The sequence below is a fragment of the Pseudomonas sp. MHK4 genome (genome assembly GCF_054600775.1).
This window is the reverse complement of record NZ_BAAIAK010000005.1, coordinates 396,085-453,755: the sequence shown is the minus strand read 5'-3', so window position 1 is coordinate 453,755 and position 57,671 is coordinate 396,085. Positions and strand designations below refer to the sequence as shown.

Here is a 57,671-nt window from a genome sequence, read left to right as displayed (position 1 = left end):
GTTGCATAGAGAAACAAATAACTCTAAATATCATTTTTATAGGAAGAAACAAAGCGATAACGTATCAGCACCACCACTATGCATTCCAACCATCAAACCAGACGCATCACCCCTGCAGACACTAATCGAAGAACGAAAGAGCCTTCACTCAGCTGAAAGGAATCAGCCCATGTCAAATTTCAACAACTTTGTCGCTACAGATTGGCGCTCCGGCAAAGACCGCATTTACTTTTTCTTTAAAGACACCAACAAATACACTCGATTTGATCTGGGCGATCATCGAGTCCCGGATAGCTTCCCTAGAGAAACCACGCAATACGCCTGGCCCGGCTTTCATGAAAATGCCAAGCACCTGCGGTTTGGCTTCACCACCACGGGCCTGGATACAAACGGCGGCTCTGACGACTTTTCCTGGTTTTTTTATTACGACGGCAAAACGCCGATGGTCTGCAAATACGACCAGGATAAAGATAAGGCATTGAATAACTATCGTGTTGAACGTTCGATATGGGCGCCGATACTTCCTTATTTCGAACGCATCGTAGCTGGCACATGGTGGCAACTTACAGGCAAAAAATTCCTGTTTCGCTTCCTCCTCAATGACGGACACTATCTTTCTTTTGACTATCTAAAAAACCGACTGAGCCACGAAGAAATCACTGCCACTTCCATGCCGGGCTTAGAACGCTTTAAACACCGAATCATAACGGCCGCACAAAACGATAGAACGCTTGCCGACAGTTACTACTATATTTTTCTGAACAAAGGTCAATTTCTCATCTACAACATCCAGCAAAACCGTCTGCATTCCGGTCCGCACGGGATGAATGATGAGGCGTGGCCCGGCCTGTTCCGAGACTGAGTAGCCTTGGAGGCGCGGTTAATCATCGGTTAATCGCCGCCCGCCATTGTGCACCTCACTTGCACAGGGATAAGGCTTACCCATGCGTCGACTGCTTTTGTTTTGTATTTTCTTGATCTCTGGTGTGGCCCAGGCAGGAACCAATCCGTTCGAATCCAAACCTGAATTCTTGCCGGTGGACAAGGCGTTCGTCTTCACCTCCGAGCGCCTTGAATCAGGTGAAACACAGCTCTATTGGCAAATCACCGACGGCTATTACCTCTATCAGAAACGCCTTAAATTTGATGGGTTGCCTGCGGAGCAACAGCCTTTTTTACCGCAAGGTGAATCCCACAGCGATGAGTTTTTCGGTGAGCAACAGGTCTATCGCCAAGGCCTGGAACTTAAAATTCCCGCTGGCGCCAGCGGTCAGATCAAGGTGGGTTTCCAGGGCTGTGCCGATGCCGGTTTGTGTTATCCGCCACAAACCCGGGTCGTGGATCTGGGTGGTAAATCCCTGACTGCCGCGGTAGACGAAGCGCCGGACCAGGCCCTGGCCAGCAATCTGCAGCAACGCGCGCTGGGTTGGAGCCTGCTGGTGTTCTTCGGTCTGGGCCTGCTGCTGGCGTTCACCCCCTGTTCGCTGCCGATGCTCCCCATTCTGGCCGGGTTGATCGTCGGCAGTGGCGCGACGCCCCGGCGCGGCGTAACCCTGGCCTGCAGTTATGTCGTGAGCATGGCGCTGGTGTACGCGGCGATGGGTGTGTTGGCGGCATCCCTGGGGGCGAACCTGCAAGCCTGGTTGCAAAACCCTTGGCTGCTGGGCAGTTTCGCGGCGATTTTCGTGCTGCTGGCCTTGCCGATGTTCGGCTTCTTCGAGCTGCAACTGCCGGTGGCGGTGCGTGATCGCCTTGAAAACGTCTCACGCAGTCAGCGCGGGGGCAGCCTGGTCGGCGCTGGTGCCTTGGGCGCATTGTCCGGCCTGCTGGTCGGCCCGTGCATGACTGCACCGCTGGCCGGTGCCTTGCTCTACATCGCCCAGAGCGGCAACGCGCTGCACGGTGGGTTGATCCTGTTTGCCATGGGCATCGGCATCGGTGTGCCGTTGTTGCTGCTGGTGACGGTGGGCAATCGTTTCCTGCCCAAGCCTGGCGCCTGGATGAACCTGCTCAAGGGCATCTTCGGCTTCCTGTTCCTCGCCACGGCATTGTTGATGCTGCGCCCGGTGCTGGATGAGTCGCTGTGGGTCGGCTTGTGTGGAGCATTGTTGCTGGTCGCGGCCTACAGCGCCTGGAAACAGTCGGACGGTTTTGGCCGCGTGGCGCATCTGTTCGGCGCCACCTCGCTCCTGCTGGGTTTCTGGGGCAGCCTGTTGATGATCGGCGCGGCGGGAGGCAGTGATGACCTGTTCAAGCCGTTGCAGGTGTTCCGCGCGTCCAGCGCGTCCAGCGCGGCCGTCGCCGCCGTGCCCAGCGGCCACGACGCCTTCACCACGATCAAGGACCCTGCGGCCCTGCAGCGCGAACTCGACGCGGCGCAAGCGCAGGGCCAATGGGTGCTGCTGGACTACTACGCCGACTGGTGCGTGTCGTGCAAGGTCATGGAAAAACAGGTCTTCGGCAACGCGCAGGTACTGCAAGCCCTGAGCGACGTGCGCTTGCTCCGACTCGACGTCACCGCCGACAATGCCGCCAGCCGTGAACTGCTCGGTCGCTACAAGGTGCCGGGGCCACCGAGCTTGCTGTGGATAGGTGCCGACGGTATCGAGCGACGCAGCCAGCGCATCACCGGCGAAGTCGATGCCGACACTTTCCTGCAACGCTGGACCACCACCCGAGACGCCCGTTAATGCTGACTTTTACCCTCGGCACCTTTGCCATCGCGCTTAACCACCTGCTGCTGATCAGTGCATTGGCGCTGGCGACGTTCGTCGGTTGGCGGGTGGCCAAGCGCGGTGGCGAGAACCCCGAGTCGGTGTTGTTCGGCCTGTTCCTGATTGGCATGCTCGCGGCGCGAATCGGTTTCGTCGCCGTTTACTGGACCCACTATCGCAGCGATCCCTGGCAGGTCATCGACCTGCGCGACGGCGGTTTCCTCGCCTGGCCGGGTGTGATCGCGCTGGTGCTCGCCACGCTTTACCGTGGCTGGCGTCGCCCGGGGCTGCGCCGTCCGCTGGGCTTCGGCGTGGCCAGCGGCCTGGCGTTCTGGTTGCTGGCGACCTTTTCCCTGACCATTTACGAACAGGGCACGCGCCTGCCGGAGATCAGCCTGCGTAATTCCGCCGGTGAAACCGTGCAACTGGCGGATTACAAGGGCGGCCCGCTGGTGATCAATCTCTGGGCCACCTGGTGCCCGCCCTGCCGCCGGGAAATGCCGGTGCTGGAACACGCCCAGATGCAACGCCCGGACCTGACCTTCCTGTTCGTCAACCAGGCCGAAAGCATGCAAAGCGTCAGCACCTTCCTGGAAACCCAGGGCCTGAGCCTGTCCAACGTGCTGTTCGACGCCAGCGGTCGCCTGGGTCAGGCCGTCGGTTCCATGGCCTTGCCGACTACGCTGTTCTATAGCCCCGACGGTCGCCTGTTGGGCAGTCACTTGGGCGAGCTGTCGCAAGCCAGCCTGGCCCGCGCCCTGGAAAACTTCGATTCCGTACCTGCCACTTCTGTAAGGAAACTGCCATGCCCCGCCTCCGCCACCTGTTGACCCTGAGCCTGGGTGCCGCCCTGCTGCACCTGCCAATGGTGCAGGCCGAAGAGCTGCCCGAGGCGATCAAGAAGATCGAAGCCAAGGGTGCGAAAATCGTCGGTCAATTCGACGCCCCCGACGGCCTGCGCGGTTATGCGGCGCAATACCAGAACCGCGGTATGGCGCTGTACCTGACGCCCGATGGCAAGCATGTTTTGCTGGGCAACCTGTATGACGAGAAAGGCAATGACCTGAGCAGCGCGCCGTTGCAGAAACTGGTGTACGCGCCAATGTCCAAGGAAGTCTGGGCCAAGATGGAAACGAGCAACTGGATCGCCGACGGCAAGAAGGATGCGCCACGAATCGTCTACATGTTCAGCGACCCGAACTGCCCTTACTGCAACATGTTCTGGGAACAGTCGCGGCCGTGGGTCAAGGCGGGCAAGGTGCAGTTGCGGCACATCATGGTCGGGATCATTCGCGAGGACAGCCCGGGCAAATCCGCGGCGCTGCTGGCTGCGAAGGACCCGCAAAAAGCCCTGGCGGACCACGAAGCGGCTGGCAAGGGCAGCTCGCTCAAGGCCTTGAAAGAAGTACCGCCGGCGATTCAGGCCAAGCTCGCAGCCAACATGCAATTGATGGAAGACCTGGAGCTGCAGGCCACTCCGGCGATTTTCTATAGGGATGACAAGGGTGAGTTGCAGCAACAGCAAGGGGCGCCTTCGCCGGATAAGTTGGCGCAGATTCTTGGGCCGAAGTAGTTTTCCGAAGATTCGGTGGTGAACTCACCGACGCTATCGCGAGCAAGCCCACTCCCACATTTTGACCGAGATCTACTGTGGGAGCGGGCTTGCTCGCGAAGAACGATTACGCGGTCGCTCGGGTTCTCTCGTTTAGAAACTGCAGCAACGCTTGAGTGACAAACCCCGGATTCTCCAGATTGGAAATATGCCCTGCCTCCGGCACCAGCACATACGGGCATCCAATCAACCCGGCCATTTCCTGCGTTTCACTCGGCGGACGTGGCTTGTCCTGATCCCCACACATCAGCAACGTCGTCGCGGCATTCAATTCCCCCAGGCGTGGCAACAGGTCATCGCGGCCAAAAGTAATCCGCCCCATCGGCACGATGCTTTCACGCAGACGCTCCGGCGGTAGTGCCGCGAGTTTGGCGCGAAACTCCTGATACAGCGCCGACTGCGGATCGATGCCCGGACGGAAAAAGATCGGCGCCACGATATCCAGCAATTGCGGCGAGATGACGCCAGTCTCTTCGATCATCTTGAACAGCGAAAAGTAGTACTGCCGAGTCGGTTCCGGTTCGACTCCGACGTAGGTGTCCATCAACACCAGCCCGTTGAGCCGTTGCGGTGCGGCCAACGCCAGGCGCACACCCCACATGCCACCCACCGACAGGCCGACCAGGGTTACGCGATCGATGTCAAGGTGATCGAGCAGCGCCAGGGCCTGGCGTGCGATGTCATCCAGCGACGTTGTGCCGGCCGGCAGCGGCCCGGATTGACCGTGGCCCCAGAGGTCCAGGGCGATCACCCGATACTGTTGCGACAACGCGGCAATCTGCGGGGCCCACATGGCCTGGTCCCACAGGTAGCTGCCGGCCAGCAGGACTGCCGGGCCGGTGCCTTGATCGAGGTAGTGGAGGGGTTGGCCGTCTATCGTTACGAAGGGCATCGAGTGGCTCCGCCAGTGGAAAGGGAGGAGGAAGACTGAGCGGCTGATGGTCTGTAGTCAATCACACGAATGTATGCATACGTACAACCTCATCGCCAGCCGGCTGGCTCCCACAGTTGAACGCGATCAACTGTGGGAGCCAGCCTGCTGGCGATGAGGGATTCACAGGCGCTAGAGAATCAAAGGCCCTCCAGCTCCGCCATCAGATCATTCAACCGATCCACCTTCTCCTCGGTGATGTCACTGGCCGCCAACCCGTCGATGTACCCGGCCAGTTCCTCCACCGTGCTGCATTCGAACATCGCCCGCAGCGGCACATCGCGCTGCAGGGTTTTCTGCACCCGCGAGGCGATCTGCGTGGCCAGCAGCGAATGCCCGCCCAGTTCGAAGAAGTTGTCGCAAATGCCCACCTTCTCCACCTTCAGCACCTCGGCCCAGATAGCCGCCAATGTCTGCTCCAGCTCGTTGCGCGGCGCCTGGTAGTCCTGGCTTTGCAGCTGGCCGATCTCCAGCGCCGGCAGGGCCTTGCGGTCCAGTTTGCCGTTGGCGTTGAGCGGCAGCTTGTCGAGCCACAGCCAGTGCAGCGGCACCATGTATTCCGGCAGCTCGGCGCGCAGGCGTTGCTTGATGCGTTCCAGGCGTTCAGGCGGATTGAGCGTTGAATCCGCTGCAACCAGATAACCCACCAGATGCTTGCCATTGACCCCTTCCTGCACACCGACCGACGCGTCGCGAACTTCCGGTTGTTCATGCAGGCGCGCTTCGATTTCACCCAGCTCGATGCGGTAGCCGCGAATCTTCACCTGATGGTCGATACGCCCGACGTACTCCAGCACGCCGTCAGTGCGACGACGGGCCAGGTCGCCGGTGCGATACAAACGCTCGCCCGGTGCGCCGAACGGGTTCGGCACGAACACCTGGGCGGTGCGCAGCGGATCGCTGACGTAGCCGCGCCCAACCCCGGTGCCTGCGACGCACAACTCGCCCACCGCACCCAGCGGCACCAGCTCCAGCGCACCGTCGAGCAGGTACAGGCGGTTGTTGTCGGTCGGTGTACCGATCGGCAAATAGCTGCCGCGCGTGGAGGCCATGTCGACGCGGAAGAACGCCACGTCATCCGAGCATTCCGCCGGGCCATAGGCATTCACCAGGCCGATCTGCGGATAGCGCTGCAGCCATTGATGGGCCAGTTCCGGTGGCATCGCCTCCCCCGTCGGCAGCATCCAGCGCAGGCCATCGAGGCTCATGCGCTCCTGGGCGAGCATGCCTTGGATCAGCGAGGGCACGCTTTCCAGCACGCTGATGCCCTGGCTCTGAACGTGGGCGAGCAAACCTTGCGGGTCGTGGGCGATGCTGTTCGGCACGATGTCCACCCGCGCGCCGAACAACGGCGCGGCGAGGAACTGCCACACGGAAATATCGAAACTTTGCGAAGCGGTCTGGGCAATCACGTCAGCTTCGCTCAGGTCCAGGTACGGCACCTTGCTCAACTGGTTATTGAGCATGCCGCGCTGCTCGACCATCACGCCCTTGGGCAAACCGGTGGAACCGGAGGTGTAGATCACGTAGGCCAGGTTATCCGGTCCGCTGAAGATGCCCGGATTGGCCATCGATGCATCGCTCGCCTGCACCTCCTCCCAAACCAGCAACCGAGGCCGACTGGCACAGCCAAACTCTTCCAGCAGTGCAACGGCTTGCTCACGGCAGGCCCGAGTGCACACCAGCAACGGCGTGCGGCTGAGGTCAATGATGCGGCTCAGACGCTGGCTCGGCAGCCCCGGATCCAGCGGCAGATAACCCGCACCCGCCTTGAAGCTGCCGATGATCATGCCAAGCAGATCGAGGCTGCGTTCGGCCAGCAGCGCCACCGGCTGATCCAGCCCGACTCCCGCCACCATCAGCGCATGGCCGAGGCGGTTGCTGCGCTGGTTCAGCTCCAGGTAGCTGTACTGCTGATCCAGGCAACTGGCGGCAATCCGCTGCGGATGCGCAGCCACTTGCGCTTCGAACAAGGCAACGTAGCTCTGTTCCAGCGGGTAGGCGTGTTCGCTCTGGTTGCAGCCGTGAATCAGCAAGTCCTGCTCCTCGGCACCCAGCAGCGGCAGGTCCGCCATGTCGCCATGGAATCCTTCAACCAATGCCAACAGCAGGCGCTTGAACTCGCCAAGCATGCGCTCGACCGTGGACTCATCGAAATAACGCTGGTCGTAGGACAGGTGCAGGCCCAGGTCATCACCCGGATAACATACCGCCGTCAGCGGGAAGTTGGTGTGGGTGCGGCCCGAGTCCGAGGTCGCGTTCAGGCTTTGTGCACGGTCCAGCACCGAGACTTCCACCGGGGCGTTTTCGAACACGAACAGGCTGTCGAACAGCGGCTGGCCCTTGGGCAGTTCGCTTCTTTCCTGAATGCTCACCAGCGGCAGGTACTCGTACTCACGCAGTTGCATGTTGCTGTCGAGCAGACCGCTCAACCATTGACGCACGCTGCAACGCTGATCGTCGTCAGGCATTTTCACTCGCAGCGCGATGCTGTTGATGAACAGGCCGACGGTGCGTTGCATCTCCGGCATCTGCACCGGACGCCCCGCCACGGTGACACCGAACAGTACGTCGCGATCGCCGCTCAAGCGGCGCAATACCAGGGCCCAAGCCGCCTGGGCGAAGGTGTTGATGGTCAGCTGATGGGCCTGAGCCAGCTCACGCAGGCGTGCACCGTCACGGGCATCGAGGCGGGTGTAGCGGTCGCCGACGATCATGCCGCCGCTGTCGCCGGCATGTTCGCGCAGGAACGGCCGGTCACTCGGGATCGGCGTGGTCCGCTCGAAGCCTTGCAGGTTGGTTTTCCACCAATTGCGCGCTTCAGCAAGGCTCTGGTGTTGCAACCAGGCGATGTAGTCGCGGTAACGCGGCGGCACGGTCAACTGCGCTTCCCGGCCTTCGCCGAGGGCGGTGTAGATTTCGAAGAAGTCGTTCATCAGCAACGAACGGCACCAGGCATCGATCAGGATGTGGTGGTTGCTCATCATGAACCAGTAACGCGCCGCGCCCACCCGGATCAGGCGCAGGTGGAACGGTGCCTGATTGAGCAGATCGAACCCGGCCTCGCGCTCGGACTTGAGCAAGGCTTGCAGCTTGGGCTCCTGCGCGGCGTCGGCGATTTCGCTCCAGTCCAGGTACTCGATCGGCGTGCTGCCCGGCTTGTGGATAACCTGCAGCATGTCTTCGCCGACGTTCCAGCAGAACGATGCGCGCAGGGCTTCGTGGCGGGCGATCACCGCTTGCCAGGCCTGGGCGAAACGCTGTGGATCGAGCTCGCTGTTGATGCGGTAACGGTCCTGCATGTAATAGAGGCCGGTGCCCGGTTCCAGCAAGGTGTGCAGCAACATGCCTTCCTGCATCGGCGTCAGCGGGTAGACGTCTTCGATCGCGGTGGCGGGTATCGGCAGCGCGTCCAGTTGCGCCTGGGTCAGCTTCGCCAGCGGGAAGTCCGACGGCGTCAGGCCGCCCGCGTCATCGCCCAGGCAGTGCTCGATCAGGCTGCACAATTCGCCCAGATAAGCATCGGCCAACTGGTTGATGGTCTGTGGCTCAAAACGTTCGGCGCTGAAGGTCCAGCGCAGCACCAACTCGCCGCCATAGACCTGGCTGTCAACGCTCAATTCATTCGGCAGCGGCGCCCCGGCATCGTGGGCCGCGCCGATGGCTTCATCGAGTGGATGGAACAGCGCATCGGCGGCAAAGCTCTGGTCGAACTGACCCAGGTAGTTGAAGGTGATCGGCGCCGCCGGCAGCTCGGCCATGCGCTGGCGGCTCGGCTCATCCGCCAGGTAACGCAGCACGCCATAACCCAGCCCTTTGTGCGGCACGGCACGCAGTTGCTCCTTGATCGCCTTGATCGACGCGCCCTGCCCGGCCGCCTCCTCGATGTTCGAGGGCGTCAGGCGCAGCGGATAGGCGCTGGTGAACCAACCGACGGTGCGGGTCAGGTCGATCTCGTCGAACAGCGCCTCGCGGCCATGGCCTTCGAGTTGAATCAGTGCCGACTCGTGACCACTCCAACGGCACAACACTCTGGCCAACGCGGTCAGCAGCAGGTCGTTGACCTGGGTGCGATAAGCACTCGGCGCCTGTTGCAGCAATTGCCGGGTGCGCTCGCTGTCGAGGCGCACGCTGACGGTTCGCGCATGCCGATGCTCGCGGCCACCTTGTGGACGATCACAGGGCAGTTCGGCGCTCGGCCCGGCCAATTGCGCCTGCCACCAGCTGAGTTCTTCACGCAGGGATTCGCTGCCGGCATAGGCCTGCAAGCGTGCAGCCCAGTCCTTGAAGGCGCTGGTTTTGGCCGGCAGTTTCACCGGTTGTTGCGCATCGAGTTGGCGATAGACGTTTTGCAGATCGTCCAACAGCACGCGCCAGGAAACGCCATCGATCACCAGGTGGTGAACCGCGATGAACAAGCGTTGCTGACCTTCGGGACCATCGACCAGCAGCACACGCAGCAATGGCCCTTCTGCGAGATCGAGGCTGCGCTGGGCGTCGGCGAACAGCTCGGCGCATTTGTCCATGGAGGTGACGCGCACTTGCCACAGTACCGGCATATCGGACAGCGCCTGGTGCCGGGCTTGCCATTGACCGTCCACTTGGCTGAAGCGCAAGCGCAACGCATCGTGCTGTTCAATCACCGCCAACAGCGCTTGCTCCAGGCGATGGGGTTCCAGGGTCACGCTCGGTTGCAACAGCAACGCCTGGTTCCAGTGTTGGCGCTGGGGAATGGCGGTGTCGAAGAACCAGTGCTGGATTGGCGTCAGGCGCGACTCGCCGCTGATCAGGCCTTGCTCGGCGGTGACCTGCTCGGTGCGGGTCGCCACGGCGGCGAGGGTCTGCACGGTCTGGTGCTGGAACAGGTCGCGGGGGCTGAAGTGAATGCCCTGCTGGCGTGCGCGGCTGACCACCTGGATCGACAGGATCGAATCGCCACCGAGTTCGAAGAAGTTGTCGTTGAGCCCGACCTGTTCGACGTTCAGCACTTCGCACCAGATCTGCGTCAACGTCAGCTCCAGCTCGTTGCTGGGCGCCACATACTGCTGGCGGTTCAACTCCGGGTCTGGCGCCGGCAGTGCGCGGCGGTCGAGTTTGCCGTTGGCGGTCAGCGGCATGCTCGCCAGCAGGATCAGGTGCGTGGGCACCATGTAGTCTGGCAGCTGGGATTTGAGGTGCGACTTGAGTGATTCGCGCAGAGCGCTTCGTTGCGCCTCGTCCTGTTCGGCGAAGTCGCAGACCAGATAGCCCACCAGTTGCTTGCCGCTCGGCGCATCGAGCGCCAGCACTACGGCTTCACGCACCGATGCATGTTCCAGCAAACGGGTTTCGATTTCGCCCAACTCGATGCGGAAACCGCGAATCTTCACTTGATGGTCGATACGCCCGAGGTACTCCACCAGGCCATCGGCGCGCTGGCGCACCAGGTCGCCGGTGCGGTAGATACGTCCGCCGTTGCCGGCAAATGGATCGGCCACGAAGCGCTCCGCGGTCATGCCCGCACGCTGGTGATAACCCTGGGCCAGGCCGGCACCACCGACGTACAACTCGCCGGTTGCGCCCTGCGGCACCAACGCCAGGTCGGCATCGAGAATGTAGGCCACGCGGTCGCCGATCACGCTGCCGATCGGCACACTGCCGGCGCCCTCTTCCAACACTTCGGGCGCCAGGCTGGCCAGTGGCATGACCACGGTTTCCGTCGGGCCGTAGGCGTTGAAGAACAGCTCTGGATTGAACGCTGCACGAATCCGCGCCAGGTGTTCACCGGTCAGCGCTTCGCCGCCGGTGATGATCATGCGCACCGGCAGGGTTGAGTTTTGCGTTGCCAGCCACTGCGCCAACTGGCTGCCGTAGCTCGGGGTGAAGCCGAGGATGTTGATGTTGTGGCGACGGATCAGCCCGCAGATTTCTTGCGCGTCCCATTGGCCCTGGGCACGCAGCACAACCTGGGCACCGCTCAGCAGCGGCACCAGCAGACGCTCGGTGGCGGCATCGAAGTTGATCGAATAGAAGTGCAGCTCGCAGTCGTCCGGGCGCATACCGAAACGCTCGATCACCGCGCGGCAATGCATGGCGATCTCGCCGTGGGACACCACCACGCCTTTCGGTTTACCGGTGGAGCCCGAGGTGTAGATCAGGTAGGCCTGGTGTTGCGGCAGGCTGATGTTTGGCAACTCGGTGATCGGGTAGATGGCCAGCGCCGTGCTGTCCTCTTCCAGGCACCAGCGGCCAACGCCCGCGGGCAGATCGCCAAGGGCCTGGAACATCGCCGAGTCACTGAGCAGTAGTCCGACGCCGCTGTCTTCGATCATGTAGTGCAAGCGATCCAGCGGGTATTCCGGGTCCAGCGGCACATAGGCGCCACCGGCCTTGAGGATCGCCAGCAGGCCGACGACCATCTCCAGGGAACGCTCGAGCGCCAGGCCCACGCGCACCTGCGGGCCGACGCCACGCTCGCGGAGCATCCAGGCCAGGCGATTGGCGCGGCGGTCGAGTTCGGCGTAGCTCAGGGTCTGCCCGGCGAAGGTCAGTGCCGACGCATCGGGGCGTGCCAGAGCCTGTTCGCTGAACAGCTGGTGGATGCACTGGTCGAGTCGATGCTCGCCAGGCTCGACGCCGAGGCTGTCGAGCAGCTGTTGTTGTTCGCCGGCTTCGAGCAATGGCAACTCGCTGAGGCGCTGCCGGGGATCGGCAATCAGCGCCTCCAGCAAGTTGCGCCAATGGGCGGCCATCCGCGCAATGCGCGGCTCGTCGAACAGGTCGGTGCTGTAGGTCAGGCAGCAACCGAGGCGATGGTCGAGGTCGGTGACTTCCAGGTTGAGGTCGAACTTGGTCGCGCGGGCATCGTTGGCCAGGTATTCGACGGTCATGCCGGCCAGGGTGCGGCTCTGCTGGAACTCCCAGCGCTGCACGTTGCACATCACCTGGAACAACGGGTTATAGGCGGCGCTGCGCGGTGGCTGCAAGGCTTCCACCAGATGATCGAACGGCAGGTCCTGATGGGACTGGCCTTCGATCACGGTATGACGAACCTGCTCGAACAACTCGCCGACGGACATCTGCCCATCCAGCTGGCAACGCAGCACCTGGGTGTTGAGGAACGCGCCGATCAGCCCTTCGCTTTCCGGGCGAATGCGGTTGGCCACCGGCGCGCCGATGCGCAGGTCGGTCTGGCCGCTGTAGCGGTACAGCAACGTGGCCAGGGCGGCGGTCATGGTCATGAACAGGGTCAGGCCATTTTGCGCGTTGAAGGCGCGGACCCGTGCCGCCAGCTCATCGCTGAGGTCGAATCGGTACAACTCGCCCTGGTGGCTTTGCACCGGCGGACGCGGACGGTCGGCCGGCAATTCCAGCAGCGGATGCTCATGGCCCAGTTGCGCCGTCCAGTAGTCGAGCTGGCGCTGACGCTCACCGGACTCCAGCCATTGGCGCTGCCAGACGCTGTAATCCAGGTACTGCACCGGCAGTGGTGCCAGCGGCGATTCGCGGTCGTCGACCAAGGCTTCGTACAGCGCACTGAGTTCCCGGGCAAAGATGTCCATCGCCCAGCCTTCGGTGACGATGTGGTGCAGGGTCAGCACCAGGTAGTGTTCCTGCTCTGCGGTCTTGACCAGGCAGGCGCGCAGCAGCGGCCCGGTTTCCAGGTCGAAGGGCTGGTGCGCCTCATCGTCGGCCAGTTGCTGGACTTGCCACTCACGGCCATCGGCGTCCAGCGCGGTGAAGTCCTTGCGGTCCAGGCGCACGCCAGGCTCGGCATGCACCTGCTGACGCGCGACGCCATTGACACTCGGGAAAGTGGTGCGCAGGGTTTCATGACGCAGGATCAAGGCCTGCAACGCAGCCTCGAAATGCTCGACATCCAGCACCCCGCGCAAGCGCGCCATGCCGCCGACATTGTAGGCCGGGCTGTCCGGCTCCATCTGCCAGAGGAACCACATGCGCTGCTGGGAATAGGACAGCGGCACCGGTTGGCTGCGGTCGACCTTGGCGATCGGCGGCTGTTCGTTGGTGCGCCCGCTGGCCTGGATCAGGCGTACCTGCTCGGCAAACGCGCCCAGCTCACTGTGTTCGAACAACGCGCGCAGCGGCAACTCGACGTCACAGGCCTGGCGGGTGCGGGAAATGATTTGCGTGGCCAGCAGCGAATGCCCGCCGAGGGCGAAGAAGTCATCGCGCAGGCCGACTTGTGCAAGGCCCAGCACTTGACGCCAGATGTCGGCGATCTGCTGTTCCAGTTCAGTCACAGGCGTGACGTGTTCGCGCACCTGCCACTGCGGTTCCGGCAAGGCCCGACGGTCGAGTTTGCCGCTCGGGCTGAGGGGCATCTGGTCCAGGCGCATCAGTTGTGCCGGGACCATGTATTCCGGCAGTTCGGCCACCAATGCGGTTTTCAGGCGGGTGCTTTGGGCTTCTTCGGATTCAACGGAATCGGCGGTGTAGTAACCGATCAACTGAGCACCGGCTGAAGTTTCGCGGACCAGCACCACCGCTTGGGTGACGCCGTCCTGAGCCAACAGCCGCGCTTCGATTTCTTCCGGCTCGACACGAAAGCCGCGCAGTTTGACCTGCTGATCGAGACGTCCGAGGTATTCGATCACGCCATCGGCGGTCCAGCGCGCACGGTCACCGGTGCGGTACAGGCGCGCGCCCTGCTCGCCCAGTGGATCGACGACAAAACGCTCGGCGGTCAGGCCCGGACGGCCGAGGTAACCGCGGGCCAGGCCGATACCGCTGATGCACAGCTCACCCGGCACACCGGCCGGAACCGGGTTGAGATCGCTGTCGAAGACACGGCAGACCACGTTGCCCAATGGTCGACCTATTGGCGAGCGCTCGCCATCGGCGGCTGTGCAGTGCCAATGGGTCACGTTGATCGCGGTTTCGGTCGGGCCATAGCGGTTGTGCAATTGCACCGCCGGCAGTTGTTCCAGCACGCGGTTGCGCAGTTCAGCCGGCAGCGCTTCGCCACCTGAGAACAGCCGACGCAGGCTGGTGCATTCGGCGCTGAGCGGTTCGTCGATGAACAACGCCAGCAGCGGCGGCACGAAGTGCAGCGTGGTCACGCCGTACGCTCGGACCAGCTGCGCGATGCGATGCGGATCGCGGTGTTCACCCGGCCCGGCAATCAGCAGCCGGGCCCCGGTGATCAACGGCCAGAAGCACTCCCACACCGACACGTCGAAACTGATCGGCGCTTTTTGCATCAGCACATCGGTTTCATTCAAGCGGTAAGTGTTCTGCATCCATTGCAGACGTTCGGCGAGGGCCGCGTGGCTGTTGCCGACGCCTTTCGGTTGGCCGGTCGAGCCGGAGGTGTAGATCACATAGGCCAGGTTGTCGCCGTGCAGGTGCAGGCCCGGCGCATGGCTCGGCCAACTCTCCAGATGCAGTGCATCCATGGCGATGACGCTGACGCCTTCGCTGGCCGGCAGGCGATCGAGCAACCGTGTTTGCGTCAGCAGCAAATCGACGTTGCTGTCGCTGAGCATGTAGGCCAGGCGTTCGGCCGGGTAATCCGGATCGAGCGGCACATAAGCGCCACCGGCCTTGATGATCGCCAGCAGGCCGATCAACAGTTGCGGCGAACGCTCGGCAGCGATGGCCACGCAGACATCCGGACCGACGCCTTTGTCGCGCAGGTAATGGGCCAGGCGATTGGCCTGGGTGTGCAGCTCGGCGAAATCGAGGCTGCCACCCTCCCACATCAACGCGGTGCGTTGCGGGGTCTGGCGTGCCTGTTGGTTGAGCAGTTCCGGCAGCCATTGGCTGGCGGGCCGGCACGGTGCAACGGCCCACCCGGCTTGCTGATCTATTTCAGTTGCGGTCAGCAGTGGCAGGTCGGCGATGGCGGTTTCCGGTTGCTCACTGACGGCGCGTAACAGGTGGCTGTAATGCTCGGCCAGGCGTTCGATGGTCGCGGTATCGAACAGCTCGCTGGCGTAGTCGAACGACAGGCTCAAACGACCGTTGCGGTCTTCTTCGCTCTGCAACTGCAGGTCGAACTTGGCCTCGCGGCTGTGCCACGACAGCTCTTCGGCGAGCAGCCCGGGCAGGCGTTTCAGAGCGCTGAGATCCCGTTGCTGGTGATTGAACATGACCTGGAATAGCCCTTGTTCACGGGCCTGGGGGAAGGCCTCGAGCAGTTGCTCGAACGGCAGGTCCTGATGCGCCTGCGCACCCAACGCGGCCTGCCGGGATTGCGCCAGCAATTCTACGAATGACAGGCGCGAATCCACCTCGGCGCGCAGCACCTGGGTGTTGATGAAGAAGCCGATCAGACCTTGGGTTTCCAGGCGCGGACGGTTGGCATTCGGCACGCCGATGCGAATGTCGCGCTGACCGCTGTAGCGATGCAACAAGGTCTGGAACGCGGCGAGCAACAGCATGTACGGCGTGGCTTCGTGAGCCTGGGCGGTGCGGCGAATCGCATCGCAAAGCGTCGCGTCCAGCCGCACGGTGTGGCGGGCGGCGCTGTGCAGCTGTTGCGCCGAGCGCGGGTGGTCGGTGGCCAGGCTGAGGGTTGGATGCTCATCGCCCAGCTGCGCTTTCCAGTAAGCCAGTTGACGCTCGCCCTCCCCTTGCGCCAGCCATTGGCGCTGCCAGCTGCCATAGTCGGCGTACTGGGTCGGCAGTGGCGCAAGCGTGGCCTGTTGTCCTTGAGACGCCGCCGCGTACAGCCGGGAAAATTCGTCGATCAACACACTCATCGACCAGCCGTCAGCGATGATGTGGTGCATCGTCACCAGCAACTGATGATCTTCGTCGTCGAGGCGCACCAGCGTTACCCAGAGCAACGGACCTTTCTCCAGATCGAACTGGGTGCGCGCTTCGTCCTCGCGGATTTGCCAGGCCCGGGCTTCACGCTCGGCCATCGGCAGATCACTGATGTCGATGCACTGCAAATTGAATTGCGTTGCCGCATCGACCTGCTGCAACGCCACACCGTCACGCTCGAAGAAGTGCGTGCGCAGGGATTCGTGGCGCTCGATCAACTGCTGGAAACTGCTGTGCAGCGCGTCTTCGTCCAGTTCGCCGCGCAGGCGCAAGGCACCGGGGATGTTGTAGGCGCTGCTCTGCGGATCGAGTTGCCAGGTGATCCACAGGCGATTTTGCGCCAGGGATTGCGGCATGGCCTCGGTGCGCGACAGCGTGCTGATCGCGCCTTGGGTGAGACCTCCGTCCTGCTGTTGCCGGGCCACCGCTTCGGCGAACGCGCCCAGGGTCGGCGCTTCGAACAGCAGGCGCAGGTTCAGCTCCAGGCCGAGTTGTTCGCGCAGACGAGCCACCACCTGCGTGGCCGCGATGGAGTTACCGCCGAGCAGGAAGAAGTGATCGTCGGCAGCAACCTGCTTGACCTGCAATTGCTCGCACCAGATTTGGCCGATCAGGCTTTGCAACTCCGAGCCGGATTCGCTGTTGCCTGCGCTTTCGCTGACCGCCGAAGGGAATACCGCGTAACTGTCGAGGCTGCCATCCGCCAGGCGATTGCGGCACGCCGAGCGTTGCAGTTTGCCGCTGGACGTCTTGGGCAAGGCGCCCGGATTGAGCAGCACCACCACGCTCGGTGCTTGCTGATAGGCCTCGGCCACCGCCTGGCGGATGGCCTTGATCAAGGCCTCGGGCGGCAGGATTTTTTGCACGCTGCGGCTGATTTCCGCGGCGATGCCGATGCCTTCCTCACCGTCGACATTCACCGCAAAGGCCGCGACGCGCCCCTTGCGCACCACCTCCACTTCACGCTCGACGGTCTGCTCGATGTCCTGTGGATAAAGGTTGTGCCCGCGCACGATCAGCATGTCTTTCAGGCGCCCGGTGATGAACAGCTCACCGTCGCGTTTGAAGCCCAGGTCACCGGTGCGCAGCCAGGTTTTGCCGGCATGCTGGACGAACGTCTTGGCCGAGGCCTCGGGGTTGCGCCAGTAACCGTGGGCGATACTCGGGCCGGCGGCCCAGACTTCACCGACCGCATTGTCAGCCAGTTCGCTGAGCGACGCCGGGTCGATGATCAACACCGCGTGCTCCGGCTGGCTGATGCCGCAGCTCATGATCGCGCTGCCCTCGCCGGCTTCGGCACGGTTCTGCGCCAGGGCCTGGTCGTCCACCCGCAAATTGCCGATGCCCTGGCCACGCGGAGTACCGGCAACGAACAGCGTGGCTTCCGCCAGACCGTAGGAGGCCATGAAACTGTCTTCAGTGAAACCGCAGCTGGCGAACTTCTCGGCGAAACGTTCCAGGGTGTCGAGACGAATCGGTTCCGATCCGGAATAGGCCACGCGCCAGCCGCTCAAATCGAGGCGTTCCAGGGCCGTCTCACTGACCCGTTCGCTGCACAGGCGATAGGCAAAATCCGGCCCGCCGCTGATGGTGCCGCCGTATTCACTGATCGCTTCGAGCCAGCGCAGCGGCCGGCCGAGGAAGTACGCCGGCGACATCAACACGCACGGCACGCCACTGAAAATCGGCTGCAACAGGCCGCCGATCAAACCCATGTCGTGGTACAGCGGCAACCAGCTGACGATCACATCGTCGGGGTTCAGGTCGATGCCGAAACCGCGGCGGATCAGCAATTCGTTGGCCACCAGATTGCCGTGGCTGACCTGCACGCCTTTAGGCAATGCAGTGGAACCGGAGGTGTATTGCAGGAAGGCGATGTCATCGCCTGCCAGGTCCGGCGCGACCCAGCGTTCGGCGTGGACGCTGTCGAGGGTATCGACACACAGCAACGGCGGCGCCCCTTCAATCTGCAGCAGCGAATCGCGCAGGCCGGCGCTGGTCAGCAACAGGCGCGGCTCGGCATCGCCGATGATCGACAGTAAACGCTCCTGATGATGCCGACGCGTCGACTCCGGCGGATAGGCCGGCACCGCGATCACCCCGGCATACAGGCAACCGAAAAACGCCGCGACGTAATCAGGACCACTGGGAAACAGCAACACCGCGCGATCGCCAAAACCGGCCTCGGCCTGCAGCGCGCCGGCAATGGTCCGCGCGCGCTGATCCAGCTCGCGATAACTGAGCACCACAGCCTGGTCCTGGGTTTCGGCGAGAAAACGCAAGGCCACCCGATCCGGCGTCAGGGCCGCGCGGCGCTGGAGGGCTTGGACCAGTGTGCTGGGGAGTTCGAACGCGTCGGTCATGAGGTTTCCTGCCTGAATTCGGCTTGCAATTGGAATCGGTGTCGTAACGTCACGCCCCATTGGGGGGCATGCAGGACGCGGTCTTCGCCGACCGCGCAAGGCATTGGCAATGCTGTGGTGTCCGGGGCTGCAGCCCGAAGCCATTCACCAATGAGAACGGATGACCTTGGCAAATAATTAGTCGACTGCCCTGCGCGCCAACCAGGCTGTGGCGCGACAGCGTGTCGCAGTTCTCACTCTGCACCTTTGAGGAGCATTACTTCTCTTTCTCAATTGACAATCATTATCATTCAACATAATTTGTCGCTCGATGTGTAGGGCGACCCCCCGGATCTTCTTGTCGTCCCACCAACCTTTTGGCAGCAGGGTGATATCCATGACGGAACAAGTGTCCACACGCAGGTGCGATTCGCCGCTACTTCAGGCATTCGTCGACAATCGACTGATACTGGTCAAGATTGCAGCGCGCATCACCGGCTGCCGCTCGCGCGCTGAAGATGTGGTGCAGGACGCGTTCTTCCGCCTGCAATCGGCGCCGAACATCACCTCCTCCTTCAAGGCGCAGCTCAGCTACCTGTTCCAGATCGTGCGCAACCTGGCGATCGACCACTACCGCAAGCAGGCCCTGGAGCTGAAGTATTCCGGACCGGAAGAAGAAGGCCTGAACGTGGTCATCCAGGGCGCCTCCCCGGAAACCTCGCACATCAACTTTTCCACCCTGGAAAACATCGCCGACGCCCTGACCGAACTGCCAAGCCGGACGCGTTATGCCTTTGAGATGTACCGCTTGCATGGCGTGCCGCAGAAGGACATTGCCAAGGAGTTGGGGGTGTCACCGACGCTGGTGAACTTCATGATTCGCGATGCGTTGGTGCATTGCCGGAAGGTGTCGGGGAGTCGGGCGGATACGTTTGCACAGCGTTGAAACTTGATCGTCGGATCAAGAAGGCCGTTCTGAAATTCGCGACGAATCAGTCGCCCTGCAGCAAACCTGAGCTGTATTCGCTGAAACTGCTGCCAAGCGCACTGCCCTGGAAATTCAATTTGCCGGGGTTGTTGCTGTGACTTGGGATAAAGCCGGCAGACGGCTGGCAGTCTTCGGAATAACAGCTGTGGCTACTTGTCCCCGAACAGGCGCTCAACAGTAAAGCGCTGGCGATGAGCGCGACTTTGATTTGGGTTGAGATCATTTTCGGATTCCTGCGGGGAGGTGCGGTGATTTGAGCTGGCACCTCCATCCTAGGCCGCTGACCCGTCGCCTATAATGAAACCTGGATGAGTGACAGGGTTCGTTCAGGATTGGTGATTTTCGCACAGCTCTCCTGGCGTCCATCCAATCTCTCCCCCTCCCCCAAACTTATGTATTAAAGACAGCTGTGTTCCGGGAGCTTACATTCGCTCACCGGCAAGGACGCATTCCAAACAGACACTCACGCCGAAGGCACTGAGTAAAAAGCGTTACATAGCCGTCCTCCTCATAGTCATCATCTTCGCCATCCTTGCCTTGGCGTTGTATGGCTGGTATCGCAACCTGCAAGACGATGAAGATGACCTTGTTTAGCCTGCGTTCCTTTCTGCCTCTATCATCTCCAGCAACCGGCTAAATCTGTGCAGAAAATAAAATGATCCACGTCGAGACATACCTCGCGACAGCCTGTTGATTCAAGCGGGCGCTTGACGGTGTAAGATGCCCGACAAACGTCCATCATCGAGGCTGCCATGACTGGGATATCCCTGGACCTGCCGGAAGACCTGTCGAATTCTCTCGCCGAACTGGCCAAGACAAACGGCCAAACTGCAAGCTACCTGGCGATGGATGTTCTGCGCGACTACATCGAGCACGAAAGGACGCTGACCGCACAGATCGAATTGGCGGTAAAGGAAGCCGACCAAGGCAATTTCGCCACCGAAGACCAAGTGGCGGCGATGCGTGCTCGGCGCTGGAGTCGGAATGCGGGTTGAGTGGCTGGAAAAAGCACTTAAAAACCTGGAAGACGAAGCCAACTATATTGCTCTTGAAAATCCCAAGGCCGCTGACGACTTTTCCGATGCAATTTTCGCCAGTGTAGATAAATTGGCTCAGTTTCCGGCCATGGGCCGTGAAGGGCGAGTCAAACAGACGCGCGAATGGGCAGTACCAAACTGGTCCTATCTAATTCCTTATCGCGTGCGCGGCGATCGCCTTCAAATCCTCGGTGTCTTTCACACTCGACAACGCCCCCGCACCAAGTGGTGAAGGTAGAGGACTGCGCCTTCCCAACACCTCCTGTTCATCCGTATGCAATCCAAAAAACCACCTGTCCAATGGTGGCGTTACCGCTGACTTGTTCTCATGTGGCACTCAGGAACGCGAGTCGGATGCAGGCTCCCCTGGAGCTACCCCAAACAATCGATCGGCTATCTGCCGACCTCGCTCCAGCCCTTCCTGCGTCAACCAGATCGATTTGTTCCTTTTCACCGGATTGCTGATGAAACCCTGTTCATGCAATTGGTTCATGATCTCGAAGTCGAACCCTTTCCAGGCATTGCCGTCGTCAGAACTGAAGGTTGCCAACAGGGCAAGCACGGCGTCTTCAATCAGTTTTTCGTCGTATTCCATGATCGTTGCTCCGCTCGTATTCATTGGGCTCTGCGCCAGGCACAAGCTCAGGTTACCCGAGTAGGGTTTCTACGGTGCGCGTCCGAGTTTGGCGCAGGTCTCCAGGTAATCGGTGACGGCCTCTTCAAATGCCGCTCGGAGTTCACTGACCGACTCGCCATGAAAACCCACGACATCCTTGATATCCACGATGTGTCCAACAAACAGGCCGTCTTCGTCACTGTAGTCAATGCGGGCGGCGTAGCCGTTGCAGTTCATCATATTCACGGGGTAACTCCTGCCTGGTCAAGGAAAGCCCGGGCGTCACACAAGATTCAGATTTTTGCAGGTCGGTGACCAGAATATCGAGGTGAGTCTCGATCGAGTTGTAGGCAATGTCCGAGATTTATGTAGCTCGGTTACGCTTGCTGAACCTACAGCAGCCGCTCAACGAGGCTTCTTCACCCGCTCATCCACCGCACTACGCTCTCGCTTCCCCACTGCCACTAACGAAACCACGATGCGCGTTTCAATAACCTCACACACCAGCCTGTACCCGGACGATTTCAACTTGATCTTGTAGCAGTCCGGCATCCCATGCAGCGCATCCGCTGGCACTCTGGGATTTTCCAATCGTTCGGCGAGCTTTTTTGAGTTGGTCGCGAAAGGCTTCAGGTGGTAGTCGAGGGCGCGCTCGGCGGCGTCGTGGAGTTTTTTTGAATCGAGGGTTTCGTACGGGGATGCCGGGTCGGTGTCCGGCGGGTTGGGTGTGACCTTGAACATGGATGGAACTCCGATGCTATTTAACAGGAGCCATCACCTCCTCGCTACCAAACGAAGGGTGGCGACCATACGAAGGTTGGTAGACCGGGCATCGTAACCGGCGCTCCCGAAGGAGCCCTGCGCATGGCCACCATAAAAACACCGCCCTAACATTGGACAGTAAAAGGTGACGCAAGGCGTCGATGCTACGGGCCTACCAAACCCGATCACTGGTTTTTTCAGTGACCGGCAAACGATAGAACCCATGCCCTGGACGCACAAGCCGGCGGATTCTGTCTCAGCTGTAGGCAACGACGCAAGGTGTTGTAGTCAGTGCGAAGTATCACTGGGTATTTTTAAACACGCGCTCAACAGTCGTTGAAAACGTAACTAAATACGGTGTTTCCGATGGCTGAAGAAAGGCGCAAGCCTCACCAAACCCCCAATCCTGATAAACTCCCCCACCTCCCAGCCTCACCGATTCCAGATCCCCCATGTCCGTATCCAACGCCACACCCGCCCCGCTCTCCCGCCGTTTCTCCGTCGCTCCGATGATGGACTGGACCGACCGTCACTGCCGTTTCTTCCTGCGCCTGCTTTCCAAACACGCGCTGCTCTACACCGAAATGGTCACCACCGGTGCCCTGCTCAACGGCGATCACGAGCGCTTCCTGCGACACAATGAAGCCGAGCATCCGTTGGCGTTGCAGTTGGGTGGCAGTGTGCCGCTGGATTTGGCGGCCTGTGCGCGGATGGCGCAGGAGCATGGGTACGATGAGGTGAATCTGAATGTTGGCTGCCCCAGTGACCGGGTGCAGAACAATATGATCGGGGCGTGCCTGATGGGGCATCCGCAGTTGGTGGCCGATTGTGTGAAGGCGATGCGTGATGCGGTGTCGATTCCGGTGACGGTCAAGCATCGGATCGGGATCAATGGGCGTGACAGCTATGAAGAGCTGTGCGATTTCGTTGGCACGGTGCGTGATGCCGGTTGCACCAGCTTTACGGTGCATGCGCGGATTGCGATTCTGGAGGGGTTGTCGCCGAAGGAGAATCGCGACATTCCGCCGCTGCGGTATGACGTGGCTGCGCGGTTGAAGGCGGATTTTCCGGAGCTGGAGATTATTCTCAACGGCGGGATCAAGAGCCTGGAAGCCTGTCATGAGCACTTACAGACGTTCGACGGGGTGATGCTCGGGCGTGAGGCTTATCACAATCCCTATGTGATGGCCGAGGTGGATCAGCAGTTGTTTGGCAGCACCGCGCCGGTGATCACTCGCGCCGAGGCGTTGGCGCAGTTGCGACCTTATATCGCTGCGCACCTGGAAGCCGGTGGCGCGATGCACCATATCACTCGCCATGTGCTGGGGCTGGGTACCGGGTTTCCGGGGGCGCGCAAGTTTCGCCAGTTGCTGTCGGTGGATATCCACAAGGCGAAGGATCCGTTGGCCTTGCTGGATCAGGCGGCCGGGTTGCTTGAGGGGCGTTGATCGCCTCGTTGTTTCAGCGTTTGGGCAAGTCGATGGTCACTTTCAAGCCGCCCCATTCGCTTTCCTGCAGCAGTAACTCCCCGCCCCAGGTGTCGACGATGTCGCGCACGATGCCCAGGCCCAGGCCATGGCCGTCGGTCTGTTCATCCAGGCGGGTGCCGCGGCTGATTACCTGATCGCGCTGGTCTTGGGGAATTCCCGGGCCGTCGTCTTCTACGCTTAGCTCAAAGGCTTGTGCGGTTTCGACCACGCTGAGGCGAACTTCGGCGTCCGCCCATTTGCAGGCGTTGTCCAACAGGTTGCCGAGCAGTTCCAGCAGGTCTTCGCGGTCCCAGGGCAATTGCAGGCCTGTGGGCGCGGCATAGCTGAGGTGCAGGTGTTCGCCGTGAATCATGTTCAGAGTGGCGAGTAAGCCCGGCAGTTCGGTATCGCAATCGAACAAGGCTCCCGGCAATGCGTCGCCGGCCAGGCGGGCGCGGTTGAGTTCGCGGTTGAGTCGCAGGCGGACCTGTTCCAGTTGCTCCTTGAGCACCTGGCGCAGTTGCGGGTGGGCGTCGAGTTGCTCGCTGGAGGCCAGGCTCAATAACACCGCCAGCGGGGTTTTCAAGGCGTGGCCGAGGTTGCCCAGGGCGTTGCGCGAACGCTTGAGGCTGTCTTCGGTGTGGGCCAGCAAATGGTTGATCTGGGTCACCAGCGGTTCCAGCTCGATCGGCACCCGGTCGTCGAGTTGCGAGCGCTGGCCCTGTTGCAGTTGCGCGATCTGTTCCCGGGCCTTTTCCAGCGGGCGCAAGGCGCGACGCACGGTGAGCCGTTGCAGCAGCAGGATCAGCAGCAGGCCCGCCAATCCCAGCCCGAGGCCGATCTGCCGCATGCGCTGGAAGCTGTCGCGCACCGGGGTGTAGTCCTGGGCCACGCTGATGGAAATCGACTGGCCGAGGCGCCGATAGTCCGAACGCAGCACCAGCAGTTGCTGGCCTTCCGGGCCCAATTGCAGGTTGCTCTCAAGGCCCGGGCGTTCGAGGCGTGGCAGTTCCTGGTCCCAGAGTGAACGGGAGCGCCAATGGCTGTCGGCAAAATCGATACGGAAATAGTGGCCGGAAAACGGCCGCTGGTAAGCCGGCGACAGCAGCCGCTCATCCAGTTGCAAACCCTGGGGGCCGCGCACCAGCGCCACCAACAGGTTTTCGCTGTCGTTGCGCAACCCGGCTTCGAGGTAGCGCTGCAATCCCACTTCGAACAGCCACAGGCTGGTTTGCGCCAACACCAGGCCGACGATCACCATCACGCTGATCAGGCCCAGGCTCAAACGGCGCTGGATTGACCTCACCGGGCTTGCCCACCGAGCAGGTAACCCTGGCCGCGACGGGTTTCTATCACACTGCGCCCGAGTTTGCGCCGCAGGTGATTGACGTGGACTTCCAGCACGTTCGAATCGCGCTCGGTTTCACCGTCGTAGAGATGTTCGGCCAGGTGGCTTTTGGACAGGATCTGTTCCGGGTGCAGCATGAAGTAGCGCAACAGGCGAAACTCGGCGGCGGTGAGCTGGATGTCGGCGCCGTCGCGGGTCACGCACTGGCGGCCCTCATCCAGTTGCAGCCCGGCGGCCTTCAGGGTCGGTTGATTGACCTGGCCGTGGGAGCGGCGCAACAGGGCCTGGATGCGCAGGTGCAGTTCTTCCGGGTGGAAAGGCTTGGTCAGGTAGTCGTCGGCGCCGGCCTTGAGGCCTTCGATGCGCTCGGCCCAGGAACCGCGGGCGGTGAGGATCAGCACCGGCGTCGCCAGGCCAGCGGCGCGCCACTGCGACAATACCTCAAGCCCGGGCAGCCCCGGCAGGCCGAGGTCGAGGATGATCAGGTCATAGGGTTCGGTGCTGCCCTGGTGCACTGCATCGCGGCCGTCGGCCAGCCAGTCCACGGCATAGCCTTGGCGATTGAGGCCGGCCAGCAGTTCGTCGGCCAGCGGCACGTGGTCTTCCACCAGGAGCAAACGCATCGGTCAATCTTCCTTGTCTTTGAGTAAATGGCCGGTGGTGGCGTCGATGTCCAGCTCGCGGACTACGCCTTCGCTGGTCAGCAATTCGACTTCATAAATGTAGACGTCGTGTTTCTCCTCGAGCTCGGCTTCCAGCAGCTTGGCCCCCGGATAACGATCCAGCGCTTGTTGCAGAAGCTGCTCGAGCGGCAGGATCACGCCCTGTTGGCGCAGGCGCAGGGCCTCGTCCTGGTCGAGGTCGCGGGCCACGGCCACCGAGCAGAACACCAGCAGCGCCAGGGCCAGGCGGCCGCTGGCGCGTCGATGGGAAAAGGATTGCAGCGTCATTACGTGTCCTGATGATCCTTGAGAATCTGCCCGCTGACGGCGTCCAGCTCCAGGTCCCACTCGATGCCCTGCGGGTCGCGCAGTTCAACCTGGTAGATGTACTTGCCGTACTCTTCTTCCAGTTCGGTTTCAGTGACGGTGGAACCGGGGTGCTTGGCCAGCGCCGTGGCATTGAGCTTCTCGAAAGACACAATGGTACCAGCGTCGCGCAGCCTCAGGGCTTCGTCGGGGCCGAGGTCGCGTGCCTGGGCGAGGTTGGCGGTCAGGCTGATGAGGGATGCGGCGAACAGGGCAGTAAAGGATTTCATGGGGTGTCTCCGTATTTTTTATGTGTTGCCTACGGGGGCCACCTTAGCGAAACGAACTTAATTGAAACTGAATTGCCATCATGCACAACTATTGTGCCAGTACTTCATCCGCCCTGCCGCCTTCGCGCTGGATCACCAGGTGGATGAAGTGCAGCTTGGCGATCACCGCCGGCGGCAGCACGAAGGGGTAGAAATCCGGCTGGCCCATGCTGCGCGACAGCTCGTTGAGCATGCCGGCCAGTTCGATCCAGGCGTTGACGAATGACAGGAACGCGGCACCGCCGGGGTGCTGCGGATCGTAAAGGGTACTGGAGGGAAACGGCTGGTAGTCGAAATCCATTTCCCGCGCGCTCATGCCAAAGCCGAGCGCGGTGTCGACGGCGTCCATCATGTGCAGGTAGTGGGCCCAGGTTTCAGCCCAGTCTTCCCATGGGTGCATGGTGGCGTAGGCGCTGACGTACTGCTGCTGCCAGTCGAGCGGCGCACCTTGCTGATAATGCCGTTCCAGGGAATCGGCGTAGCTGGCACGTTCATCGCCGAACAGGTCGCGAAAGGGTTGCAGCCAATCGCTGTTGGCAATCAAGCGGTCCCAATAGTAATGCCCGACTTCGTGGCGGAAATGGCCGAGCAAGGTGCGATAGGGTTCGTGCATCTGCACCCGCACCTGTTCGCGATGGGCGTCGTCGGCTTCCTTGATATCGAGAGTGATCAGGCCGTTGGCGTGGCCGGTGGTCGGTGCCTTGCCTTCGAGATCGACACCGATGACGTCGAAGGCCAGGCCGGTTTCTTCGTCCAGGGTTTTCGGGATGACCTGCAATCCGAGGCTGAGCAGTTGTGCGATCAGGCGGCGCTTGGCGGTTTCCACCTTGCGCCAGCGCTCGTGGTTTTCGGCGATGGATAAATCGGGGATGGTACGGTTCAGGCTGCAGGCGATGCATAGGGCATCGTGGTCATTGGCCGATAGCAGCCAATTGCAGGCGGCGGGAGAATCGAGATTGGCGCAGCGACGGAACACGCCGGCAGAGGGATCGACATCGAGCAGCCAGGTGTCGGGCTGCACGCCCGGTTGCAGCGAGGACAGGCGACTCTGCTCGGGTTGATAGCCCAGGGCGGCCGAACAGGCCAGGCACTGGCTGTTGCGAAAGAACAGTGATTGCCCGCAACGACAGGGCCAGATCTTGCTGTTGCGCGAGCTTTCGCCCATGAAGGGGGCGGCGATGCGCGAACTGAGCTGTTCGAAGAAGCGGTACATGAGCGATCTCTCCCTGGGGGCTTGCCAAGACTAGATCATGGCGGGGGGGTGATCGTTCCCGGTTTCTTGTGGTGAGGTGAGATCGCCATTGCTGGCAAGCCAGCTCCTACAGAGGGATGGTGGTGGATCATCCGCTTTTTTGGTGGGGCTGCTGCCGTCTTCGCTGGCAAGCCAGCTCCTACAGGATTGCGTGGTTCTGTAGGAGCTGGCTTGCCGGCGAATGGCGTTACACGGTTATGCCGTGCTTGCTCAGGAACTCGACGAACGCCTCTTCGTCCAGCACCTTCAGCCCCAGCTCATTGGCCTTGGTCAACTTCGACCCCGCCCCCGGCCCTGCGACTACGCAATGGGTCTTGGCCGATACCGAGCCGGCCACTTTGGCACCGAGGCTTTCGAGTTTGTCCTTGGCCACATCGCGGCTCATCAATTCCAGCGAACCGGTGAGCACCCAGGTCTGGCCGGCCAGCGGCAGGCCTTCGACGACTTTCTTCTCGCTCTGCCAATGCATGCCGAAATCGGCCAGTTGCTTCTCGGCGGCCTCGGCCAGTTGACGATTAGCCTCGACGGCGAAAAACTCGCGAACCGAGTTGGCCTGCTTCTCGGGCAATGCCTGACGCATGTCCAGCCAATCGGCACTGATCACCGCTTGCAGCGAACCGAACTTTTCAGCCAGCTTCTGCGCCCCGCCCGGCCCTACCGAAGGGATGTGCAGCTTGTCGAGGAAACCGCCCAGGGTGGTGCTGGCGGCAAACTCGGCGCCCAGCTCGCCCTGGTCCTGAATCTGCAAGCCGTGCTTGAGCAGTTCGTCAATCACCTGCTGGTTGTGCGCGTCCTCGAAGAAGCTGTGAATTTCGTGGGCCACTTCCAGGCCGACGTCCGGCAAGTAGGTCAGTACTTGCGGCAAGGCCTGCTGCACCCGCTCCAGCGAACCCAGGGAACGCGCCAGCACCTTGGCCGTCTCTTCGCCGACATCGGGAATCCCCAGCGCGTAGATGAAGCGTGCCAGGCTCGGCTTCTTGCTGTCGGCGATGGCGCTGAGCAGCTTGTTGGTCGACAGTTCGGCAAAGCCTTCCAGGTCGACGATGTCTTCGAACTTCAAGGCGTACAGGTCGGCCGGCGAACTCACCAGGCCTTCATCGACCAGTTGTTCGACGCTCTTGTCACCGAGGCCTTCGATGTCCATGGCCCGGCGCGAGACGAAATGAATGATCGCCTGCTTGAGTTGCGCACCACAGGCCAGGCGCCCGACGCAGCGATACACCGCGCCTTCGCTGACGGTCTCGCGGCCCTTGCTGCGCTTGACCAGTTGCGTGCGTTCGACGTGGGAGCCGCACACCGGGCATTGCTCTGGAATCTGTACCGGCCGGGCGTTTTCCGGGCGGCGCTCGGTGACTACCTGCACCACTTGCGGAATCACGTCGCCGGCGCGGCGGATGATCACCGTGTCGCCGATCATCAGGCCCAGGCGGGCCACTTCGTCCATGTTGTGCAACGTTGCGTTAGCCACGGTGACACCGGCGACCTTGACCGGCTTCAAGCGCGCCACCGGCGTCACCGCGCCGGTGCGACCGACCTGGAACTCGACGTCGAGCAACTCGGTGAGTTCTTCCATGGCCGGGAATTTATGGGCGATGGCCCAGCGCGGTTCGCGGGCGCGGAAGCCCAGTTCCCGCTGGGAGGCGATGCTGTTGACCTTGAATACCACGCCGTCGATTTCATAGGGCAGCGCGTTGCGGCGCTCGCCGATGTCGCGGTAGTAATCCAGGCATTCATCGATGCCGTTCGCCAGTTTCAGCTCGTGGCTGATGGGCATGCCCCAGGCCTTGAGCTGCTGCAGGTTGCCAATGTGGGTATCGGCGATGTCCGCCGACACCTGGCCGATGCCGTAGCAGCAGAACTCCAGCGGACGGTTGGCGGTAATCTTCGAGTCCAGCTGGCGCAAGCTGCCGGCCGCGGCGTTGCGCGGGTTGGCGAAGGTCTTGCCGCCGACTTCCAGTTGCGAGGCATTGAGCCGTTCGAAACCGGCCTTGGACATGAACACTTCGCCGCGCACTTCCAGGGTCGCCGGCCAGCCGCTGCCATGTAGCTTGAGCGGGATATTGCGCACGGTGCGCACATTGACGCTGATGTCTTCACCGGTGGTGCCGTCGCCGCGGGTGGCACCGCGCACCAGCATGCCGTCCTGATAAAGCAGGCTGACCGCCAGGCCATCGAGCTTGGGTTCGCAGCTGTATTGCACCGCCGCGCCAGCACCGAACAGATCACCGGCCGGCAGGTCCAGGCCTTCGGTCACCCGACGGTCGAACTCGCGCATGTCGGTTTCTTCGAAGGCGTTGCCCAGGCTGAGCATCGGCACTTCGTGGCGCACCTGGGTGAACGCCGACAGTGCTGCGCTGCCGACCCGCTGGGTGGGCGAGTCGCGGGTGACCAGGTCGGGATTGGCCGCTTCGAGGGCCTTGAGCTCGTTGAACAACCGGTCGTACTCGGCGTCCGGGATGCTCGGCTCGTCCAGCACGTGGTAGCGATAGTTGTGCAGATCCAGCTCGGCGCGTAGCTCTAGAATGCGGTCTTGGGCGGCAGTCATGGGTGGTCTCTCATAAAGCAAAAGAGCAGCCGAGGCTGCTCAATTTGTTGATGCTGTACAAATCATTGTAGGAGTCCGGCTTGCCGGCGAAGGCGTATTTGAAATCGCCTTCGCCGGCAAGCCGGGCTCCTACAGGGTGTGGAAGTCGCCACACACTGCTGGTTTTAACGTTTTTGGGTCAGTGCGCGACGTTCGAATTCAACGATGCGCTGACGGTAGTGCTCGATCGTCTGGGCGGTCAGTACGCTGCGCTGGTCGTCCTTCAGTTCGCCGTTCAGTTCTTGCGACAATTTACGTGCCGCCGCCACCATCACGTCGAAGGCTTGCTTGGGATGACGCGGGCCTGGCAGGCCGAGGAAGAAGCTCACTGCCGGGGTGCTGAAGTGGTCGATGTCATCCAGGTCGAAGACGCCAGGCTTGACCGCGTTGGCCATGGAGAACAGCACTTCGCCATTGCCCGCCATGCTTTCGTGACGGTGGAAAATATCCATTTCGCCAAAACGCAGGCCGCTTTCGAGAATGTTCTGCAGCAGCGCCGGGCCTTTGAAGCCGGCAGGATCGCGGCAGATCACGCTGATGACCAGCACTTCTTCGGCTTGCGGCTGTTCCTTGTCGCTGACCGATGGCGCGGGCTTGGTGTCATCCGGGAAATCGTCGTCACGGCTGCTGAAGCTCGGGCCGCCGTCCAGGTCCAGGCTGAGGTTCATGTCGCCCTGGGAAGGCTCGCCATGGCCACGCTTGCCACGCTTGGAGCCAGAATCGCGGGAGTCCCGGGCCGGCATGCTCACCGACGGCAGGTCATGCTCGTCCAGTTGCGGTTCCTTGTGCGTATCCAGTACGCGAGACGGTCCCAACACCTCGGGGCTGGCGTCCTCTTCGGGCAGGTTGGACAGGCTCCGGTCAAGACGGAATTTCAGTTTTCCCTTGCCGCCGCGCATACGGCGCCAGCCATCGAAAAGAATACCGGCAATGACAATAATGCCGATGACGATCAGCCACTCGCGCAGACCGATTTCCATGTAATCCCGTGCCTCTATAAAAAATGCTGAAAAATAAGGGGCTTACATTCTGTAAACCGCTTTAAAACGTGGCGCCAACTCTATGTTCTGACAGGCGTTTTACCCACGTATACGAAAAATTGACATTAAACTAGCACGACCAAAGGCAACTTTACACCGTCTGGCACGTTGGTCCCGCGAATATGTCGATTGGCCAGCAAGTCGGCATGGCAAATTGAGTCCCACCGTAAAAAAATCCCCCCTGAAAGCCACGCCTCAGGCATCCACCATCGCCATGGCCTCTTCGACATCTACCGCCACCAGACGCGAGCAACCCGGTTCGTGCATCGTCACCCCCATGAGTTGATCGGCCATTTCCATGGCGATCTTGTTGTGGGTGATATAGATGAACTGCACCGTCTGCGACATCTCCTTGACCAGTCGCGCATAACGTCCAACGTTAGCGTCATCCAATGGCGCGTCCACTTCATCGAGCATGCAGAACGGCGCCGGGTTCAACTTGAAGATCGCAAAAACCAGGGCCAATGCGGTCAGGGCTTTTTCACCCCCGGAGAGCAAATGGATGGTGCTGTTCTTCTTTCCGGGTGGCTGCGCCATGATCGTCACCCCTGTATCGAGTAGATCTTCGCCCGTCAGTTCCAAATACGCGCGGCCTCCACCGAAAACTTTTGGGAAAAGTGCCTGTAAACCGCCATTGATCTGATCAAAGGTATCTTTGAAACGGTTTCGGGTTTCCTTGTCGATCTTGCGAATCACGTTTTCGAGCGTATCGAGGGCTTCGACCAGATCATCGTTCTGGGCGTCCAGATAACGTTTTCGCTCCGATTGTTGCTGGTACTCATCAATGGCCGCGAGGTTGATCGCGCCCAGGCGCTGGATCCGCGCGGCAATGCGCTCGAGCTCTTCCTCGGCGGCTTTCTCGCTGGCCTCGGCAGTCAGGGTGGCCAGCACGCCGTGCAAGTCGTAGCCGTCTTCGAGCAACTGGTCCTGCAGCGCCTTGCGCCGCACGGTCAGGGCTTGCCATTCCATGCGCTGGGTTTCGAGCTGGCTGCGAATCAGCTGGGACTGTTGTTCGGCCTGGTTGCGGCGCTTCTCGGCCTCACGCAATTCGCGGTCGACATCTTCCAGGGCGATCTGTGCGGTCTTGAGTTCTTCGTCGACAGTCATGCGCTTGTCGAGCAGTTCTTCGAGTTTCAGGCGCAGCTCTTCCAGCGGCGCCTCGCCCTCCTCCAGGTTCAGGCTCAACTGCTCGCGTTTTTCCGTCAGGCGCTCGGCCTGCATCTCCAGGCGCTCCAAGGCCTGGCGCGTGGAGTCGTGCTGGGCCTTGAGCGAGCCCAGGCGCACCGCCAGTTGATGGGCGTGATCCTTGTGCTGGCGGGCTTCCTGGCGCACCCGGTCAAGGCGTTCGCGCAAGCTGTCACGCTGGGCCAGCAGCAGCTCGCGCTGCTCGGTGTCCAGGGCCATGGCGTCGAGGGCTTCCTGCAATTGCAGGCGCGCTTCGCCGATATTTTCGTGCTCCAGGGCGCGTTGCTCGCCCAACTCCTCGATTTCTTCGTCAAGACGCGTGCGCCGCAGGGCCAACTGCTCGGCCTTGGCTTTACCGGCCGACAGCTGGGCTTTTAGCTCGCCTTGCTGACGGGCTTCGTCCTGCAGCAAGCGACGCAGGTGTTCGCGACCGTTTTCCTGCTGGCGCTGTTGCGCCCGCAGATTTTGCAATTCGGTTTCCAGGGTCTCGACCGCCGCTTCGCGCTCTTCGCGCTCAAGGCCCAGTTTGTGGATTTCCTGGCCACGGGCGAGCATGCCACTTTCCGCTTCACTGGCACGGCGCACCCGCAGAAAGTGCCGACCGACCCAATAGCCGTCGCGACTGATCAGGCTCTGGCCGGCGGCCAACTGGCCACGCATGGCCAGGGCTTGCTCCAGGCTCTCGACCGGCTTGACCTGGCCCAGCCACGGCGACAGATCGATCTGCGCCTCGACCTTGTCGAGCAAACTGCCGGGCACTCGCTGGCCATCGCTGGCCGGGCTGAGCAGGCGCAGGTCGCCCTGGGCAAAGCTGGACAGGTCAAAGTCGTTGAAGTCATCCACCAGTACCGCTTGCAGGTCGGCACCGAGCACGGTTTCCACCGCCAGTTCCCAACCGGCTTCGACCTTCAGGCCTTCAGCCAGGCGCGGGCGATCTGCCAGGTGCTGCTCGCGCAGCCATTCGGCGGTGCCGGTGCCCGGGTCGAGCGCGGCTTGCTGCAAGGCTTCGAGCGAAGCCAGGCGACCGTTGAGGCGTTGCAGATCGCCCTGGGCCTGTTGCTGTGCCGTCAGCGCGTGCTGCAGTTGCTGGCGCAGTTGCTCGAGCTTTTCGACCTGAGCTTCTTCGCTGGTCTGCAAATCCTCGAGGGTCGCCTCGGATTCAGCGAGCTGCTCGCTGAGCGCCATGATCGCCGCATCTTCCGGATCCGCCGAGAGCAAAGCGCGCTCTTCGCCCAGACGTTTCTGCCGATCGGAGAGGCGCTCCAGGCTGGTTTCCAGCTGCTGGATTCGCGACTGCTGGACTTCAGACTGGCGCCGCGGCTCGGCAGCGCTCAGGTTGAAGGTGTCCCACTGCTCCTGCCAGCCGTGCATGGTGGTTTCGGATTCTTCCAGCGCGGCGGCGGCCTCTTCGGCGGCGGCGCTGGTGACTTCCTGCTCCGGCGTGAGCATGTCCAGTTCTTCGCCGAGGGTCAGCAGCAGCGTGCGGTCGTGGCCCAGGTGCGATTCGGTCTCCAGGCGCGCGCGCTCGGCTTCTTTCAAATCGTCCTGCAACTGGCGCAAACGCTGCTGCCCGTGCTGGATGCTCTGCTCGACCCGGGCAATGTCGCCACCGACCGAGTAGAAGCGCCCCTGCACCAGATTGAAGCGCTCGGAGAGGTCGTGATGGCCGTCGCGCAGGCGTTCGATGCTGGCGTCAGCGTTGCGCTGTTCGGCCACCAGGGCTTCGAAACTGATTTCCTGGGTGCCGATGATCGCTTCGCGCTGGCCGACCTGTTCGTTCAGGTCTTGCCAGCGCAGGGCCGACAGTTGTGCCTTGAGCTGACGCTCCTCGCCCTTGAGTTCCTGATACTTCTTGGCCGCTTCGGCCTGACGGTGCAAGCGTTCGAGTTGACGCTCGAGCTCTTCGCGCAAGTCGGTCAGGCGCTCGAGGTTTTCGTGGGTGCGGCGGATGCGGTTTTCGGTTTCGCGCCGACGCTCCTTGTACTTGGAGATCCCCGCCGCTTCTTCGATGAAGTTGCGCAGATCTTCAGGTTTGGACTCGATCAGCTTGGAGATCATCCCCTGCTCGATGATCGAGTAACTGCGCGGGCCGAGGCCGGTACCGAGAAAGATATCGGTGATGTCGCGGCGACGGCATTTGGTGCCGTTAAGGTAATAAGTGGTCTGGCTGTCGCGGGTGACTTTGCGGCGGATGGAAATTTCCGCATAGGCGGCGTATTCACCGAGCAATGTGCCGTCGGTGTTATCGAACACCAGCTCGATGCTCGCCTGGCTCACGGGTTTGCGGCTGGTCGACCCGTTGAAGATGACGTCGGTCATCGACTCGCCGCGCAAGTTCTTCGCCGAGCTTTCGCCCATCACCCAGCGCACGGCGTCGATGATGTTCGACTTGCCGCAACCATTGGGCCCGACCACCGCCGCCATGTTGCTGGGGAAGTTCACCGTGGTCGGGTCGACGAAGGATTTGAACCCCGCCAGCTTGATGCACTTTAGCCGCACGCTTATGCGTCCGTCAGGGCAGAGATCACCAGATCGCAGCTGCGCTGGCCGTAGGCGGTCAGCACTTCGCGGATCTGTGCAAAGTCACGGGCAATCACGGCGGCGAGCAGGCGCTCGAACAACGCCAGGTATTCGCTCATCGAGGCCTTGCGCTGGTCCAGGGCGAGGAAATACGCACGGCTCATGGCCGGCTGCAGGTTCTCGACCGTTTCCTGCAGGTACGGGTTGTTGGCGAACGGATACGTGGCGCGCATCACATTAAAACTGTCGTCGACGAAGGTATGGATGTCCTGGCGTTCGAAGCTGGCCGTCAGGCGCTGCTGGATCTGCACGAATGGCGCAAGGTCCGCCTGGACTTTCCAGCCAGTGGCCACGGCGTTGGCGAGCAGGATGTACATCTCGCTCATCAGCGTGCACAAGCTCTTGACCTTGTGCGCGGTGAGCTCGGTGACGTGGGCGCCACGGCGCGGCAGGATGGCGATCAGGTGCCGGCGCTCGAGAATCAGCAAGGCCTCGCGGACCGAACCGCGGCTGACGTCGAGTGCCTGGGTGACCTTCTGTTCCTGGATGCGCTCCCCGGGCTTCATCTCGCCGCGAATGATGCGTTCGGCGAGGTGATGCGCGATTTGCTCGGCGAGGCTGTCCGGCGCCTTGAACGTCATGGTTGTCCTTCAAACTCTTCGATTTGTACAAGCGGCGCAGTGTAGCGCAATTGATACGTCGTGGCGCAGGGCCTGCCCGCTGGTTTTGGCACGATTCAAGCAAAAAGCAGGGTGTTGATCGAGGGTCAATAATGAAGAAATCAGGCGTTAATCGACAAAATGTATTTTCCTGACCTTTAAGTCAGAAAATCATTGACCGGAAAGTCAGACCTGCTAAATTCGGTTCATGTCGCTTAACAACAATAATGAGTCTGCGAGGCCTTCCGTGATCCAGTTTTTATTAAACCAGGAACTCCGTAGCGAGCACGCCCTGGACCCGAACCTGACCGTGCTCAATTATCTGCGCGACCATGTGGGCAAACCCGGCACCAAAGAAGGCTGCGCCAGCGGTGACTGTGGCGCGTGCACCGTGGTCGTCGGCGAGTTGCAGACCGATGACGATGGCCGCGATCACATTCGCTACCGCAGCCTCAACTCGTGCCTGACGTTCGTGTCGTCCCTGCACGGCAAGCAACTGATCAGCGTTGAAGACCTCAAGCACAAGGGTGAGCTGCACAGCGTGCAGAAGGCCATGGTCGAGTGCCACGGTTCGCAATGCGGGTTCTGCACCCCGGGTTTCGTGATGTCGTTGTTTGCCCTGCAAAAGAACAGCGATGCACCGGATCAGCACAAGGCCCACGAAGCCCTGGCCGGCAACCTCTGCCGCTGCACCGGCTATCGGCCGATCCTGGAAGCCGCCGAGCAGTCCTGCTGCGGTAAAAAGCCGGATCAGTTCGATGCCAATGAAGCCCAGACCATCGCCCGGCTCAAAGCCATCGCGCCCACCGATATCGGCGAACTCAACAGTGGCGACAAGCGCTGCCTGGTGCCGCTGACCGTGGCCGACCTGGCCGACCTCTACGACGCTTATCCACAGGCCCGACTGTTGGCCGGCGGCACCGACCTGGCGCTGGAAGTGACCCAGTTCCACCGCACCCTGCCAGTGATGATCTACGTCGGCAACGTCGCCGAGATGAAGCGCATCGACCGCTTCGACGACCGCCTGGAAATCGGCGCCGCCACCGCCCTCTCCGATTGCTACGAAGCGTTGAAGGCCGAGTACCCGGACTTCGGCGAACTGCTGCAGCGCTTCGCCTCCTTGCAGATCCGCAACCAGGGCACCCTGGGCGGCAACATCGGCAACGCCTCGCCCATCGGCGACTCGCCACCGCTGCTGATTGCCCTGGGCGCACAGATTGTCCTGTGCAAAGGCGATACCCGCCGCACGCTGGCCCTGGAAGACTACTTCATCGATTACCGCGTCACCGCGCGCCAGGAAAGCGAGTTCATCGAGAAGATCATTGTGCCGCGCGCCAGCGTCGAACAGCTGTTTCGCGCCTACAAGGTGTCCAAGCGCCTGGACGATGACATCTCTGCCGTGTGCGCGGCGTTCAACCTGCGCCTGGAAAACGGTGTGATCGCCGATGCCCGCGTGGCGTTCGGTGGCATGGCGGCCATTCCCAAGCGCGCCAACAGTTGCGAAACCGCGTTGATCGGTGCGCCCTTCAACAGCGCCACCGTGGAACGCGCCTGCGCCGCCCTGGCGGAAGATTTCACGCCGCTGTCGGACTTCCGCGCCAGCAAGGAATATCGCCTGCTCAGCGCGCAGAACCTGCTGCGCAAATACTTCATCGAACTGCAAACGCCGCACATCGAGACTCGGGTGACCGCTTATGTCTAACCATCACGCCGTAGAGAAGACCCAGGCCGAACTGGCTGAACTGTTCGCCAAGGACCTGACCACCGGTGTCGGCCGCAGCGTCAAGCACGACAGCGCCGCCAAGCACGTGTCCGGTGAAGCGCAGTACATCGACGATCGCCTGGAGTTTCCCAACCAGCTGCACGTTTATGCGCGCCTGTCCGACCGCGCCCACGCCCGGATCATCAGCATCGACACCCAGCCGTGCTACGCCTTCGAAGGCGTGCGCATCGCCATCACCCATGAGGACGTGCCGGGCCTGAAAGACATCGGCCCGCTGCTGCCAGGTGACCCGCTGCTGGCGATCGACGACGTGCAATTCGTCGGCCAGCCGGTGCTCGCTGTTGCCGCGAAAGACCTGGAAACCGCACGCAAGGCGGCGATGGCCGCGATCATCGAATACGAAGACCTGGAGCCGGTGCTGGACGTGGTCGAAGCCTTGCGCAAGCGCCATTTCGTGCTCGACAGCCACACCCATCAGCGCGGCGATTCGGCCACGGCGCTGGCCACCGCCGAGCACCGCATCCAGGGCACCCTGCACATCGGAGGCCAGGAACACTTCTACCTGGAAACCCAGATTTCCTCGGTGATGCCCACCGAAGACGGCGGCATGATCGTCTACTGCTCGACCCAGAACCCCACCGAAGTGCAGAAGCTGGTGGCCGAAGTGCTGGACGTGTCGATGAACAAGATCGTCGTCGACATGCGCCGCATGGGCGGCGGTTTTGGCGGCAAGGAAACGCAAGCGGCGAGCCCGGCGTGCCTGTGCGCGGTGATCGCGCACCTCACCGGCCAACCGACCAAGATGCGCCTGCCACGGGTCGAAGACATGCTGATGACCGGCAAGCGCCACCCGTTCTACGTCGAATACGACGTAGGCTTCGACAGCACCGGGCGCCTGCACGGGATTGCCCTGGAACTGGCCGGCAACTGCGGTTGCTCGCCGGACCTGTCAGCGTCGATCGTCGACCGGGCGATGTTCCACTCCGACAACTCGTACTACCTGGGCGACGCGACCATCAACGGTCACCGCTGCAAGACCAACACCGCCTCGAACACCGCGTACCGTGGCTTCGGCGGCCCGCAAGGCATGGTCGCCATCGAAGAAGTGATGGACGCCATCGCCCGGCATCTGGCCCTCGACCCGTTGGCGGTGCGCAAGGCCAACTATTACGGCAAGACCGAGCGCAACGTCACCCACTACTACCAGACCGTCGAGCACAACATGCTCGAGGAAATGACCGCGGAACTGGAAGAAAGTAGCCAGTACGCCGAGCGCCGCGAAGCGATCCGGCGCTACAACGCCAACAGCCCGATCCTGAAAAAGGGCCTGGCCCTGACCCCGGTGAAATTCGGCATCTCCTTCACCGCCAGCTTCCTCAACCAGGCCGGTGCCCTGGTGCACGTCTACACCGACGGCAGCATCCACTTGAACCATGGCGGCACCGAAATGGGCCAAGGCCTGAATACCAAGGTCGCGCAGGTCGTGGCCGAAGTGTTCCAGGTGGAAATGGACCGCGTGCAGATCACGGCGACCAACACCGACAAGGTGCCGAACACCTCACCGACCGCGGCTTCCAGCGGCGCTGATCTGAACGGTAAAGCTGCGCAAAACGCGGCAGAAACCATCAAGCAACGCCTGGTGGAATTCGCCGTTCGCCAGTACAAGGTCAGTGAAGAAGACGTGGAATTCCACAACGGCCACGTACGGGTTCGCGATCACATCCTGACCTTCGAAGCGCTGATCCAGCAGGCGTATTTCGCCCAGGTGTCGCTGTCGAGTACCGGGTTCTACAAGACCCCGAAAATCTACTACGACCGCAGCCAGGCCCGTGGTCGTCCGTTCTATTACTTCGCCTTCGGCGCCGCCTGCTGCGAGGTGATCATCGACACCCTGACCGGCGAGTACAAGATGCTGCGCACCGACATCCTCCACGACGTCGGCGCCTCGCTGAACCCGGCCATCGACATCGGCCAGGTCGAGGGCGGCTTCATCCAGGGCATGGGTTGGCTGACCATGGAAGAGCTGGTGTGGAACAACAAGGGCAAGTTGATGACCAACGGCCCGGCCAGCTACAAGATCCCGGCCGTGGCGGACATGCCGCTGGACCTGCGGGTGAAGCTGGTGGAAAACCGCAAGAACCCGGAAGACACGGTGTTCCATTCCAAGGCCGTGGGCGAGCCGCCGTTCATGCTCGGCATCGCTGCGTGGTGCGCGATCAAGGACGCCGTGGCCAGTCTGGGTGATTACAAACATCAACCGAAGATCGACGCGCCGGCGACGCCGGAGCGGGTGTTGTGGGGGTGTGAACAGATGCGCCAGTTGAAGGTGGCGAAGGCTGTTGAGGCCGAAACCGAGTTGGCTTCGCTCTGATACCGAGGCGCGGCCAATCGCCAGCAGGCTGGCTCCCACAGGGAAATGCATTCCAACTGTGGGAGCCAGCCTGCTGGCGATGAGGCCGGGACAGACAACAGAGATGTTGAGGTGAAACATGTACAACTGGATCGACGCCCTCGCCGACCTGCAAAACCAGGGTGAACCCTGCGTGCTGGTGACCATCATCGAAGAGCTCGGCTCGACGCCGCGCAACGCCGGTTCGAAGATGGTCGTCAGCGCCCGCCAGACCTTCGACACCATCGGTGGCGGGCACCTGGAATACAAGGCCATGCAGATCGCCCGCGAGATGCTCGCCAGCGGCAAGCAGGACACCCATCTGGAGCGCTTCAGCCTCGGCGCCAGCCTGGGCCAGTGCTGCGGCGGCGCCACCGTGCTGCTGTTCGAACCGATGGGCCAGGTCCAGGCGCAGATCGCCGTATTCGGCGCCGGCCACGTCGGTCGCGCATTGGTGCCATTGCTGGCCAGCCTGCCCTGCCGGGTGCGCTGGATCGACTCGCGCGATGACGAATTCCCGGACCAGGTCCCCCACGGCGTGCGCAAGATCGTCAGCGAAGAACCAGTGGACGAAATCGACGACCTGCCCGCCGGCAGCTACTGCATCGTCATGACCCACAACCACCAGCTCGACCTCGAACTCACCGCCGCGATTCTCAAGCGCAACGATTTCGCCTACTTCGGCCTGATCGGCTCGAAGACCAAACGGGTGAAGTTCGAACATCGCCTGCGCGACCGCGGTTTCGACAGCAGCGTGGTGCAACGCATGCGCTGCCCGATGGGCATTGGCGAAGTCAAAGGCAAATTGCCTGTGGAAATCGCCATCTCCATCGCCGGCGAGATCATTGCCACGTACAACGCCAATTTCGGCCAGCAAACCTCCGGCGCCGAACCGATTGCCAAGCTGCTGCCCGCCTCTCGCCGCAGTCAGGCGACAAAATTGAAAGCCTCCAATTGATGAGCTTCATAAATAGAGAACAACCATGCCTCTGACTCGCAAAGCCTACCGCGCCGCCATCCTGCACAGCATCGCCGACCCCGCCGAAGTCGGGATCGAAGCCTCGTACGAATACTTCGAGGACGGCCTGTTGGTGATCGACAACGGCAAGATCAGCGCCCTCGGCCACGCCAGTGATTTGTTGCCAAGCTTGCCATCCGATATCGAGATCACCCATTACCAGGATGCGCTGATCACCCCAGGATTCATCGACACCCACATCCACCTGCCGCAAACCGGCATGGTCGGTGCTTATGGCGAGCAACTGCTGGACTGGCTCAACACCTACACCTTCCCTTGTGAAAGCCAATTTGCCGACAAGGCCCACGCCGACCAGGTCGCGGACATCTTCATCAAGGAACTGCTGCGCAACGGCACCACCACCGCGCTGGTGTTCGGCAGCGTGCATCCGCAATCGGTGAACTCGTTCTTCGAAGCCGCCGAGCAGCTGGACCTGCGCATGATCGCCGGCAAGGTGATGATGGACCGCAATGCCCCGGACTACCTGACCGACACCGCCGAATCCAGCTATGTGGAAAGCAAGGCGCTGATTGAGCGCTGGCACGGCAAGGGCCGTCTGCACTATGCCGTCACCCCACGCTTCGCCCCGACCAGCACCCCGGAACAGCTGACCCTGGCCGGCCAGTTGCTGACCGAATACCCGGATCTGTACATGCAGACCCACATCAGCGAAAACCTCAAGGAAATCGAGTGGGTCAAGGAGCTGTTCCCGGAACGCAAGGGGTACCTCGACGTCTACGACCACTACCAGTTGCTCGGTGAGCGCTCGGTATTCGCCCACGGTGTACACCTGTGCGATGACGAGTGCGCGCGACTGGCGGAAACCGGTTCGGCCATCTCGTTCTGCCCGACTTCGAACTTCTTCCTCGGCAGCGGTTTGTTCAACCTGCCGATGGCCGAGAAGCACAAACTCAATGTCGGCATCGGCACCGACGTGGGCGGCGGTACCAGTTTCTCGCTGCTGCAAACCCTCAACGAAGCCTACAAGGTCATGCAACTGCAAGGTGCGCGCCTGAGCCCGTTCAAGTCGCTGTACCTGGCCACCCTCGGCGGCGCGCGTGCGCTGCGCCTGGAAGACAAGATCGGCAACCTGCAACCGGGCACCGATGCCGACTTCCTGGTGCTGGACTACAACGCCACGCCGTTGCTGGGTTATCGCTTGCAGCAGGCCAATAACATTGCCGAGACGTTGTTTGTGTTGATGACGCTGGGGGATGACCGGACTGTGTTGCAGACCTATGCGGCGGGGAATCTGGTGCATCAGCGGTAAGTTTTTTTCAGGCATAAAAAATCCCCCGCCGCTTTTCAGCCCGGGGGATTTTTATTGCCTGTCCTGCCGCCATCGCCAGCAGGCTGGCTCCCACAGTTGACCTTCAGGGATCACGAATTTTGCATTCGACACAAAACCCTGTGGGAGCCAGCCTGCTGGCGATAGGCGCGACGCGGTCCCTCAGATTTTTGCCGGCGAGCGCCCAGGCTTCTTGGTCTGCAGCAAATGCGAAAACACCGCATGCAAATCATCCGATGCACTTTCTTCATCGAGATTGAGCTTGCTGTCGATGTGATCCATGTGATGCATCATCAGGTTCACCGCCAGTTCAGCGTCGCGCTTTTCAATGGCGTCGATCAACTGGGTGTGCTCGTCGTAGGAGCAATGGGAACGGTTGCCGCTTTCATACTGGGCGATGATCAGCGAAGTCTGGGACACCAGGCTGCGCTGGAAGCTGATCAATGGGGCGTTTTTCGCCGCTTCGGCCAGTTTCAGGTGGAACTCGCCCGACAGGCGGATGCCGGCACCGCGGTCGCCACGGGAAAAGCTGTCGCGCTCGTCGTTGACCATCTGCCGCAATTCGGCAATCTGTTCGGCGGTGGCGTGCTCGACCGCCAGCTCAGTGATCGCCCGCTCCACCAGACGCCGGGCCATGAACACCTGGCGCGCCTCTTCGACACTCGGGCTGGCAACCACGGCACCTCGATTCGGGCGCAGCAACACCACGCCTTCATGGGCCAGGCGCGACAGCGCGCGGCGAATGATGGTGCGGCTGACCCCGAAAATTTCCCCCAGCGCTTCTTCGCTCAACTTGGTGCCGGGCGCCAGGCGCTGTTCGAGGATGGCCTCGAAGATATGCGCGTAGACAATATCGTCCTGGGTTCCGCTGCGGCCGGCCTTGCCTGCTCGCGGCTGTTTCTTTAGGGGTTGCAACTGTTCGTTCATGGGCACTCGAGTCGGGAGAACTGCGGCGAATTGACGGTGACTGTAATACGGCACAGTGGGTCGCTGGCAAGTATCGCGTAAAAATCACTGCGATTGTACACAATGGTTAGTGCCAACACGACTGTACGGCTGTTTGTCACATCCGCTGTATTGCAACGATCCATCAGGTTTGAGTTTAGGCTTTAAAGCAGAATCCGCAGCCAACGCACGTAAAAGGAACACCGCCGTCATGAACGACGCCACGCACACCCAACTGCGCCCTTTGGCCGACACCTCTCCATCAGCCATCGTCGCCGGGTTCATCGCGATGATGACCGGCTACACCAGTTCCCTGGTGCTGATGTTCCAGGCCGGGCAAGCGGCCGGGCTGACCAGCGGGCAGATTTCGTCGTGGATCTGGGCGATTTCCATCGGCATGGCGGTGTGCTCGATCGGCCTGTCCCTGCGCTATCGCACCCCCATCACCATTGCCTGGTCGACCCCGGGTGCGGCCTTGCTGATCACCAGCCTGGGGGGCGTGACCTACGGCGAAGCCATCGGTGCCTATATTACCTGCGCGCTGCTGGTGACGATCTGCGGGCTGACCGGCAGTTTCGAACGCCTGGTGAAAAAGATTCCCGCGTCCCTGGCGGCGGCGTTGCTGGCGGGGATCCTGTTCAAGATCGGCAGCGAGATTTTCGTCGCGGCGCAGCATCGCACCGCGCTGGTGCTGGGCATGTTCTTCACCTACCTGGTGGTCAAGCGCCTGTCGCCGCGTTATGCCGTGTTGGGCGCATTGCTGATCGGCACGGCCTTGTCCGGCCTCATGGGGCTGCTGGACTTCAGCGCATTCCACCTGGAAGTGGCCACGCCTGTCTGGACCACACCGCATTTCTCCCTTGCCGCGACCATCAGTATCGGCATCCCGTTGTTCGTGGTCGCGATGACCTCGCAAAACATGCCGGGCATTGCCGTGCTGCGCGCCGACGGCTACAACGTGCCGGCGTCGCCGCTGATCACCACCACGGGCATCGCCTCGTTGCTGCTTGCGCCATTCGGTTCCCACGGGATCAACCTGGCCGCCATCAGCGCGGCGATCTGTACCGGGCCCCATGCCCACGAGGATCGCAACAAGCGTTATACGGCGGCGGTCTGGTGCGGGATTTTCTACGGCATCGCCGGCGTGTTCGGCGCGACGCTCGCAGCCTTGTTTGCCGCGCTGCCCAAGGAGCTGGTGCTGTCGATTGCCGCACTGGCGTTGTTCGGTTCGATCATCAATGGCCTGAGCATCGCCATGAGCGAAGCGAAGGAGCGTGAAGCGGCGCTGATCACCTTCATGGTCACGGCATCGGGGCTGACGCTGTTTTCCATCGGTTCGGCGTTCTGGGGAATTGTGGCGGGGGTGGTGACGCTGATTATTCTGAACTGGCGCAGGCCCCTGTAGGAGCGAGCTTGCTCGCGATGAACCTGAGAGCGCCACGGGGTGTCAGGTTTCCCGCGTTATCGTTGACGACCATCGCGAGCAAGCTCGCTCCTACAAAAAAAACGGCGACTCTAGGGTCGCCGTTTTTTAGAACATCATGCTACCGGATTGATCGGCTTTTCCGGGTACCAGACGTCCAGCAGCGGGCTGACTTCAACGCTGGTCAGCTCGGTGCGGCCTTTGAGCCAGGCTTCAACGGCGGCGCGTTGTTCAGCGCTGACCGAGCCACGCTTGATCAGGCAAACCAGACCGTAATCATCACCGCCGACATAGCCCAGACCGTTGGCTTCCATGGCTTCTTTGAGGAACGCCTCGAGGAAGGCATCAATGGCTTCTTCGGACAGATCTTCCTTGAAATCCAGGTTCAGTTCGAAACCCAGCTCTTGAAATTCATCAACGCACAGTTTTTTGCGCAGACGCTGGGAGCGGTTAGTCGCCATTGGAACAATCCTCATAAGTAATAACGGGCCGCACTTTAGCAGTTTAAGCCGCCAATTGCCCGACTCTCTGGGCTGCGACGCCTACCGTCGGTAAAAAATAGCCGATTGGTGGCCCCGTGCACGGCACAAGCCGTGGCACCTTGGGGCATAATGCCGACACTTTCATGACCACTGAGGGAATTTATCTTCATGCCCTCATCTTTTTTTCCCCTCGGCTGTAGGGTTTTATCTACATGATCAAATCGTTGCGTCCATTGCTCCTGGCCGGCCTGCTTTTCCCCCTGGCCCTCCCCGTTTGTGCTGACCCGATCAATACCAGCCTGTCGCCCAACGTCGAAAAAGCCCTCAAGGCCAGCAAGTTGCAGGACAACGCCCTGTCGCTGGTGATGATTCCGCTCAACGGCCCCGGCACCCCGACCATTTTCAACGCCGACGTTTCGGTCAACCCGGCGTCGACCATGAAGCTGGTCACCACCTATGCGGCGCTGGAAATGCTAGGCCCCAATCATCAGTGGAAAACCGAGTTCTATACCGATGGCACCCTCAGCGGGGGCATCCTCAACGGCAACCTCTACCTCAAGGGTGGCGGCGATCCGAAGCTGAACATGGAAAAACTCTGGCTGCTGATGCGCGACCTGCGCGCCAACGGCGTGACCCAGGTCACCGGCGACCTGGTGCTGGACAAGAACTTCTTCGTGCAACCGCAACTGCCCGAATTCAACGACGACGGCAACGACGAGAACAAGCCGTTCCTGGTCAAGCCCGATGCGCTGCTGGTCAACCTCAAGGCCCTGCGCTTCGTCGCGCGCAATGACTCGGGCAAAGTGCTGGTGTCGGTGGAACCGCCGATCGCCAGCATCCGCATCGACAACCAGGTCAAGGCGCTCAATTCCAAGCAGTGCACCGGTGGCGTGCGTTACAACCCGGTGCCCCAGGCCGATGGCAGCGTGACCGTGACGGTCGGCGGCCAGTTGGGCGAAGGCTGCAGTTCACAGACTTACCTGTCGTTGCTGGACCACGCCACCTACACCGCCGGCGCCGTGCGCGCGATCTGGAAAGAACTGGGCGGCAGCATCCAGGGCAAGGATGTGCTGGCACCAACACCGAAGGACGCCAAGGTACTGGCGCGGGCGTTCTCGCCGGACCTGGCGGAAATCATCCGCGACATCAACAAATACAGTAACAACACCATGGCCCAGCAGCTGTTCCTGAGCCTGGGCCAGAAGTACCGCACCGATGCCGACGCCGACGACGCCAAAGCCGCCCAGCGTGTGGTGCGCCAGTGGCTGGCGAAGAAAGGCATCACCGCGCCGCACCTGGTGATGGAGAATGGCTCCGGCCTGTCCCGCGCCGAACGCGTCAGTGCCCGGGAAATGGCGTCGATGCTGCAAGCCGCCTGGCGCAGCCCTTACGCCGCCGAGTACATCAGCTCGATGCCGATTGCCGGTACCGACGGCACCATGCGCAAGCGCCTGAAGACCACCGCCATGCGCGGTGAAGCCCACGTCAAGACCGGCACCCTGAACACCGTGCGGGCGATTGCCGGCTTCAGCCGCGACGTCAACGGCAACACCTGGGCGGTGGTGGCGATCCTCAACGACAAGGCACCGTTTGGCGCGTCGTCGGTGCTCGACCAGGTGCTGCTGGACCTGTATCGCCAGCCGAAACTGGCGCAGACCGCTTCGGTGTTGTAGCACCAACGACCTCTGTAGGAGCCGGCTTGCTGGCTCCTACAGATCGTGTGTGGGCCGGATCAAGTCATCTCGCCCTGCACCCGATCCCTGCCCTCCTGCTTCGCCACATAAACCCCCGAATCCGCCCGCAACAACAGCGCATCCGCGCCTTCGTCCTGGCGCCAGCTGGCCACGCCGAAGCTGGCGGTGACGACGCCTACCTCATCGATCGGCGCGCTACGCAGGCTTTGCCACAACTCCAGCGCCAGCAGATGGGCCTGCTCGCTGCCGATGTCCGGGCACAGGACCATGAACTCCTCACCGCCCAGGCGGCAGAACACATCCGTGCGCCGCAGCCGATGGCCAACGCGTTCGCACACGGCCTGCAACACCCGATCGCCCACGGCATGGCCGTACTGGTCGTTGATGCGCTTGAAATGGTCGATATCGAGCATGATCACCGATAGTTCGCCGCCTCCGCGCTCCACCCGGGCCATCTCGGTGGTCAGGCGTTCCTGGAAATAGCGCCGGTTGTGGATGCCGGTCAGGGAGTCGGTGACCGACAGCGCCCGCAGTTCTTCTTCCACCCGCTTGGTGTCGGTAATGTCCGAGATGTAGCCATGCCAGAGCACGCCGCCGCCGGGCAGCTCTTCCGGGGTCGCCTCGCCGCGGACCCAGCGCAGGCCGCGCTGGGGCAGTTGCACGCGGTATTCCTCGCGCCAGTGGCTGAGGGTTTCGGCCGAGGCCCGGATCGAGGCACGCACGCGCGTGGTGTCCTGGGGATGAATCCGCGTGAAGATCGCTTCGGCGTTGAGCAGCAGCACGTCCGGCTCCAGTTCATAGATCTCGCGAATGCCGTCGCTGGCGTAAATCACGCTGAAGCGCCCGTCGAACTCCATCTTGAATTGGTAGATCCCGCCGGGCACATGGGCGCTGAGCTTCTTCAACAACAGGTCCCGTGCGGCCAGTGCCTCATGCACGCGCTTGCGTTCGGTGATGTCGATGCAGATCGCCAGGTGCCCGACCCACAGGCCCTGCTCATCGAACACCGGCGTGGCCAGCATGTTGACGATCAGGTGGCTGCCATCGCCACGCACCAGCGTCCACTCCCGCGCCTCATGGCCGCCCTCCACGCGCCCCTCGACCAGCATCGCATGGCAAGCCGGTACAGGTTTGCCATAACGCGCGCTCAATTCCGCCGAACGTGCCGCGAGCTCCCGGGGCAAGTGCAGGTTTTCCAGGGTCATGCGCCCGACCACTTCGGCGACGGTATATCCGAGCATCTGCTCGGCGCCGGCATTGAAGGTGCTGATCACCCCGCGCAGGTCCGTGGCGATGATCGCGACCTGGGTCGCGGCATCCAGCACCCCGCGCAACTGGCCATGGGTACCGCGCAACTCTTGTTCCCGGGCGCGCAGTTCCTCGGTTCTTTGCTCGACCATTTTCAGCGCCCGTTGCCGCTGACTGACCAGTACATAGAGCAAGGCGCTGAGCAACACGCTGAGCAAACCACCGAGCACCACCAGGGTGGTCACTGACGAGTGATTGGCCTGAATGAAAGCCTCGCTGGGCTGGATGTCGACCTGATACTCATGATCGGCCAGACGCAACAGGCGAGTCGCGGACAAGTCGCTTACCGCTGGCGCATTGGGCGACTGAAAAAGCACCTCATGCTGCTCATCGACGGACAGGTCGAGAATGCGCACCGAGAGGTAATCCCGGCCCGCCTCCGGCAGCCCGTCTGCCAGCAATTGGCGCATGCTGATCACCGCCATGACATAACCGAACGGTTTGCCCGTTGCGTCGCCGGCGCCGCTGCGCAGCGTCACCGGGGCCACCAACAGTACGCCCCGCGCATAAGCCGGCTCGATATTGACCAGGTGCAACGGTTGCGACACGGCCATGCCCTGGCGCTGATCGGCCCGTTGCAGCGTGGCGCGGCGCAACGGCTGGGCCAGCAAGTCATAGCCCAATGGCGCGCCGAGCCTGCTTTGCGTCTGGCTATAGAGCACCGCCACGTACTCGTCCCGCTCGGCGGCCAATTGCAGTTGGCCGTCGGCGCTGAGTTCGCGCAGGGTGAAATCATCCATACCCCCCTCCCGCGCTCGGCGTTCGAAGGCTGGCCGCTGTTCCCGGGTGACCCGTTCGGCAAACGAGTACGCCTGGGTCCGGTGCAACAGGGGTTGGGTGTAGCCGTTGAATTCCTCGCGGGACACCGCATCGGAGTTGGCAAAGAACCGGCGCAGGCCATCGAGGCGCTGCTCCTGGTCCTGGAAACGTTCTTCGATACGGCTGTAGCGTTCGCTGGCCAGCAACTGGAAGCGTTGCCGCAATTGATGGTGAAACAGGTTCAGCGTCGACCAGGCGAGCAACGCCGTGAGAATCCCGCCGACGAGCAAGACCATGAGCGCAACCAGCCCGGCCGAGACATCTTCGCTGATAAAACCCAGGATCTTGGGGCGCACGGCGTGCAACGACATAGACGCAACTCAAAACGCCAGGTGCGGGAAAGCCCATTGGCCATGAGTTGAGTTATAGCTATTAGCCACTAATTTGACCAGCCCTGTAGGAGCGAGCTGGCTCGCGATGGATCCGAGGGCACCGCGTGCATTCAGAAAGCACGCGTTATCGTTATCGACCATCGCGAGCAGAGCTCGCTCCTACAGGGATCCAGTGTCAGCGAGCGGTGATTTTCCACGCGCGATGGATCTTGGCGTTACGGGAAAAATCCGGGTCGATGGTCTGGGCAGTGATCTCTTCGATCGCGTAGCGCTCGCTGAGGTTGGGCTCGAGCTCGAACTTGCGGAAGTTGTTGGAGAAGTACAACACACCGCCCGGTGCCAGGCGCGCCATGGCCAGGTCGATCAGTTGCACCTGGTCACGCTGCACGTCGAAGATCCCTTCCATGCGCTTGGAGTTGGAGAAGGTCGGCGGGTCGATGAAGATCAGGTCGTATTCTTCACGGCAGGCTTCCAGCCAGACCATCACGTCACTCTGCTCCAGGCGGTTCTTGTCGGAGAAACCGTTCAGCGACAGGTTGCGACGCGCCCAGTCCAGGTAGGTTTTCGACAGGTCGACGCTGGTGGTACTGCGCGCGCCGCCCTTGGCCGCATGGACACTGGCGGTGGCGGTGTAGCAATACAGGTTGAGGAAGCGCTTGCCGGCGGCCTCTTTCTGGATGCGCATGCGCATCGGCCGGTGGTCGAGGAACAACCCGGTATCGAGGTAATCGGTGAGGTTGACCAGCAGCTTCACCCCGCCTTCGTTGACCTCGACGAACTTGCCCTGGGCGGCCTGGCGCTCGTACTGCTTGGTGCCGCTCTGGCGCTCACGGCGCTTGACCACCACGCGGCTCTTGTCGACGTTCAGGGCCTGGGGGATCGCCGCCAGGGCGTCGAACATGCGCGCCGAGGCCTTCTCCGGATCGATGGATTTCGGCGCGGCGTATTCCTGGACGTGGACCCAGTCGTGGTACAGGTCGATGGCCATGGAGTATTCCGGCATGTCGGCATCGTAGACGCGATAGCAGTCGATGCCTTCACGCTTGACCCACTTGCCCAGCGCCTTGAGGTTTTTCTGCAGGCGGTTGGCAAACATCTGCCCGCCTTCGCTCAGGCGCGGCTGCTCGATCACCGGCGCCGGTGCTGGCGTTGGTTTGATCGGGTTGCCGTTCTTGTTGTACTGGCGCTCTTGCGGCTCGCTCGGTGCCTGGTCGTAAGCGGCCTGCTCACGCTCGGCCTGACGCTGTTCCGGGGTACGCCGCTCGCCGGTGACGAACTGATCCGGCAACACCTTGATCAGCAACAGCTTGCACGGCAAGGCGCCGTTCCAGAACGAATACTGCTTGTGGCTGCGGATGCCCATGCGCTTGCCCAGGTCCGGGGCGCCGGTGAACACGGCGGCTTCCCAGTTCAGGCACGCCTGGCGCAGTCGTTCGCCAAGGTTCTGGTAGAGGTAGAGCAGGCTCGCCTCGTCGCCCAGACGCTCGCCGTACGGAGGGTTGCAGATCACCAGGCCTTTCTGGTTCTGGTCCGGACGCGGCTCGAAGGTCGCGACTTCGCCCTGGTAGATCTTGATCCACTCGCTCAGGCCGGCACGCTCGACGTTGTTGCGACCCGGTTGAATCAGGCGCGGGTCGGCTTCATAACCGCGAATCCACAACGGTGGCTTGGCCAGGCCGGCCGCCGCACGCTCAGAGGCTTCTTCATGGAGTTTTTTCCACAGCGCCGGCACGTGGCCGAGCCAGGCGGTGAAGCCCCATTGCTCGCGGCGCAGGTTCGGCGCGATGTCGGCAGCGATCATCGCCGCTTCGACCAGGAAGGTACCGACACCGCACATCGGGTCAGCCAGGGCGCCGCCTTCAGCGGCAATACGCGGCCAGCCGGAACGGATCAGGATCGCCGCCGCGAGGTTTTCCTTCAGCGGCGCCGCACCTTGCTGCAGGCGATAGCCGCGCTGGTGCAGGCTGTGGCCGGACAGGTCGAGCGAAAGAATCGCTTCACCGCGATCCAGGCGCAGATGGATGCGCAGGTCCGGGTTGAGCTTGTCGATGGACGGACGGTCGCCCTGTGGAGTGCGCAGTTTGTCGACGATAGCGTCCTTGACCTTCAAGGCGCCGAAGTGGGTGTTGTCGATGCCTGAACCGTGACCGCTGAATTCGACGGCCAGGGTGCCGTCATTGAGCATGTGGTCTTGCCACTCGATGTCGAGGACACCGTGGTAGAGGTCTTCGGCGTCTTTCATCGGGAAACGCTTGAGGACCAGCAGCACCCGGTTGGCCAGGCGCGACCACAGGCACAGGCGGTACGCGGTTTCCATGGTGGCCATGCCACGCACGGCAGAAGTGTGCTCACGCGCTTCTTCAAGGCCAAGCCCGACGGCTTCCTCGATGAGCAGGCCTTCAAGGCCTTTAGGGCAAGTGAGGAAGAGTTCGAAACGATCGGACATGGGGATTCGGAGCCTTTGCTGAGTGGACCGGCAACGCATTGCCGGCCCGGTTTTCAATCAGGCGCTTTTCTCGAAGAGCGCCCGCGTGGCACGAAGGTGTGCCATTCCACCCTTGCTGCCCGGGTTAAATGAGCTTAGATGCAAGGACAGATAAAAAAGTTGATGCAACAAAATGACATAAGTCGACCCTTCGTCGAATAGTCCATCCCGGCAACGGGAGGCATTCTCAGCAAAGGATTAACCTGATCATCCAACGCAGGGCCGATCATACCGGGGTTTGATCATTAAAGACGCCACAAACATCATGTTACTTAGTGCCATAGCACATTAACGGTTACGTCCTTATGACAAAACGATCATTCCCTCGATGTGACGCATTGGTTAGAACTCAATACAGGTTGGCGCCGCAATGACGTCAACACCTTGGCTCGTCACGCCGGCAACGAGCCCCCAACGGCAGAGTTTTTCTGCCAGACCTCGATTGAGGTCGACGCGATACATACAGTCAACAAGTGAGGGCAACACCCTATGAGAAGACTTAAGCGTGATCCGTTGGAAAGAGCATTTTTGCGCGGATATCAATATGGCGTTGGTGGTAAATCCCGTGAGCTTTGCCCATTTACTCTACCGTCGGTACGCCAAGCCTGGATTAACGGCTGGCGAGAAGGACGCGGCGACAACTGGGACGGTATGACCGGCACTGCGGGAATCCACAGACTCAACGAACTTCACGCCGTCGGCTAACACAGGGCACACACTCCGACACACAATCTGATTTTGCAGCGAATTAACCACGCACGTCCCATCCGGACGGCGGGCTACGGCCCAGGGGCTCCTTTGAAGGGGCCCTTTTTTATGCCTGTACTTCGGTCAACACAATTCCCTGTAGGAGCCCGGCTTGCCGGCGATGGCGTCCTCGAGATCGCCATCGCCGGCAAGCCGGCTCCTACAAGGATCAGCGCAAGGCTGCGATGGCGTCTACCGACTCGCGGATGAGCGCCGGGCCCTTGTAGATGAAGCCCGAGTAGATCTGCACCAGGCTCGCACCGGCGGTGATTTTCTCGGCAGCGTGCTTGCCTTCGGTGATGCCTCCCGCCGCGATAATCGGCAAGCGCCCCCCCAGCTCCGAAGCCAGCACCTTCACGGTATGCGTACTCTTGTCACGCACCGGCGCTCCAGACAGACCGCCCGCCTCGTCACCGTGTTCCATGCCTTCAACACCCACGCGACTCAAGGTGGTGTTGGTGGCGATGACCGCGTCCATTCCGGTTTCGATCAACGCCTGGGCGACCTGCGCGGTTTCTTCGTCGGTCATGTCCGGGGCGATCTTGATCGCCAGCGGCACGTGCTTGCCGTGGCGCAACGCCAGTTCTGCCCGGCGCGTGGCAAGGTCCGCCAGCAACTGCTTGAGCGAGTCACCAAACTGCAGGCTGCGCAGGCCCGGGGTATTGGGCGAGCTGACGTTGACCGTCACGTAGCTGGCATGGGCGTAGACCTTGTCCAGGCAGATCAGGTAGTCGTCGACCGCACGCTCGACCGGTGTGTCGAAGTTCTTGCCGATATTGATGCCCAGCACACCCTTGTACTTGGCGGCCGCCACGCGGGCCAGCAGGTGATCGACACCCAGGTTGTTGAAGCCCATGCGGTTGATGATCGCCTCGGCCTCCGGCAGACGGAACAACCGCGGTTTCGGATTGCCCGGTTGCGGGCGAGGGGTAATGGTGCCGATCTCGACAAAACCAAAACCCAGTTGCGCAAAGCCGTCGATGGCGGCGCCATTCTTGTCCAGGCCGGCGGCCAGGCCCACCGGGTTCGGGAACTCCAGGCCCATGACGTTCACCGGCAGTCTTGCCGGGGCCTTGCACAGCAAACCGTTGAGCCCCAGACGCCCGCCCGCGCCGATCAGGTCCAGGGACAGATCGTGGGAGGTTTCCGGGGAAAGTTTGAACAACAGCTGACGGGCCAGGGTGTACATGGGCGGGTTTGACTCGAATGGCGGCGAAATGAGGCGGCGATTATACCCGCGCATCGGGGTCGCAAGCGAGGCGCGCGACAAAATCAGCGGGCGATGGCATATGCCTTGCACCAGCACAGGCATCAGCACGCAGGCCAACGGCGGAATGCGTGCCAGGACAATGGCGTCGTCAGCCGGGCCTGCTCTTAGGGGTCTGGGACGACGTTTTTTTTGGAAGGTGCGAAATCGATGAACGAACCCTCAATCGGCCCCCTGGCCTGGGTCAATGGCAGCGATGCCCCGGAAAAGAGCGAAATCAACCTCGGCTTCATGGCCCTGAGCGACTGCGCTTCGGTCGTTGTCGCCGCCACCCAGGGCTTTGCCCAGCCCTACGGATTGACCTTGAACCTCAAGCGCCAGTCGTCCTGGGCCAACCTGCGGGACAAACTGGTCAGCGGCGAACTCGACGCCGCCCACAGCCTCTATGGCTTGATCTATGCCGTACACCTGGGCATCGGCGGCGTGGCCCCCACCGACATGGCGGTGCTCATGGGCCTGAACCAGAACGGCCAGAGCATCAATCTCTCCCACGGCTTGCAAGCCGCCGGCGTGACCAGTCCTGAAGCACTGGACCGTCATGTGCACCAAAGTCGCCCAAAACTGACCTTCGCCCAGACCTTTCCCACCGGCACCCATGCCATGTGGCTGTATTATTGGCTGGCGAGCCAGGGCATTCACCCGCTGCACGACGTCGACAGCGTGGTGGTGCCGCCACCGCAAATGGTCGCGCACCTGCAAGCCGGGCGTATCGACGGCTTCTGCGTCGGCGAGCCCTGGGCCGACAGCGCGGTGAAGCAGGACCTCGGGTTTACCCTGGCCACGTCCCAGGCCATCTGGCCCGACCACCCGGAAAAAGTCCTCGGCTGTACCCGCGCCTTCGTCGAGCAATACCCCAACACCGCCCGTGCGCTGGTGATGGCGATCCTCGAAGCCAGCCACTTCATCGACGACAGCACCGAGAATCGCCGTAGTACCGCGCAATTGCTCAGCGCACCGCAGTACCTCGATGCGCCGCTGCCGTGCATCGAACCGCGTCTGCTGGGTGACTACGCCGACGGTCTGGGCAATCGATGGCAAGACCCGCACGCCCTGCGCTTCCATGGGCAGGGGGCGGTCAACGTGCCCTACCTGTCCGATGGCATGTGGTTCATGACCCAGTTTCGTCGCTGGGGCCTGTTGCGCGACGATCCCGACTACCTCGCCGTAGCCCTTCAGGTCCAACAACTAGACTTATACCGTGAGGCCGCCAGCGCCGTCGGTGTCACCGCCCCGGGCAACGTGATGCGCAGCAGCCAGCTGATCGACGGCAAGGTCTGGGACGGTTCGGACCCAACCGGTTACGCCCGCAGCTTCAAGTTGCACGCCATGAGCGACAGCTCGCCCCTTCTCGCCAGCCGCTGACAGGAGACTGCGAACATGTTGCGTATCCTGCTGATCAACGACACCGCGAAAAAAGTCGGACGCCTGAAAGCCGCCCTCACCGAGGCCGGTTTCGAGGTCATCGACGAATCCGGGCTGACCATCGACCTGCCCGAACGCGTCGAAACGGTGCGCCCGGACGTGATCCTGATCGATACCGAGTCACCGAGCCGCGATGTCATGGAGCAAGTGGTGCTGGTCAGCCGCGACCAGCCACGGCCGATCGTGATGTTTACCGACGAACACGACCCCGATGTGATGCGCCAGGCGATCAAGTCCGGGGTCAGTGCCTACATCGTCGAAGGTATTCACGCACAACGCCTGCAACCGATTCTCGACGTGGCCATGGCGCGCTTCGAAAGCGACCAGGCCCTGCGCGCCCAACTGCATGCCCGCGACCAGCAACTGGCCGAGCGCAAGCGCATCGAGCTGGCCAAGGGGCTGCTGATGAAGATGAAGGACTGCAACGAAGAAGAGGCCTACACCCTGATGCGTCGCCAGGCGATGAGCCGCCAGCAGAAGCTGATCCAGGTGGCGGAGCAGATCATTGCCATGAGTGAGTTGCTTGGCTGAGTTTTGCGGTGCCTTTGAAGGCCTCTTCGCGAGCAAACCCGCTCCCACAGGGTGAATGCATTTCAAATGTGGGAGCGGCGGTGCGGCGATTCGACTTGCTCGCGAATGGCCGCGACTCGGTACCGCCTGTTGGCACAGATCTCGCTAGGTAATCACCACAGGTAACCAACGGCGGTTGCCCCACCTACGACAAAGACGTCGCTCACCTCGTTTGCCCCATGGCGAATCAGGTGGCGGCGTTTTTTTGTTTTGGCCCCCGTTCGAGACTCCTATCAGCTGAGGTGCGCGATGAATTCAAGCTTCTGGAAATCCGGCCATACCCCGACCCTGTTCGCGGCCTTCCTCTATTTCGACCTGAGCTTCATGGTCTGGTACCTGCTCGGCCCGCTGGCCGTGCAGATCGCCGCAGACCTGCACCTGACCACCCAACAACGCGGGCTGGTAGTCGCCACGCCGATTCTGGCCGGGGCGGTACTGCGCTTTGCGATGGGGATGCTGGCTGATCGCCTGTCCCCCAAGACCGCCGGCTTGATCGGCCAGGTGATCGTCATCTGTGCGTTGTTCGGTGCCTGGAAACTCGGTATCCACAGCTATGAGCAAGCCTTGCTGCTGGGGCTGTTCCTCGGCATGGCCGGCGCCTCATTTGCCGTCGCCCTGCCCCTGGCATCGCAGTGGTATCCGCCGCAGCATCAGGGCAAGGCCATGGGCATCGCCGGGGCCGGTAACTCCGGCACCGTACTGGCGGCGCTGATTGCACCGGTCCTGGCTGGCGCCTTTGGCTGGAGCAACGTGTTCGGCTTCGCGCTGATCCCGTTGATCCTGACACTGATCGTTTTCGCCTGGCTGGCGAAAAACGCGCCTGAGCGGCCGAAAGCCAAGTCCATGGCCGATTACTTCAAGGCCTTGGGCGACCGCGACAGCTGGTGGTTCATGTTTTTCTACAGCGTGACCTTCGGGGGGTTCATCGGCCTGGCCAGCGCCCTGCCCGGTTACTTCAACGACCAATACAGCCTGAGCCCGGTCACCGCCGGTTACTACACCGCAGCCTGTGTGTTCGGTGGCAGCCTGATGCGTCCGCTGGGCGGCGCCCTGGCCGATCGCTTCGGCGGCATTCGCACCCTGCTTGGGATGTACACCGTGGCCGCCATCTGCATCGCTGCCGTTGGTTTCAACTTGCCGAGTTCCTATGCCGCGCTGGCCCTGTTCGTGTGCACCATGCTCGGTTTGGGGGCAGGCAACGGCGCAGTTTTCCAGCTGGTGCCACAGCGCTTCCGTCGCGAGATCGGCGTCATGACCGGGCTGATCGGCATGGCCGGCGGCATCGGGGGATTTGCCCTGGCGGCAGGCATGGGGGCGATCAAGCAGAGCACCGGCAGCTACCAGATGGCCTTGTGGTTGTTCGCCAGCCTCGGGGTGCTCGCCTGGTTCGGCCTGCATGGTGTGAAACGTCGCTGGAGGACCACCTGGGGTTCGGCCGCCGTAACGGCTGCACGGGTCTGACAGCGCCATGAGCCTGCAACTGAGTTTCGCCCAAGCCAGCGCCATCGGCCCGCGCGAAGAGAATCAGGATGCCCTGCGCCTGGTCACGCCGGCCCCGGCGCTGGCGGCCAGCAAGGGCTACCTGTTCGCCATCGCTGATGGTGTCAGCCAGTGCGCCGACGGTGGCTTGGCGGCTCGCTCGACCTTGCAGGCCTTGGCGCTGGACTACTACGCCACGCCGGAAACCTGGGGGGTTGCCCAGGCACTGGATCGGTTGCTGCTGGCGCAAAACCGCTGGCTGCAGGCCAACGGCGCAGGCCAACCGCTGCTGACCACCGTCAGCGCCCTGGTCCTGCGCGGCCGGCGCTTTACCCTGGCCCATGTCGGCGATTGCCGGGTGTATCGCTGGCACGCCGGGCAGTTGCAGCGGATCAGCGAAGATCACGTCTGGGACCAGCCGGGCATGCAGCACGTACTCAAGCGCGCACTGGGACTGGATCAGCACCTGGTGCTGGATTTTCTCGATGGTGAGTTGCGCATCGATGAAAGCTTCGTGCTGCTCAGCGACGGTGTCTGGGCGGTCCTGGGCGACACCGCCATTGCGGGAATCCTGCGTGATCAACCGGACCTCGACAGCGCCGTCCAAACCCTGGTCAACGCCGCGCACCTGGCGGGCAGCCAGGATAACGCCAGCGCGTTGCTCGTGCGGGTTGATGCCCTGGGTGAAGCGAGTATCGGTGATGCCTTGATCCATCTGCAGCAATGGCCGCTGCCGCCGGCACTGAAACCTGGGCAGGTGTTCGAAGGCTGGCAGATTGAAGGGATTCTCGGCCAGAGCCAGCAATCGTTGCTCTATCGCGTGCGCGACAGCCAACAGCAACCCTGGCTGCTGAAAACCCTGCCCGCCCGCCTTCACGACGATCATCAGGCCGGGCAAGCCTTGCTCTCCGAAGAATGGTTCCTCAAGCGTGTGGCCGGGCGGCATTTTCCGCAAGTGCATGCGGCCAGCCAACGTCAGCATCTGTACTACGTGATGCGCGAGTATCCGGGCTCGACCCTGGCGCAACTGCAGGAGCAGATCGGACCATTGCCCCTGGCGCAGTGGCAGGATGTGGCGGAACGCCTGCTGCGAGCGGTCGGCCTGCTGCATCGACGGCAGATCCTCCATCGCGATATCAAGCCGCAGAACC

The 57,671-nt window shown here is 61.9% G+C and carries 38 protein-coding genes and 1 pseudogene (1 of these 39 running past the window's edge); 19 read left to right on the top strand and 20 right to left on the bottom strand.

Going from position 1 to position 57,671, the window contains the following annotated elements; genetic code table 11:
* Positions 1-169: 169 nt before the first annotated feature.
* The 4 genes from ACYP2Q_RS16350 (at position 170) to dsbG (ending at position 4,287) form a co-directional block, all read left to right on the top strand.
* Entirely contained in the window at positions 170-862 is a 693-nt protein-coding gene (locus ACYP2Q_RS16350) for a hypothetical protein (protein WP_459731390.1), read from the top strand.
* 82 nt (positions 863-944) lie between these two features.
* On the top strand, positions 945-2,690 hold the full coding sequence (gene dsbD / locus ACYP2Q_RS16345) for a protein-disulfide reductase DsbD (protein WP_459731389.1): 1,746 nt from the start codon (positions 945-947) through the stop codon (positions 2,688-2,690).
* Entirely contained in the window at positions 2,690-3,544 is an 855-nt protein-coding gene (locus ACYP2Q_RS16340) for a prolipoprotein diacylglyceryl transferase family protein (protein ID WP_459731388.1), read from the top strand. Before dsbD ends, ACYP2Q_RS16340 begins: the two co-directional genes overlap by 1 nt.
* Positions 3,520-4,287: a thiol:disulfide interchange protein DsbG gene (gene dsbG / locus ACYP2Q_RS16335; RefSeq protein WP_459731387.1), complete on the top strand. Its 768-nt coding sequence runs from the start codon at positions 3,520-3,522 to the stop codon at positions 4,285-4,287. Before ACYP2Q_RS16340 ends, dsbG begins: the two co-directional genes overlap by 25 nt.
* A 106-nt stretch (positions 4,288-4,393) precedes the next feature.
* On the opposite strand, the gene ACYP2Q_RS16330 is transcribed toward dsbG, so the two are convergent.
* Together ACYP2Q_RS16330 and ACYP2Q_RS16325 are read right to left on the bottom strand one after the other, a co-directional pair.
* Positions 4,394-5,218 carry an alpha/beta fold hydrolase gene (locus tag ACYP2Q_RS16330; RefSeq protein WP_459731386.1) on the bottom strand — a complete coding sequence of 275 codons (825 nt, stop codon included), beginning with the start codon at positions 5,216-5,218 and terminating at the stop codon, positions 4,394-4,396.
* Between the two features lie 179 nt (positions 5,219-5,397).
* On the bottom strand, positions 5,398-18,393 hold the full coding sequence (locus ACYP2Q_RS16325) for a non-ribosomal peptide synthetase (RefSeq protein ID WP_459731385.1): 12,996 nt from the start codon (positions 18,391-18,393) through the stop codon (positions 5,398-5,400).
* 376 nt (positions 18,394-18,769) lie between these two features.
* Here ACYP2Q_RS16325 and ACYP2Q_RS16320 point away from each other — a divergent pair, with 376 nt between their 5' ends.
* The gene (locus ACYP2Q_RS16320; protein WP_459731384.1) at positions 18,770-19,318 is read left to right on the top strand and encodes an RNA polymerase factor sigma-70; all 549 of its coding nucleotides are present in this window, start codon (positions 18,770-18,772) and stop codon (positions 19,316-19,318) included.
* A gap of 46 nt (positions 19,319-19,364) precedes the next feature.
* Here the strand turns inward: ACYP2Q_RS16320 and ACYP2Q_RS16315 are convergent, their stop codons facing one another.
* Positions 19,365-19,583, bottom strand: a complete 219-nt coding sequence (locus ACYP2Q_RS16315; protein WP_459731383.1) for a hypothetical protein — start codon at positions 19,581-19,583, stop codon at positions 19,365-19,367.
* Positions 19,584-20,112: 529 nt separating this feature from the next.
* Here ACYP2Q_RS16315 and ACYP2Q_RS16310 point away from each other — a divergent pair.
* Together ACYP2Q_RS16310 and ACYP2Q_RS16305 are read left to right on the top strand one after the other, a co-directional pair.
* Positions 20,113-20,355 carry a CopG family ribbon-helix-helix protein gene (locus tag ACYP2Q_RS16310; RefSeq protein WP_459731382.1) on the top strand — a complete coding sequence of 81 codons (243 nt, stop codon included), beginning with the start codon at positions 20,113-20,115 and terminating at the stop codon, positions 20,353-20,355.
* Positions 20,345-20,629 (top strand): type II toxin-antitoxin system RelE/ParE family toxin, encoded by a 285-nt coding sequence (locus ACYP2Q_RS16305; RefSeq protein WP_046816215.1) that lies wholly within the window; start codon positions 20,345-20,347, stop codon positions 20,627-20,629. Before ACYP2Q_RS16310 ends, ACYP2Q_RS16305 begins: the two co-directional genes overlap by 11 nt.
* Positions 20,630-20,734: 105 nt before the next feature.
* Here the strand turns inward: ACYP2Q_RS16305 and ACYP2Q_RS16300 are convergent, their stop codons facing one another.
* The 3 genes and pseudogenes from ACYP2Q_RS16300 to ACYP2Q_RS16290 all read right to left on the bottom strand — a co-directional run bounded on the left by ACYP2Q_RS16300 (position 20,735) and on the right by ACYP2Q_RS16290 (position 21,754).
* Entirely contained in the window at positions 20,735-20,992 is a 258-nt protein-coding gene (locus ACYP2Q_RS16300; RefSeq protein ID WP_459731381.1) for a DUF6429 family protein, read from the bottom strand.
* A gap of 72 nt (positions 20,993-21,064) precedes the next feature.
* Positions 21,065-21,259 (bottom strand): annotated as a pseudogene (locus tag ACYP2Q_RS16295) (type II toxin-antitoxin system HicB family antitoxin); the annotation flags it as partial.
* A gap of 159 nt (positions 21,260-21,418) precedes the next feature.
* The gene (locus tag ACYP2Q_RS16290; protein WP_459731380.1) at positions 21,419-21,754 is read right to left on the bottom strand and encodes a type II toxin-antitoxin system RelE family toxin; all 336 of its coding nucleotides are present in this window, start codon (positions 21,752-21,754) and stop codon (positions 21,419-21,421) included.
* Between the two features lie 473 nt (positions 21,755-22,227).
* Here ACYP2Q_RS16290 and dusA point away from each other — a divergent pair, with 473 nt between their 5' ends.
* Positions 22,228-23,223, top strand: coding sequence for a tRNA dihydrouridine(20/20a) synthase DusA (gene dusA, locus ACYP2Q_RS16285; RefSeq protein ID WP_459731379.1), 996 nt, complete (start codon positions 22,228-22,230; stop codon positions 23,221-23,223).
* A gap of 13 nt (positions 23,224-23,236) precedes the next feature.
* Here the strand turns inward: dusA and ACYP2Q_RS16280 are convergent, their stop codons facing one another.
* The 9 genes from ACYP2Q_RS16280 to ACYP2Q_RS16240 all read right to left on the bottom strand — a co-directional run bounded on the left by ACYP2Q_RS16280 (position 23,237) and on the right by ACYP2Q_RS16240 (position 35,111).
* Positions 23,237-24,550, bottom strand: a complete 1,314-nt coding sequence (locus tag ACYP2Q_RS16280; protein ID WP_459731378.1) for a sensor histidine kinase — start codon at positions 24,548-24,550, stop codon at positions 23,237-23,239.
* Positions 24,547-25,215 (bottom strand): response regulator transcription factor, encoded by a 669-nt coding sequence (locus tag ACYP2Q_RS16275; protein ID WP_459731377.1) that lies wholly within the window; start codon positions 25,213-25,215, stop codon positions 24,547-24,549. Before ACYP2Q_RS16275 ends, ACYP2Q_RS16280 begins: the two co-directional genes overlap by 4 nt.
* 3 nt (positions 25,216-25,218) lie before the next feature.
* Positions 25,219-25,542: a PepSY domain-containing protein gene (locus ACYP2Q_RS16270; protein WP_459731376.1), complete on the bottom strand. Its 324-nt coding sequence runs from the start codon at positions 25,540-25,542 to the stop codon at positions 25,219-25,221.
* Positions 25,542-25,850 (bottom strand): PepSY domain-containing protein, encoded by a 309-nt coding sequence (locus tag ACYP2Q_RS16265; protein WP_459731375.1) that lies wholly within the window; start codon positions 25,848-25,850, stop codon positions 25,542-25,544. Before ACYP2Q_RS16265 ends, ACYP2Q_RS16270 begins: the two co-directional genes overlap by 1 nt.
* A gap of 88 nt (positions 25,851-25,938) precedes the next feature.
* On the bottom strand, positions 25,939-27,102 hold the full coding sequence (locus ACYP2Q_RS16260; protein WP_459731374.1) for a zinc-binding metallopeptidase family protein: 1,164 nt from the start codon (positions 27,100-27,102) through the stop codon (positions 25,939-25,941).
* 226 nt (positions 27,103-27,328) lie between these two features.
* On the bottom strand, positions 27,329-29,686 hold the full coding sequence (gene ligA, locus ACYP2Q_RS16255) for an NAD-dependent DNA ligase LigA (RefSeq protein WP_459731373.1): 2,358 nt from the start codon (positions 29,684-29,686) through the stop codon (positions 27,329-27,331).
* Positions 29,687-29,850: 164 nt separating this feature from the next.
* The gene (gene zipA / locus ACYP2Q_RS16250) at positions 29,851-30,705 is read right to left on the bottom strand and encodes a cell division protein ZipA (RefSeq protein ID WP_459731372.1); all 855 of its coding nucleotides are present in this window, start codon (positions 30,703-30,705) and stop codon (positions 29,851-29,853) included.
* A gap of 255 nt (positions 30,706-30,960) precedes the next feature.
* Positions 30,961-34,449 (bottom strand): chromosome segregation protein SMC, encoded by a 3,489-nt coding sequence (gene smc, locus ACYP2Q_RS16245; protein WP_459731371.1) that lies wholly within the window; start codon positions 34,447-34,449, stop codon positions 30,961-30,963.
* A gap of 2 nt (positions 34,450-34,451) precedes the next feature.
* Positions 34,452-35,111: a GntR family transcriptional regulator gene (locus ACYP2Q_RS16240; RefSeq protein WP_459731370.1), complete on the bottom strand. Its 660-nt coding sequence runs from the start codon at positions 35,109-35,111 to the stop codon at positions 34,452-34,454.
* A 265-nt stretch (positions 35,112-35,376) separates the two neighbouring features.
* On the opposite strand from ACYP2Q_RS16240, the gene xdhA reads away from it, so the two are divergent.
* The 4 genes from xdhA to guaD all read left to right on the top strand — a co-directional run bounded on the left by xdhA (position 35,377) and on the right by guaD (position 41,529).
* Positions 35,377-36,831 carry a xanthine dehydrogenase small subunit gene (gene xdhA / locus ACYP2Q_RS16235; RefSeq protein WP_459731369.1) on the top strand — a complete coding sequence of 485 codons (1,455 nt, stop codon included), beginning with the start codon at positions 35,377-35,379 and terminating at the stop codon, positions 36,829-36,831.
* Positions 36,824-39,223, top strand: coding sequence for a xanthine dehydrogenase molybdopterin binding subunit (gene xdhB / locus ACYP2Q_RS16230; RefSeq protein WP_459731368.1), 2,400 nt, complete (start codon positions 36,824-36,826; stop codon positions 39,221-39,223). Before xdhA ends, xdhB begins: the two co-directional genes overlap by 8 nt.
* Positions 39,224-39,341: 118 nt before the next feature.
* Complete coding sequence (gene xdhC / locus ACYP2Q_RS16225; protein ID WP_459731367.1) at positions 39,342-40,199, top strand: xanthine dehydrogenase accessory protein XdhC; 858 nt, start codon at positions 39,342-39,344, stop codon at positions 40,197-40,199.
* A 25-nt stretch (positions 40,200-40,224) separates the two neighbouring features.
* Positions 40,225-41,529 (top strand): guanine deaminase, encoded by a 1,305-nt coding sequence (gene guaD, locus ACYP2Q_RS16220; protein WP_459731366.1) that lies wholly within the window; start codon positions 40,225-40,227, stop codon positions 41,527-41,529.
* A gap of 180 nt (positions 41,530-41,709) precedes the next feature.
* Here guaD and ACYP2Q_RS16215 read toward each other — a convergent pair whose 3' ends face one another.
* The gene (locus ACYP2Q_RS16215) at positions 41,710-42,474 is read right to left on the bottom strand and encodes a GntR family transcriptional regulator (RefSeq protein ID WP_459731365.1); all 765 of its coding nucleotides are present in this window, start codon (positions 42,472-42,474) and stop codon (positions 41,710-41,712) included.
* A 229-nt stretch (positions 42,475-42,703) separates the two neighbouring features.
* On the opposite strand from ACYP2Q_RS16215, the gene ACYP2Q_RS16210 reads away from it, so the two are divergent.
* Entirely contained in the window at positions 42,704-43,897 is a 1,194-nt protein-coding gene (locus tag ACYP2Q_RS16210) for a benzoate/H(+) symporter BenE family transporter (protein ID WP_459731364.1), read from the top strand.
* Between the two features lie 134 nt (positions 43,898-44,031).
* On the opposite strand, the gene ACYP2Q_RS16205 is transcribed toward ACYP2Q_RS16210, so the two are convergent.
* Complete coding sequence (locus tag ACYP2Q_RS16205; RefSeq protein ID WP_008056407.1) at positions 44,032-44,376, bottom strand: YggL family protein; 345 nt, start codon at positions 44,374-44,376, stop codon at positions 44,032-44,034.
* A 233-nt stretch (positions 44,377-44,609) separates the two neighbouring features.
* Here ACYP2Q_RS16205 and dacB point away from each other — a divergent pair, with 233 nt between their 5' ends.
* Positions 44,610-46,070, top strand: a complete 1,461-nt coding sequence (dacB, locus tag ACYP2Q_RS16200) for a D-alanyl-D-alanine carboxypeptidase/D-alanyl-D-alanine endopeptidase (protein ID WP_459731363.1) — start codon at positions 44,610-44,612, stop codon at positions 46,068-46,070.
* A gap of 59 nt (positions 46,071-46,129) precedes the next feature.
* Here dacB and ACYP2Q_RS16195 read toward each other — a convergent pair whose 3' ends face one another.
* The gene (locus ACYP2Q_RS16195; RefSeq protein WP_459731362.1) at positions 46,130-48,529 is read right to left on the bottom strand and encodes a sensor domain-containing diguanylate cyclase; all 2,400 of its coding nucleotides are present in this window, start codon (positions 48,527-48,529) and stop codon (positions 46,130-46,132) included.
* 196 nt (positions 48,530-48,725) lie between these two features.
* Positions 48,726-50,996 carry a bifunctional 23S rRNA (guanine(2069)-N(7))-methyltransferase RlmK/23S rRNA (guanine(2445)-N(2))-methyltransferase RlmL gene (rlmKL, locus tag ACYP2Q_RS16190; protein WP_459731361.1) on the bottom strand — a complete coding sequence of 757 codons (2,271 nt, stop codon included), beginning with the start codon at positions 50,994-50,996 and terminating at the stop codon, positions 48,726-48,728.
* Positions 50,997-51,524: 528 nt separating this feature from the next.
* Here rlmKL and rmf point away from each other — a divergent pair.
* Complete coding sequence (gene rmf / locus ACYP2Q_RS16185; RefSeq protein WP_003223300.1) at positions 51,525-51,740, top strand: ribosome modulation factor; 216 nt, start codon at positions 51,525-51,527, stop codon at positions 51,738-51,740.
* 211 nt (positions 51,741-51,951) lie between these two features.
* Here rmf and ACYP2Q_RS16180 read toward each other — a convergent pair whose 3' ends face one another.
* Entirely contained in the window at positions 51,952-52,971 is a 1,020-nt protein-coding gene (locus ACYP2Q_RS16180) for a quinone-dependent dihydroorotate dehydrogenase (RefSeq protein ID WP_459731360.1), read from the bottom strand.
* 228 nt (positions 52,972-53,199) lie between these two features.
* Here ACYP2Q_RS16180 and ACYP2Q_RS16175 point away from each other — a divergent pair, with 228 nt between their 5' ends.
* From ACYP2Q_RS16175 to ACYP2Q_RS16160, 4 genes are all read left to right on the top strand, one after another.
* Entirely contained in the window at positions 53,200-54,411 is a 1,212-nt protein-coding gene (locus ACYP2Q_RS16175; RefSeq protein ID WP_459731359.1) for a CmpA/NrtA family ABC transporter substrate-binding protein, read from the top strand.
* 15 nt (positions 54,412-54,426) lie between these two features.
* Positions 54,427-55,002, top strand: a complete 576-nt coding sequence (locus ACYP2Q_RS16170) for an ANTAR domain-containing response regulator (RefSeq protein WP_008056396.1) — start codon at positions 54,427-54,429, stop codon at positions 55,000-55,002.
* A 288-nt stretch (positions 55,003-55,290) separates the two neighbouring features.
* Entirely contained in the window at positions 55,291-56,502 is a 1,212-nt protein-coding gene (locus tag ACYP2Q_RS16165; RefSeq protein WP_459731358.1) for a nitrate/nitrite transporter, read from the top strand.
* Between the two features lie 7 nt (positions 56,503-56,509).
* A protein-coding gene (locus tag ACYP2Q_RS16160) for a protein kinase domain-containing protein (RefSeq protein WP_459731357.1) crosses the window boundary here: on the top strand, positions 56,510-57,671 show its 5' portion. 509 nt of this gene lie beyond the right edge of the window; 1,162 of the gene's 1,671 nt are visible here — the first part of the coding sequence; the start codon lies at positions 56,510-56,512; its stop codon lies beyond the right edge, outside the window.

Bases quoted from the DNA above. Each gene is read 5' to 3' on its own strand.
- ACYP2Q_RS16350 (WP_459731390.1), top strand. From the start codon at position 170: ATGTCAAATTTCAACAACTTTGTCGCTACAGATTGGCGCTCCGGCAAA.
- dsbD (WP_459731389.1), top strand. From the start codon at position 945: ATGCGTCGACTGCTTTTGTTTTGTATTTTCTTGATCTCTGGTGTGGCC.
- ACYP2Q_RS16340 (WP_459731388.1), top strand. From the start codon at position 2,690: ATGCTGACTTTTACCCTCGGCACCTTTGCCATCGCGCTTAACCACCTG.
- dsbG (WP_459731387.1), top strand. From the start codon at position 3,520: ATGCCCCGCCTCCGCCACCTGTTGACCCTGAGCCTGGGTGCCGCCCTG.
- ACYP2Q_RS16330 (WP_459731386.1), bottom strand. From the start codon at position 5,218: ATGCCCTTCGTAACGATAGACGGCCAACCCCTCCACTACCTCGATCAA.
- ACYP2Q_RS16325 (WP_459731385.1), bottom strand. From the start codon at position 18,393: ATGACCGACGCGTTCGAACTCCCCAGCACACTGGTCCAAGCCCTCCAG.
- ACYP2Q_RS16320 (WP_459731384.1), top strand. From the start codon at position 18,770: ATGACGGAACAAGTGTCCACACGCAGGTGCGATTCGCCGCTACTTCAG.
- ACYP2Q_RS16315 (WP_459731383.1), bottom strand. From the start codon at position 19,583: ATGATCTCAACCCAAATCAAAGTCGCGCTCATCGCCAGCGCTTTACTG.
- ACYP2Q_RS16310 (WP_459731382.1), top strand. From the start codon at position 20,113: ATGACTGGGATATCCCTGGACCTGCCGGAAGACCTGTCGAATTCTCTC.
- ACYP2Q_RS16305 (WP_046816215.1), top strand. From the start codon at position 20,345: ATGCGGGTTGAGTGGCTGGAAAAAGCACTTAAAAACCTGGAAGACGAA.
- ACYP2Q_RS16300 (WP_459731381.1), bottom strand. From the start codon at position 20,992: ATGGAATACGACGAAAAACTGATTGAAGACGCCGTGCTTGCCCTGTTG.
- ACYP2Q_RS16290 (WP_459731380.1), bottom strand. From the start codon at position 21,754: ATGTTCAAGGTCACACCCAACCCGCCGGACACCGACCCGGCATCCCCG.
- dusA (WP_459731379.1), top strand. From the start codon at position 22,228: ATGTCCGTATCCAACGCCACACCCGCCCCGCTCTCCCGCCGTTTCTCC.
- ACYP2Q_RS16275 (WP_459731377.1), bottom strand. From the start codon at position 25,215: ATGCGTTTGCTCCTGGTGGAAGACCACGTGCCGCTGGCCGACGAACTG.
- ACYP2Q_RS16270 (WP_459731376.1), bottom strand. From the start codon at position 25,542: ATGACGCTGCAATCCTTTTCCCATCGACGCGCCAGCGGCCGCCTGGCC.
- ACYP2Q_RS16265 (WP_459731375.1), bottom strand. From the start codon at position 25,850: ATGAAATCCTTTACTGCCCTGTTCGCCGCATCCCTCATCAGCCTGACC.
- ACYP2Q_RS16260 (WP_459731374.1), bottom strand. From the start codon at position 27,102: ATGTACCGCTTCTTCGAACAGCTCAGTTCGCGCATCGCCGCCCCCTTC.
- ligA (WP_459731373.1), bottom strand. From the start codon at position 29,686: ATGACTGCCGCCCAAGACCGCATTCTAGAGCTACGCGCCGAGCTGGAT.
- zipA (WP_459731372.1), bottom strand. From the start codon at position 30,705: ATGGAAATCGGTCTGCGCGAGTGGCTGATCGTCATCGGCATTATTGTC.
- ACYP2Q_RS16240 (WP_459731370.1), bottom strand. From the start codon at position 35,111: ATGACGTTCAAGGCGCCGGACAGCCTCGCCGAGCAAATCGCGCATCAC.
- xdhB (WP_459731368.1), top strand. From the start codon at position 36,824: ATGTCTAACCATCACGCCGTAGAGAAGACCCAGGCCGAACTGGCTGAA.
- xdhC (WP_459731367.1), top strand. From the start codon at position 39,342: ATGTACAACTGGATCGACGCCCTCGCCGACCTGCAAAACCAGGGTGAA.
- guaD (WP_459731366.1), top strand. From the start codon at position 40,225: ATGCCTCTGACTCGCAAAGCCTACCGCGCCGCCATCCTGCACAGCATC.
- ACYP2Q_RS16215 (WP_459731365.1), bottom strand. From the start codon at position 42,474: ATGAACGAACAGTTGCAACCCCTAAAGAAACAGCCGCGAGCAGGCAAG.
- ACYP2Q_RS16210 (WP_459731364.1), top strand. From the start codon at position 42,704: ATGAACGACGCCACGCACACCCAACTGCGCCCTTTGGCCGACACCTCT.
- ACYP2Q_RS16205 (WP_008056407.1), bottom strand. From the start codon at position 44,376: ATGGCGACTAACCGCTCCCAGCGTCTGCGCAAAAAACTGTGCGTTGAT.
- dacB (WP_459731363.1), top strand. From the start codon at position 44,610: ATGATCAAATCGTTGCGTCCATTGCTCCTGGCCGGCCTGCTTTTCCCC.
- ACYP2Q_RS16195 (WP_459731362.1), bottom strand. From the start codon at position 48,529: ATGTCGTTGCACGCCGTGCGCCCCAAGATCCTGGGTTTTATCAGCGAA.
- rlmKL (WP_459731361.1), bottom strand. From the start codon at position 50,996: ATGTCCGATCGTTTCGAACTCTTCCTCACTTGCCCTAAAGGCCTTGAA.
- rmf (WP_003223300.1), top strand. From the start codon at position 51,525: ATGAGAAGACTTAAGCGTGATCCGTTGGAAAGAGCATTTTTGCGCGGA.
- ACYP2Q_RS16180 (WP_459731360.1), bottom strand. From the start codon at position 52,971: ATGTACACCCTGGCCCGTCAGCTGTTGTTCAAACTTTCCCCGGAAACC.
- ACYP2Q_RS16175 (WP_459731359.1), top strand. From the start codon at position 53,200: ATGAACGAACCCTCAATCGGCCCCCTGGCCTGGGTCAATGGCAGCGAT.
- ACYP2Q_RS16170 (WP_008056396.1), top strand. From the start codon at position 54,427: ATGTTGCGTATCCTGCTGATCAACGACACCGCGAAAAAAGTCGGACGC.
- ACYP2Q_RS16165 (WP_459731358.1), top strand. From the start codon at position 55,291: ATGAATTCAAGCTTCTGGAAATCCGGCCATACCCCGACCCTGTTCGCG.